This window comes from Bradyrhizobium sp. 33ap4, from assembly GCF_032654765.1.
Lineage (GTDB): Bacteria > Pseudomonadota > Alphaproteobacteria > Rhizobiales > Xanthobacteraceae > Bradyrhizobium > Bradyrhizobium australafricanum.
The window spans coordinates 111,936-168,815 of sequence record NZ_JAUMTJ010000011.1 but is presented as its reverse complement, the minus strand read 5'-3'; the positions used below and the strand labels follow the sequence as shown (position 1 = coordinate 168,815).

At 64.8% G+C, this 56,880-nt stretch carries 51 protein-coding genes and 1 pseudogene (2 of these 52 running past the window's edge); 20 read left to right on the top strand and 32 right to left on the bottom strand.

Annotated features, from left to right (window positions below; translation table 11 throughout):
• Positions 1–272 carry the 3' end of an aminoglycoside phosphotransferase family protein gene (locus tag Q2M23_RS11290; protein WP_076827929.1) on the top strand. It extends 541 nt beyond the left edge of the window, so 272 of the gene's 813 nt are visible here — the last part of the coding sequence; its start codon lies off the left edge, out of view; the stop codon is at positions 270–272.
• Between the two features lie 1,150 nt (positions 273–1,422).
• On the opposite strand, the gene Q2M23_RS11285 is transcribed toward Q2M23_RS11290, so the two are convergent.
• The 5 genes and pseudogenes from Q2M23_RS11285 to Q2M23_RS11265 form a co-directional block, all read right to left on the bottom strand.
• Positions 1,423–2,298, bottom strand: a complete 876-nt coding sequence (locus Q2M23_RS11285) for a L,D-transpeptidase (RefSeq protein WP_057018051.1) — start codon at positions 2,296–2,298, stop codon at positions 1,423–1,425.
• Positions 2,299–3,324: 1,026 nt separating this feature from the next.
• Complete coding sequence (locus tag Q2M23_RS11280) at positions 3,325–3,945, bottom strand: N-acetylmuramoyl-L-alanine amidase (protein WP_057018053.1); 621 nt, start codon at positions 3,943–3,945, stop codon at positions 3,325–3,327.
• Positions 3,946–3,979: 34 nt separating this feature from the next.
• Positions 3,980–5,185: a GGDEF domain-containing protein gene (locus Q2M23_RS11275; RefSeq protein WP_057018054.1), complete on the bottom strand. Its 1,206-nt coding sequence runs from the start codon at positions 5,183–5,185 to the stop codon at positions 3,980–3,982.
• A gap of 790 nt (positions 5,186–5,975) precedes the next feature.
• Positions 5,976–6,588 (bottom strand): annotated as a pseudogene (locus Q2M23_RS11270) (LysE family translocator).
• 114 nt (positions 6,589–6,702) lie between these two features.
• Positions 6,703–7,107: a response regulator gene (locus Q2M23_RS11265; RefSeq protein WP_057018055.1), complete on the bottom strand. Its 405-nt coding sequence runs from the start codon at positions 7,105–7,107 to the stop codon at positions 6,703–6,705.
• 158 nt (positions 7,108–7,265) lie between these two features.
• Here Q2M23_RS11265 and Q2M23_RS11260 point away from each other — a divergent pair, with 158 nt between their 5' ends.
• Positions 7,266–8,135 (top strand): SDR family NAD(P)-dependent oxidoreductase, encoded by an 870-nt coding sequence (locus Q2M23_RS11260; RefSeq protein WP_057018056.1) that lies wholly within the window; start codon positions 7,266–7,268, stop codon positions 8,133–8,135.
• Positions 8,136–8,361: 226 nt separating this feature from the next.
• On the opposite strand, the gene Q2M23_RS11255 is transcribed toward Q2M23_RS11260, so the two are convergent.
• The 3 genes from Q2M23_RS11255 to Q2M23_RS11245 all read right to left on the bottom strand — a co-directional run bounded on the left by Q2M23_RS11255 (position 8,362) and on the right by Q2M23_RS11245 (position 10,852).
• Positions 8,362–9,210 carry an FRG domain-containing protein gene (locus Q2M23_RS11255; RefSeq protein ID WP_316395574.1) on the bottom strand — a complete coding sequence of 283 codons (849 nt, stop codon included), beginning with the start codon at positions 9,208–9,210 and terminating at the stop codon, positions 8,362–8,364.
• A gap of 256 nt (positions 9,211–9,466) precedes the next feature.
• Positions 9,467–10,273, bottom strand: coding sequence for a lytic transglycosylase domain-containing protein (locus Q2M23_RS11250; protein ID WP_076827939.1), 807 nt, complete (start codon positions 10,271–10,273; stop codon positions 9,467–9,469).
• 168 nt (positions 10,274–10,441) lie between these two features.
• Entirely contained in the window at positions 10,442–10,852 is a 411-nt protein-coding gene (locus Q2M23_RS11245) for an ester cyclase (protein ID WP_057018059.1), read from the bottom strand.
• Between the two features lie 523 nt (positions 10,853–11,375).
• Between Q2M23_RS11245 and Q2M23_RS11240 the strand changes: the two genes are divergently transcribed.
• Together Q2M23_RS11240 and Q2M23_RS11235 are read left to right on the top strand one after the other, a co-directional pair.
• Positions 11,376–14,192: a CHAT domain-containing tetratricopeptide repeat protein gene (locus tag Q2M23_RS11240; protein ID WP_316395573.1), complete on the top strand. Its 2,817-nt coding sequence runs from the start codon at positions 11,376–11,378 to the stop codon at positions 14,190–14,192.
• A 174-nt stretch (positions 14,193–14,366) separates the two neighbouring features.
• Positions 14,367–14,603, top strand: a complete 237-nt coding sequence (locus Q2M23_RS11235; protein ID WP_026192271.1) for a hypothetical protein — start codon at positions 14,367–14,369, stop codon at positions 14,601–14,603.
• A 159-nt stretch (positions 14,604–14,762) separates the two neighbouring features.
• On the opposite strand, the gene rpoD is transcribed toward Q2M23_RS11235, so the two are convergent.
• Both rpoD and dnaG read right to left on the bottom strand, forming a co-directional pair.
• A complete protein-coding gene (rpoD, locus tag Q2M23_RS11230) occupies positions 14,763–16,895 on the bottom strand; it encodes an RNA polymerase sigma factor RpoD (protein ID WP_057018061.1) in 2,133 nt (710 codons plus the stop codon).
• Positions 16,896–17,261: 366 nt separating this feature from the next.
• A complete protein-coding gene (gene dnaG / locus Q2M23_RS11225) occupies positions 17,262–19,283 on the bottom strand; it encodes a DNA primase (RefSeq protein ID WP_316395570.1) in 2,022 nt (673 codons plus the stop codon).
• 210 nt (positions 19,284–19,493) lie between these two features.
• On the opposite strand from dnaG, the gene Q2M23_RS11220 reads away from it, so the two are divergent.
• Complete coding sequence (locus Q2M23_RS11220) at positions 19,494–20,048, top strand: chlorite dismutase family protein (protein ID WP_076827947.1); 555 nt, start codon at positions 19,494–19,496, stop codon at positions 20,046–20,048.
• 155 nt (positions 20,049–20,203) lie between these two features.
• Here the strand turns inward: Q2M23_RS11220 and Q2M23_RS11215 are convergent, their stop codons facing one another.
• From Q2M23_RS11215 to Q2M23_RS11205, 3 genes are all read right to left on the bottom strand, one after another.
• Positions 20,204–20,602 (bottom strand): gamma-glutamylcyclotransferase family protein, encoded by a 399-nt coding sequence (locus tag Q2M23_RS11215; RefSeq protein WP_316395585.1) that lies wholly within the window; start codon positions 20,600–20,602, stop codon positions 20,204–20,206.
• A 109-nt stretch (positions 20,603–20,711) separates the two neighbouring features.
• Positions 20,712–21,524 carry a transglutaminase-like domain-containing protein gene (locus Q2M23_RS11210; protein ID WP_229193082.1) on the bottom strand — a complete coding sequence of 271 codons (813 nt, stop codon included), beginning with the start codon at positions 21,522–21,524 and terminating at the stop codon, positions 20,712–20,714.
• 2 nt (positions 21,525–21,526) lie between these two features.
• A complete protein-coding gene (locus Q2M23_RS11205) occupies positions 21,527–22,426 on the bottom strand; it encodes a transglutaminase N-terminal domain-containing protein (RefSeq protein WP_168855223.1) in 900 nt (299 codons plus the stop codon).
• A 104-nt stretch (positions 22,427–22,530) separates the two neighbouring features.
• On the opposite strand from Q2M23_RS11205, the gene Q2M23_RS11200 reads away from it, so the two are divergent.
• Positions 22,531–23,328 (top strand): N-formylglutamate amidohydrolase, encoded by a 798-nt coding sequence (locus tag Q2M23_RS11200; protein WP_316395568.1) that lies wholly within the window; start codon positions 22,531–22,533, stop codon positions 23,326–23,328.
• On the opposite strand, the gene Q2M23_RS11195 is transcribed toward Q2M23_RS11200, so the two are convergent.
• Positions 23,325–24,443, bottom strand: coding sequence for an IS630 family transposase (locus Q2M23_RS11195; protein ID WP_141343495.1), 1,119 nt, complete (start codon positions 24,441–24,443; stop codon positions 23,325–23,327). The genes Q2M23_RS11200 and Q2M23_RS11195 overlap by 4 nt on opposite strands.
• Positions 24,444–24,628: 185 nt before the next feature.
• Between Q2M23_RS11195 and Q2M23_RS11190 the strand changes: the two genes are divergently transcribed.
• Positions 24,629–26,404 carry an adenylate/guanylate cyclase domain-containing protein gene (locus tag Q2M23_RS11190; RefSeq protein ID WP_316395566.1) on the top strand — a complete coding sequence of 592 codons (1,776 nt, stop codon included), beginning with the start codon at positions 24,629–24,631 and terminating at the stop codon, positions 26,402–26,404.
• 190 nt (positions 26,405–26,594) lie between these two features.
• Here the strand turns inward: Q2M23_RS11190 and Q2M23_RS11185 are convergent, their stop codons facing one another.
• The 6 genes from Q2M23_RS11185 to Q2M23_RS11160 form a co-directional block, all read right to left on the bottom strand.
• Entirely contained in the window at positions 26,595–26,777 is a 183-nt protein-coding gene (locus Q2M23_RS11185) for a hypothetical protein (RefSeq protein ID WP_316395565.1), read from the bottom strand.
• 7 nt (positions 26,778–26,784) lie between these two features.
• The gene (locus tag Q2M23_RS11180; RefSeq protein WP_316395564.1) at positions 26,785–27,948 is read right to left on the bottom strand and encodes a PepSY-associated TM helix domain-containing protein; all 1,164 of its coding nucleotides are present in this window, start codon (positions 27,946–27,948) and stop codon (positions 26,785–26,787) included.
• 110 nt (positions 27,949–28,058) lie between these two features.
• Positions 28,059–30,320, bottom strand: a complete 2,262-nt coding sequence (locus Q2M23_RS11175; RefSeq protein ID WP_410469712.1) for a TonB-dependent siderophore receptor — start codon at positions 30,318–30,320, stop codon at positions 28,059–28,061.
• 336 nt (positions 30,321–30,656) lie between these two features.
• Positions 30,657–31,859, bottom strand: coding sequence for an NAD(P)/FAD-dependent oxidoreductase (locus Q2M23_RS11170; RefSeq protein ID WP_316395562.1), 1,203 nt, complete (start codon positions 31,857–31,859; stop codon positions 30,657–30,659).
• A 115-nt stretch (positions 31,860–31,974) separates the two neighbouring features.
• Positions 31,975–32,310 (bottom strand): hypothetical protein, encoded by a 336-nt coding sequence (locus Q2M23_RS11165; protein WP_316395561.1) that lies wholly within the window; start codon positions 32,308–32,310, stop codon positions 31,975–31,977.
• Positions 32,311–32,441: 131 nt separating this feature from the next.
• Positions 32,442–33,368 carry an AraC family transcriptional regulator gene (locus Q2M23_RS11160; protein WP_316395584.1) on the bottom strand — a complete coding sequence of 309 codons (927 nt, stop codon included), beginning with the start codon at positions 33,366–33,368 and terminating at the stop codon, positions 32,442–32,444.
• 369 nt (positions 33,369–33,737) lie between these two features.
• Here Q2M23_RS11160 and Q2M23_RS11155 point away from each other — a divergent pair, with 369 nt between their 5' ends.
• Entirely contained in the window at positions 33,738–34,670 is a 933-nt protein-coding gene (locus tag Q2M23_RS11155; RefSeq protein WP_316395560.1) for an AraC family transcriptional regulator, read from the top strand.
• A 12-nt stretch (positions 34,671–34,682) separates the two neighbouring features.
• Here Q2M23_RS11155 and Q2M23_RS11150 read toward each other — a convergent pair whose 3' ends face one another.
• Positions 34,683–34,862 carry a hypothetical protein gene (locus tag Q2M23_RS11150; RefSeq protein ID WP_316395559.1) on the bottom strand — a complete coding sequence of 60 codons (180 nt, stop codon included), beginning with the start codon at positions 34,860–34,862 and terminating at the stop codon, positions 34,683–34,685.
• Positions 34,863–34,871: 9 nt separating this feature from the next.
• Positions 34,872–35,105, bottom strand: a complete 234-nt coding sequence (locus Q2M23_RS11145; protein ID WP_316395558.1) for a DUF6894 family protein — start codon at positions 35,103–35,105, stop codon at positions 34,872–34,874.
• A 193-nt stretch (positions 35,106–35,298) separates the two neighbouring features.
• Between Q2M23_RS11145 and Q2M23_RS11140 the strand changes: the two genes are divergently transcribed.
• From Q2M23_RS11140 to Q2M23_RS11130, 3 genes are read left to right on the top strand one after another with little or no spacing between them, the layout of a single operon-like run.
• Entirely contained in the window at positions 35,299–35,985 is a 687-nt protein-coding gene (locus Q2M23_RS11140; protein ID WP_316395557.1) for a helix-turn-helix domain-containing protein, read from the top strand.
• Positions 35,982–38,663 (top strand): molybdopterin-dependent oxidoreductase, encoded by a 2,682-nt coding sequence (locus Q2M23_RS11135; protein ID WP_316395556.1) that lies wholly within the window; start codon positions 35,982–35,984, stop codon positions 38,661–38,663. The genes Q2M23_RS11140 and Q2M23_RS11135 overlap by 4 nt, the downstream gene beginning before the upstream one ends.
• Entirely contained in the window at positions 38,660–39,583 is a 924-nt protein-coding gene (locus Q2M23_RS11130) for an FAD binding domain-containing protein (protein ID WP_057018074.1), read from the top strand. Before Q2M23_RS11135 ends, Q2M23_RS11130 begins: the two co-directional genes overlap by 4 nt.
• A 64-nt stretch (positions 39,584–39,647) precedes the next feature.
• Here Q2M23_RS11130 and Q2M23_RS11125 read toward each other — a convergent pair whose 3' ends face one another.
• The 5 genes from Q2M23_RS11125 to Q2M23_RS11105 all read right to left on the bottom strand — a co-directional run bounded on the left by Q2M23_RS11125 (position 39,648) and on the right by Q2M23_RS11105 (position 44,435).
• Positions 39,648–39,908, bottom strand: coding sequence for a hypothetical protein (locus Q2M23_RS11125; protein WP_316395555.1), 261 nt, complete (start codon positions 39,906–39,908; stop codon positions 39,648–39,650).
• Complete coding sequence (locus tag Q2M23_RS11120) at positions 39,857–41,434, bottom strand: adenylate/guanylate cyclase domain-containing protein (protein WP_316395554.1); 1,578 nt, start codon at positions 41,432–41,434, stop codon at positions 39,857–39,859. Before Q2M23_RS11120 ends, Q2M23_RS11125 begins: the two co-directional genes overlap by 52 nt.
• A gap of 149 nt (positions 41,435–41,583) precedes the next feature.
• Entirely contained in the window at positions 41,584–42,201 is a 618-nt protein-coding gene (locus Q2M23_RS11115; protein WP_316395553.1) for a LysE family translocator, read from the bottom strand.
• Between the two features lie 244 nt (positions 42,202–42,445).
• Positions 42,446–42,988 carry a hypothetical protein gene (locus tag Q2M23_RS11110; protein WP_316395552.1) on the bottom strand — a complete coding sequence of 181 codons (543 nt, stop codon included), beginning with the start codon at positions 42,986–42,988 and terminating at the stop codon, positions 42,446–42,448.
• Between the two features lie 7 nt (positions 42,989–42,995).
• Positions 42,996–44,435 carry an LVIVD repeat-containing protein gene (locus Q2M23_RS11105; RefSeq protein ID WP_410469711.1) on the bottom strand — a complete coding sequence of 480 codons (1,440 nt, stop codon included), beginning with the start codon at positions 44,433–44,435 and terminating at the stop codon, positions 42,996–42,998.
• 120 nt (positions 44,436–44,555) lie between these two features.
• On the opposite strand from Q2M23_RS11105, the gene Q2M23_RS11100 reads away from it, so the two are divergent.
• The 4 genes from Q2M23_RS11100 to Q2M23_RS11085 are packed head-to-tail and all read left to right on the top strand — an operon-like array spanning position 44,556 to position 46,335.
• Entirely contained in the window at positions 44,556–44,870 is a 315-nt protein-coding gene (locus Q2M23_RS11100; RefSeq protein WP_028343393.1) for an ArsR/SmtB family transcription factor, read from the top strand.
• Positions 44,863–45,327 carry an SRPBCC family protein gene (locus Q2M23_RS11095; protein WP_057018076.1) on the top strand — a complete coding sequence of 155 codons (465 nt, stop codon included), beginning with the start codon at positions 44,863–44,865 and terminating at the stop codon, positions 45,325–45,327. Before Q2M23_RS11100 ends, Q2M23_RS11095 begins: the two co-directional genes overlap by 8 nt.
• On the top strand, positions 45,320–45,787 hold the full coding sequence (locus Q2M23_RS11090) for an SRPBCC family protein (protein WP_057018077.1): 468 nt from the start codon (positions 45,320–45,322) through the stop codon (positions 45,785–45,787). The genes Q2M23_RS11095 and Q2M23_RS11090 overlap by 8 nt, the downstream gene beginning before the upstream one ends.
• A gap of 32 nt (positions 45,788–45,819) precedes the next feature.
• Positions 45,820–46,335: an SRPBCC family protein gene (locus tag Q2M23_RS11085; protein ID WP_283064433.1), complete on the top strand. Its 516-nt coding sequence runs from the start codon at positions 45,820–45,822 to the stop codon at positions 46,333–46,335.
• 173 nt (positions 46,336–46,508) lie between these two features.
• On the opposite strand, the gene Q2M23_RS11080 is transcribed toward Q2M23_RS11085, so the two are convergent.
• The 5 genes from Q2M23_RS11080 to Q2M23_RS11060 all read right to left on the bottom strand — a co-directional run bounded on the left by Q2M23_RS11080 (position 46,509) and on the right by Q2M23_RS11060 (position 51,888).
• Entirely contained in the window at positions 46,509–48,119 is a 1,611-nt protein-coding gene (locus Q2M23_RS11080) for an acyl-CoA synthetase (RefSeq protein WP_316395550.1), read from the bottom strand.
• Positions 48,120–48,388: 269 nt separating this feature from the next.
• Complete coding sequence (locus Q2M23_RS11075) at positions 48,389–49,909, bottom strand: FAD-dependent oxidoreductase (RefSeq protein WP_316395549.1); 1,521 nt, start codon at positions 49,907–49,909, stop codon at positions 48,389–48,391.
• Positions 49,910–49,936: 27 nt separating this feature from the next.
• Positions 49,937–50,554 carry a GTP cyclohydrolase I FolE gene (gene folE, locus Q2M23_RS11070; RefSeq protein ID WP_028333118.1) on the bottom strand — a complete coding sequence of 206 codons (618 nt, stop codon included), beginning with the start codon at positions 50,552–50,554 and terminating at the stop codon, positions 49,937–49,939.
• Positions 50,555–50,672: 118 nt separating this feature from the next.
• Positions 50,673–51,128 (bottom strand): GatB/YqeY domain-containing protein, encoded by a 456-nt coding sequence (locus Q2M23_RS11065; protein WP_028333117.1) that lies wholly within the window; start codon positions 51,126–51,128, stop codon positions 50,673–50,675.
• A 58-nt stretch (positions 51,129–51,186) separates the two neighbouring features.
• A complete protein-coding gene (locus Q2M23_RS11060) occupies positions 51,187–51,888 on the bottom strand; it encodes an alpha/beta hydrolase (RefSeq protein WP_316395548.1) in 702 nt (233 codons plus the stop codon).
• Positions 51,889–52,048: 160 nt separating this feature from the next.
• Between Q2M23_RS11060 and carA the strand changes: the two genes are divergently transcribed.
• From carA to Q2M23_RS11035, 5 genes are all read left to right on the top strand, one after another.
• Positions 52,049–53,242, top strand: coding sequence for a glutamine-hydrolyzing carbamoyl-phosphate synthase small subunit (carA, locus tag Q2M23_RS11055; protein ID WP_057017029.1), 1,194 nt, complete (start codon positions 52,049–52,051; stop codon positions 53,240–53,242).
• 149 nt (positions 53,243–53,391) lie between these two features.
• On the top strand, positions 53,392–53,889 hold the full coding sequence (locus Q2M23_RS11050) for a PaaI family thioesterase (protein WP_057017039.1): 498 nt from the start codon (positions 53,392–53,394) through the stop codon (positions 53,887–53,889).
• A 137-nt stretch (positions 53,890–54,026) separates the two neighbouring features.
• On the top strand, positions 54,027–55,127 hold the full coding sequence (locus tag Q2M23_RS11045; protein WP_316395546.1) for a mandelate racemase/muconate lactonizing enzyme family protein: 1,101 nt from the start codon (positions 54,027–54,029) through the stop codon (positions 55,125–55,127).
• A 66-nt stretch (positions 55,128–55,193) separates the two neighbouring features.
• A complete protein-coding gene (locus tag Q2M23_RS11040) occupies positions 55,194–55,715 on the top strand; it encodes a cupin domain-containing protein (RefSeq protein WP_316395545.1) in 522 nt (173 codons plus the stop codon).
• Between the two features lie 341 nt (positions 55,716–56,056).
• On the top strand, positions 56,057–56,880 hold the 5' portion of the coding sequence (locus Q2M23_RS11035) for a DUF1254 domain-containing protein (protein WP_316395542.1). Its footprint extends 640 nt past the window's final position; 824 of the gene's 1,464 nt are visible here — the first part of the coding sequence; its start codon is at positions 56,057–56,059; its stop codon lies beyond the right edge, outside the window.

Below are 56,880 nucleotides of genomic sequence, written 5' to 3'. Positions count from 1 at the left end.
GGCCCGCCGTCCTCGAGCTTGGGTTCTTGCGCGTGATCCTGTCCGAGCTCGGGCCGGAAGTCGCCGACAATCCGGAGCGGCCGCGCGCGACCAATGCGGCGGCGCAATCCGAATATGCCCGGCTCAACGGCATGTCTCTCGCGGATCTAACGGCGGCAATGGAGCCGTATTTGCCCATCGTCCGCACCTTCGCCGTTCTCGGCAACGCGGTGCCTTCGCTGCGGGAGCGGCTGATCCAGCGCATCGAAGCGACTCTGCGCTCGGAAGACTGAATGGTGACCTCTCCCCACGCTTCACAGCGCTCCGTCGCAATTCATCGAACTGGGTTAATTGCCTGGCGTTTTCGAACCTTGCTTGGGCCTCTGAGAGGGCACTGTCGATGGCGAGTCCCAGTCAATCATTTTCAAGCAAATGAGGAGTTCGACATAGCTTTGTACTTGCCCTGACCCTGCCATGAGTTCGCAACTTTCTCGCGGTCCCGCCGGGACAGTTAGCCAGATCGAGTTTAGCTGCTGCCGCGCAACCGCCTCGTCACTCACGCACTTGCTCGCGTCCTGGGGAAGTCCCGACGCTTTATCGTCAACGGAAACGTCCGCGCAAAGCGACTTGATGTCGAAGTTGGGAACACTGTCTGAAATTTGTACGGGCGGCTGACCAACGAGCGATAATGCCAAGAGCGCTGCCCTCATGAAATCTCCCTCCCCGTCCGGTGCGCCCAGCTGGAAGGCGGATTGAGCTGGGACTGACGCGGCTTCGGAGGCTGTAGCGGCCGCCCTCCGCCCACGACGTTACATTGCGCCTTTTTCCCAATTTCTATCCACTACGAACCGCAATGCTGCGGCGCGCTACTACTTTTGCGCATGCGATTTGCCTGCCCGTCTGTTGGTTAGGACCAGTTCCGAATGGCAATTGCCGCGGGCATTTGCCGATTTACGATGTGCTCAGTGAGACGTGATCGCTAACGCGAAAGGGCGCCTGTGACCGCGGTCCCTGCATGCTGGTGCTCTTGGCCATCGCGATGGTGTGGGGGTTGTAGCGCTGATCATCCGAGCAGAAGAGCGCCCCCGCCGACGACGAAGAAAACGATCGCTAGACCTATCAGGCCGTACTCGACGCCATCCATCCCGATCGACCATCGAACGAGGAACCAAGCAAGCCCCAGCTCAGGGGGTGAGCTGGGGCTGCCGGGGCTGGAAGGCTGTAGCGGCACAGCCTCTACTCACGACGCTACGACTTTCCCGGATTTGATCCACAAGAAACCGCTGTTGCTGCAGCGCGCTACTACCAATGCCCCACGCACGCGATCATACGGTCTCATACAGCGCACCGACGCCTGGCATGCCGCAGGTTACGGTGCGGCCACCCAGCCCATTTTGAACGGGGCTGCTTCTCAAGTTGTAGATCTGGGACAGAAGAATTGAGTTACTGGGCGTCGGCCATCTTCGATCGAGAAGCCTGCGGTTGCGCGTTGACTGCCGAGGGCCGGCTCGACGGCGACGCCGGTTCCTGCGATGAGACGGCGGCGTCGGGCGGCGCGCCCGGGGATGGTCGATGGGCAGCTGGTGCCGGAAGCACGATCACTTTCGCGCCGACTTTCACCCGATCATAGAGGTCCGTGACGTCGTCATTGGTGAGCCGGATGCAGCCGGACGAAACCCGCTTCCCGATCGTATCGGGCTTGTTGGTGCCGTGGATTCTGTATTCGGTATCGCCCAGATACATCGCCCGGGCACCGAGCGGATTGCCGGGGCCGCCCGCCATGAACCGCGGCAGATAAGGCTGGCGCGAAATCATCTCTGCCGGCGGACGCCAATCCGGCCACTCTGTCTTGCGGGCCACGACCTGTTCACCGGACCATGTGAAACCTTCGCGGCCGACACCAATGCCGTAGCGCATCGCCTGCCCGCCGTTCAGAACGAGATAAAGGAATGTGTTGCCGGTATCGATGACGACGGTGCCCGGCGGCTGGTGACTGACGTAGTCAACCACCTGTCGAGCGAATTTTCCGGGAGCGTCAGCGGCTTTTGGTGTTTCGATCCGGGGCGCGGGGACCGGGATCGGAACCGGAGCTGGCGCTGGCGCCTGAACCGCCGCCCCTACGTGAATGGGAGTCGACGGCGTTGGACTAGATGGTGCCGGCACCTGGTGCGCAGCTTGCTTCCGTATCGGTTGAACGCCCGCCGGCCGCCACAGCAAGCCGTACCCCAATGCGGCAGCGGCCACGACGCCAATTACAACTCTTCCGGCCACTGGTAGCGCGAGCGTCTCGGTCTTTCCACGTTTGGCCCGCTTACCCATACTTCTCCCCTGATCGCAATGCCCGGAAGGGGTACCCGGCAAATTTTAACAAGCTTCGAAGCAATGTCGCCCGGGCTGGAAATCGCCAAGCGTCGTTAACGCCAGCCCCTGTGCTGCAACACCCATCGTCCACATTCGATCGCCGGTTCGGGCAAAGCAAGGGCCGCCCAAAAGGCGGCCCTCGCGCAAAGATGCAACATCACTTCAACGTATAGGTACCAGTCTGGTGATTGCAGTCTTGAAAGGTTCCCTCTTTGATGACCGGGAAAGGCCCTAAGGGTTGTATCGTTGCGGTCATGACCATGCCGTCGTACTTCCCAGTCCCCGCGACTGTCTCTCTGGTTACCTTTCCTTCTGACGTCGAGAAGTACGAAAGTCGCTTATCACCGTCTCGGTCAATGGACTCGCAGACCGTGGTGCCAGTAATCTTCCCACCAAGAGATGCACTAACCCCTACGCACCGGAATGTATCTTTGTCGAAAAGCCCACCCGGAGGATTGCTTCGGATAGAGCCGGTATGCTCATAGCTTCGCGCGATGTGGGTCTTGGAAAATGAGATAGTGTTGCTCGTGCCCGACCAGCACGCCGTGTAATCGAAGTTGCCTTCTTTTGGGAGCTCGGCGGCGAAAGCAGACGGTGCCAACGCAAAGACGATCAACGCTAAGGGATACCTGCATGCGCTTTCCATAGTACCCTCCGTATGGATTGGCAGAACGAACGATGCCAACGCGAACGTGAGGGGACGCATTGATCCAGATCAATGGATGAAGACGAGGAAATGTCCGCGATGGGTCAAGGCTGCCCTGGCCAGTCCGTAGGATAGGTGGAGCGCAGCGATACCCATCATCCCACCGCGCAGCACAAGCTTGATGGGTATCGCTTCGCTCCACCCATCCTACGAAGCGGACAAAACAGGCGCTCTTGGCTATGTCGGCTAGGGGCTCAGAAGGCGATATCGCCGAGGTCGGGTCGGGTTGCCGCTTCGTCACCAAACGCTAGCGTCCCGGATCTTGATGAGTACCTGCCCTACTCGCCCCACTGCCGCGCCATGGTGGCGAGCGCGCAGCCCTCGCAGTAGCGGGCATCCTTGAAGTCGATCCAGTTGTGGGCGTAGACGCGCTCCGGCGGGATGCCGTAACGCGCGCGCAGCAGCTTCACCAGCACCCGCCAGGCCGCGACCTGTGCGTCGGTCGGGCCCGTCGTGACGTCGGGATAATTGCCGGAGAACTCGACGCCGATCGACGTATCCTTGTTCACCTGGTGATAGGTCTTGCTGTTGTCGATGTATTTGTTGTCGTTGCGATCGGCGCCGTCTGTGTGGGTCGGAACGAGGCTGTCGGCGACCGCCCAATAGACCGTGCCGTCGGTTTCGACCCAGATCATGACGCCGCGCCGGGTCGGGTTCTTGTGCTGCGCCTCGGCGCCGTATCGCGCCGAGCCCTGCGGCCCCTCGGTCTGGTGCACGATGATATTGCGCCAGGGATGCGATTTGGCGACGTCGCCCCAGGGCGCCAGCCAGACCATCTTCAAGCCGGGAATCTCGGGCGTGCCTTGCGATCGCGCGATGGCCGCGAGATCGGGCGTTTCGGCCGATGCGGCAGCGAACAGGACAAGCACAAGAAGTGCGGTGAGCAGGCGAGGCATCATCACGGAGATCCGGTGTCGTCTCTCGTTAGCACGCTCAGGCGCGCTTGCGCAGGCTCGCCTCGACCGTCTCGGGCGCCGGCTTCGGCTCGTAGGTCGCGTAGCCGTTCTTGCCGCCCTTCTTGGCGTCGTAGAGCGCGTGGTCGGCGGCGGCGACCAGGCGATCGGGATGCAGGCCGATCTCGCGGGTCCATTGCGCGACGCCGATCGAGACCGCGATCGGAATGTCCCTGCCGGTGCACTGCTCGGCATCGGCGCGGCAGACCTCGAGCACGCGGCGCGCGATCATCGCGCCTTCGCGCAGCGTCGAGGACGGCAGCACGATGCAGAACTCGTCGCCGCCGGTGCGGGCCAGCATGTCGCCCGGGCGGAGCCGCGTCTGCGCCATCAGCGTGAAATGCTGCAGGCAGGCGTCGCCGGCGGCGTGGCCATGGGTGTCGTTGATGCCCTTGAAGCCGTCGAGATCGATCACCAGCAGCGCGAACGCCTCGCCGTTGCGGTCGGAGCGCGCGCATTCCTCGGTCAGCCGCTGCAAGAGATGGCGGCGGTTGCCGACGCCGGTAAGATCGTCGAGCAGCGCGAGGTCGGCGACCTCGTTGCGCAGCCGGTCGATCGCCATCAGCAGGAAGCCGAAATTGAGCGCCATCGACAGGAACACCATCAGCAGGATCACCAGCGACTGCCCCGCAGAGAAGCGGACGAAGGAGAACTCGCCGGGCTGCAGCAGCGCGCCGACGGCACGCAGCGCATAGATGCCGATCAGCACGGAGGCGACGATGCCGGCGAGCCGGGCACCGGGGCTGACGCGGCCGTTCTCGGACGACAGCAACAGCTTCAGCGTCAGCGCGAACGGCGTGACCTGGGCAATGGTGTAGACCAGGATGCGCATCGGCATGCTGTCATAGGCGAAGATGAAGGTGCCGAGACCGGCGAAGGCCAGCGCCGTGGTCAGCAGGGCGGCGCGCCAGGTCGCAGGCTTGTCGTAGAACCGCTCGATGCCCATCGCGGCAAGGCCGGCGGCGAACACCATCAAGGTCCCGGCCGCAAGCAGCGGCAGCAGCGAGTCCGTCAGCATCACGCGAAGCATCGCGCAGCTGGCCCCGGCGGAGGCGACGAGGGCCGACGCGGTCCAGAACCGCGCCGCGCCGAAAGCAGGATAGCTGCGCGCGACATAGGCCCAGATCAGCCCGAGCGCGAGAAAATTGATAATGAATACCGTCCAAAGCGTCGGAACGCTCAACATCGCCCCTGTTCGAGAGCCGTATCGGCCTCGCCTCTCCTGAAATGACCGTCTGCCGCTAAAGCGCGATGAGATCAGGCTGAATCATCATCGCGCGTTAGATTCTTGTTTTGGCATGATCTTTTCGGAAAACCGCTTCGCACTTGTCCGGATCATGCCCCCGGGGCGCTTCCTCAAATGACAATCCCCGTTGTCTTACGGAACAGCATGCGGCCGCGCCGCTTAACGGAGCGTCACCCACAACGTGCCAATCCGCGCCGTGGTTTTGAATTGATGAAGATCTGCGCATCCGCCGTTTGCGCATCGTTAAGCATGACGGATGCGCCGACGCCGCGACGCGCGACATGCGCAACGCTTTGCGAAAAAGCTGGCGAAAACGCGTAACAGTTGTGGATAACACGATGACGGCGCCGTGACAGCACGCGGCAGCAGCCTCCGAATCTGCTGAGTTTGATATCGAGGATGTTGCGAGGCTGGCCCTCCGCCAAGCATGCCTCGGAGTCGCGTTCAATCCATGAAACCCTGAGAGGATACTATGGCTAAGAAAGCGAAGAAGGCGAAGAAGGCGAAGGCGAAAAAGGCCACCAAGAAGAAGGCCGCCAAGAAGTAACGAATTCCAGCCCGGGTAGCGGCGCTTGCCCTGCCCGGGCACCCGGACCGGGACAACCGGTCGCAGCGACGTCAACCTCGAATTCACCACCCTACATCGATCGGCCCCGAACTGACGGGCGCAAGGCAGCAGGCGCAACGCCTGCTTTTTTATTGCCTGCGTCCGGGCGTGACGGCCGCGACGTCAGCGCTCCGCCAAGGCGAGCCTGGCGCCGAGCAGGGCAAAGCCCGCGGCAAAGCTTCGCCGCAGCCAGGCCATCACCTTCGGCCGGGTGATGACGCGGTCGCGCACCGAGGCGGCGAACAGCCCGTAGACCGCGAACACCGCAAAGGTCATCGCCATGAAGACACCGCTGAGCTCGACCATCCGCGCCAGCGGGTGCGGCTCGTCGACCGCGATGAACTGCGGCAGGAAGGCCAGGAAGAAGATCGACAGCTTTGGATTGAGGATGTTGATCAGGATCGCGGTCACGATCACCCGCCGGCGCGAGCGCGGCTTGATCTCGGTGTCGACGGCAAGCGCGCCGCGCTCGCGCAGCGCCTGCCAAGCCATGTAGAGCAGATAGACGACGCCGCCCCATTTCAGCGCCGCGAACGCCACGGCGCTGGTGTGCAGGATGGCGGCGAGCCCGAGCATCGCCGCGATCATCTGCGGCACGATCCCGAGCGTGCAGCCGAACGCCGCCGCGACGCTCGCCCGCGCTCCCCGGGGTCAGCGCCACCGCCAGCGTATAGAGCACGCCGGTGCCGGGCGAGGCCACCACGATCAGCGACGTCAGCAGAAAGGACCAGGTCACTTCAAATCCTCGGCGGGCGGGACAGGCGGACGGGACATCGTCCGCCAATATCACGGCGACGGGGACGGCGGAAGCGGCTGCCGGCCTCCGCCCGGCGCCAGCGTCGACACCCCGTTATGACGACCTGCGCCATCCGCGATGCGAAAGCTCCGACGCCTTCATCTCGGCGACCCGGATCACGTCCAGCGGCGCCCAGGGCTTGGCCCAGAACAAGGCGCCTTCGGGCAGGCGCTGCCGCAGCGGCTTGCCCGAGGTGACGATCACGTCGAGATCGGGTCTGTACTTCTTCGCGGCATAAGCGAGCTCGATGCCGGTCATGTTTCCGGCCAATTCGACGTCGGTCATCATCAGCACGACGTTGTCGCCGTTGCCCTGCAGCACCAGCTCGGCGGCCTCGGCGCTCTCGCAGGCGATGACGTCGAACTCGCTCTCCTCCAGCAGCAGCCCGATCATCTCGCGCTGCATCGGGTCGTCCTCAACCACCAGGGCCTTCGCACGGTAGGGCTTTGACTGTCCCATGGGTGGCTCCCTTGGTTTGAATGCTTCGCTTCGAGCGCGTAACATAGATTAAATGCCCAAAATCACTGGATGGTTCAGTTCCAATTTGAGAAAAGCGTGGAAATGCCGTGTTCCTCGCTTGGCAACCACCACCCCCGTTGAGATGGAGCTCACCCGACATGACCGCGATCCCTGGATCCGCCGCTGCCGTGACCGGAGCCGCCAGCGGCATCGGCCGCGCGCTCGCGCATGAACTGGCGCTGCGCGGCTGCGATCTGGCGATCGCCGACCGCGACGAGGCCGGCCTGCAGGCCGCCGCCGCGGAGATCGCGAAAGCGAGCCCGCGCAAGGTCACCGTGCATCGGCTCGATGTCAGCGAGCCGGACCAGATCACGGCGTTCGCGGAGGCCGCCGTTACAGCGCACCCCTCGCTCAACATCGTCGTCAACAATGCCGGCGTCGCGCTGCTCGGCGAGTTCGGCGAGTTCGATCAGGCGCAGATGGAGTGGCTGTTCAACATCAATTTCTGGGGCGTGGTGCACGGCACCCGCGCCTTCCTGCCGCAGCTTTCGCGGCGGCGCGAGGCGCATATCGTCAACATCTCGTCGATCTTCGGCATCATCGCCCCGCCCGGCCAGAGCGCCTATTGCGCGGCCAAGTTCGCGGTGCGCGGCTTCTCGGAAAGCCTGCGCCACGAGCTTGCGGTGGCGAACAGCCCGGTGCGTCTGTCCGTGGTGCATCCGGGCGGCGTTGCCACCAGCATCGCGCGCAACTCGCGCGCCGGCACCGGCGTCACCGACAATGCCCGCCGCGCCGAATCGATCGAGCGCTTCGACGCACTGGCCAGGACCACGCCGACCGCGGCCGCGCAGCGCATCATCGCCGGCATCGAGAAGAACCAGCCGCGCATCCTGATCGGCAAGGACGCATACTTCATGGACCTGCTGCAACGCTTCCGCCCGGCGACCTACTGGAAAACGATGCAACGGATGATGGAGAAGACGGCGGCGCGGCGGATCGCGCGCGATGCCGCGAGTGCGAGCCAGTAGCACGATAGCGCGGAGTAACCCGCGCACCGCCGTCGTCCCGGCGAAAGCCGGACCCATAACCACAGGATTGGGTTGGTGAGGCACGCCGGGGGCCACAGCGTCGTGCAACACGGACATTTGTGGTTATGGGTCCCGGGTCAAGCCCGGGACGACACCGGGGATGTTGCACGGCCCGCGGGTCATACCATGCCTGCGAGTCACGCCTGCGCGTCATCGCGACACGAGATTACCCGCCCAGCTGCTTCTTCACCCGGAGCGCCAGTCGGAATAGCGGATCGCTCCGCTCCGAGGGATAGAGCGCGCTCCTCGCCACCTGCGGAAAATTATCATTCTTCCAGAACGACGCCGGCGCGAACGAGAATTTGGCGACCAGCCGCCGGCCGAAATCCATCTCGTAGGGAAAGTAGTTTTCCTTCTGCTCGGTGCCGGACATCTCCGGATACTCGCCGAGCAGATAGCCCTCCTGGATGTGCGGCCGCACCGCCGACGGCGGGCAGACGCTGGAGAGGCGCACGATCTGCAGGCCGGCCTCGGCGCTCGCGGTGATCGCGCCGCTCAGATTCGGCACGCCGAGCACATAGAGGAAGGCGGTGCCGGTCTCCGCCAGCGAGGCAAAGGAGGCGGCAATCCGAATCGAATGGGTGACGTCGAGCAGCGGCGTGGTGCAGACCTCGTAATGCTGCAGGATCGACCAGCGCAGGATGCGATGCCGCTTCAACCGCTCGAGCCCGAGCAGCTTTTCGCTGGCGTATTCGGCGATCAGGATCCGCTCGGCGCGTTGCAGCGCATCGAACCGCCCGACCAGCGTCGCTTGATCGGGATTGCCGCGGCCGCCGCGAAACAGCGTCGGCTTCAGCGACGAGTTGCGCTTGATGTTCCTGTAGTCGGCGCCCTGGCCGCGAAACAGGAGCACATGATCGCGGTTGAGGAATTGCAGCTCGGCGATCTTGGTGGCGAGCTCAAGATAGGAGCCGACGCGATGGCCCGGCCCCTCCCGCACCGCCGAGTTCTTCGCGACCTGGCATCCGCGGCGGTCGAAGAACGACCGGATTTTTTGGCTGCCGATGGTTTCCATGGAGACACCAGAATTCTCAACCCGTCATTCCCCGATGCGCAATTGCGCATCTGAGGGCAGCCCGCAGGGCTGAGCCCGGAATCCATTTTTCCATGCGTGATGCGGCCCGATGGAAACGATCGTCATTGCGAGGAGCTCGGCGACAAAATTGCGAAGCAATTTTGCGCTGAAGCGACGAAGCAATCCATCGTCTCGCATTTGCCGAAAGATGGATTGCTTCGCTCCGCTCGCAATGACGGATAAGGCCGCCGCGCCTTCACCGCCCCACGAGCTGATCGGCAAAATACCCGATGGTCTTGCGATAGATCACCGCCCTGTTCCACTCGCGCATCGCCTCGAAATTCGCGGTGCCCTCGCCATAGGGCGCGCCCATCTTGAAGCCACTGGTGTGCAGGAGGTTCGCGGTCGAGGCCAGCACGTCCGCGACCGAGTGGCGCAGGTCGACATGGCCGTCGCCGTCGAAATCGACGCCATACTTGATGTAGGACGACGGCAAGAATTGCGTCTGGCCGATCTCGCCGGCATAGGCGCCGATCATGTCGTTGAGACGGAGATCGCCGCGCTGCACGATCTTGAGCGCGGCGAGCAGCTCGCCCTGGAACAGGTCGGTGCGGCGGCAATCATGCGCCAGCGTCGCGAGCACGCGGAACACCGGCAGCTTGCCCATGTCGCCCTTGCCGAAATCGGTCTCGAGCCCCCAGATCGCGACCAGGATCTGGCGCGGCACGCCATACTGCTGCTCGATCTTCGAAAGCAGCGCGGCGTGCCGCTGCAGCATCGCGCGGCCGCCATTGATGCGCCCGGGCCCGACCCGGGTTGCGACATACTGCTCGAAGGTCTTGTTGAAGGTGTAGCGCTGCCGGCGGTCGAAGGCGAGCACCCCGCCATCCTGCTGCACGCCGCCGAGCGCCGCGGAGATCACGTCCTGCTGGATGCCGGCGCTCGCCGCCTCCTGCGAGAACGACTGGACGAAGGTCGGAAAACTGCCGCCGCAGCGCGCGGCGTAGGAGGGGGTGGCAAGCAGCAAGGCGCCGAACACAACCGCCAAACGACACCTGAGCATGCAAAAATCCCCCTGCTTCGATTGGCCGATCATGCCATGGAGCAAACGAGGCAGTCAAAGTGTCGGCACGACGCTCCATCCACCGCTGCCGCAGCTACGCGCCTCAATCCATGTTCGCACGGTGAATGACCACGCGCATCCATCAACCGATCGGCACGTAGCTGAAGCTCAATCCCTGAGCTGGCGCTCCAGGTCCACAAAATCGATCTCCGCCCAGCGCTCGGAAATCCTGCCGTCCTGAATCCGCCAGAACGTCATGCCGCGGAATTCGACGTGGCGGCCGGTTGGCTGAATGCCGCGCCACGGGCTGCGGTGCCGGCCACGCCAGACGAAGCGGCCGGCGACGATGTCGCGCTCGGCCACCAGGCATTCCGCCACCGCCGACAGGTCGGCGAAGGTCTCGTGCATCGCGGCCGAATGCGCGATCACGTCCTCGGCGCTCAGCCGCTTGCCCACCGCATGGTCGAAGAAGTCGGGCGCCAACTGCGCGCGGATCGCCTCGGGATCGTGGCGGTTGGTCACGGCGTCGTAATGCGCGAGCACGAGCGCCTTGTTGGCGTCGATTGTGGCGTGGGACATCGGCGTCGGTTCTCGAAGGAAAGGTTGTAGAAAGAGAGAGATGCGCCTCATACGCGAATCGGACGGGATGGCGCAAGTGACGATGGTCAGAACAAGCTCAACTTTCGGCCGTCGTTCGTTTGCGCGACGATACGAAAGACCGCTGCCGGAAAAGTGCGCTGGCGCGCGAGGCTCCACCGCCAGCCATTCCCTCACCTCTGCCCTCGCCTCTGCGCGAACGGCGGGCCGGCCGGCCGGCGGTAACATCGTCCGTTGGCTTGACTGCCGGTGGCATGCAAGCAGCGGTGCCCGGGCGAGCGACGCACCGCACGGCAGCATTTGAGGATGCGACGCATGAACGCCGAAGCCGCCGGCCGCGACCAAGAAGCACAGGCCGGACAAGCTGCTTCCGCCGGCAGGCGGCCGGTTGCGCTGTCTTGTTCATGCAAAGCCGCGCCGCTAAAGCCAGGCACGCCGGCTGCAACGCCGCCGTCATTTGGGGATGCCATCCGATGACGCGTTTGGGGATGAGGATGTGCTGCCGATGACGATCGCCTTGGGCTTCCCCTTGGGTTTCGCACGCGCGCGCAGGGCTGCCGCATCGATCGGTGTCGTGCTCGCGCTCGGCGCTGTTTTGAGCACAGCGATCGGCACCGCCGCCGCGCAGAACGCCCCCGCCAAGCGCGCGCCGGCGCAAGGCGCCGGCAGCACGCAGACGATCGCCGCGCAAATGAAGAACGCCATCGCGCTGACGCGCGGCGGCAAGTTCGACGCGGGCTATGCACAGCTGCTTGCAGCACTGGATGCCGCCGACAAGCTCGACGACGCCCAATTCGTCATGGAGCAGTATTTCGACGCGACCACGACGCTGCGCGCGGTCAAGCGCGACGATCTCGCCGAAAAACTGTTCGTGCGCGCGTTCCAGAGCAAGGCGGCGGCGCAACGGCCGCCCGGCAATGCCGACGTGCTGCTGATGTACGCGATCCTGCTGTCCGACCACGCCAGGATCGCCGAAGCCGTTCCGCTCTACATGAAGGCGATCGCGGCGTTCAACGCCTATTGGGGCGAAGGCTCCGAGGAATCGCTGATCGCGAGCGACAAGCTCGCGGTCGCGCTGTCCGCCAACGGCTCGGCGGCGTCGGCGACCAATTTGGGCCGGCACAATTTCGAGCGCGCGGAGAAGGCGCTGGGGCCCGACCATCGCACCACCTGGAAGCTCGCCAACAATTATGCCGACATGCTGCGCGAGATCGGCGCGCCGGCGAAGGCGCTCGAGCTCGATCTGTTCGCGATCGAGAAGCGCGCCAGACATTATGGCGAGAACCATCTCAACACGCTGGTGACGGTCAACAACGCCGGCCAGGATTTCCTCAATCTCGGCCGCTTCGACGACGCCCGCCGCTACTTCCGCCGCCACCGAGCGATCGCGGCCGCGATGGCGCCGAAGGATCCGAGCTTTGCCGGACAGGCCGACGGCTGGCTGTTCTACACCGACATGCTCGCCGCCGGCGATGCCGCGATCGCGCCGGCCGATCTGGGGCGGCTGGAGGCGATCGTCGCCAATGAGGCGAATTATGCGGATTTCCTGCGCATCAAATCCGCGGTGCTGGCTGCCGGCCAACGCGAGCAGCGCCGCGAGCGGGACAAGGGGATGCGGCTGCGCGAGACCGCGCTGGCGATCTCGACCCGCGCCTTCACCGCGCAGCATCCGATCAGCTTCGAGATCAAGCTCGGCATCGCGACCGCCCTGATCGCTGATGATCCGAGCCGCGCGGTGCAGGCCTTCGCCGCGCTTGACCGCGAGATGTTCGACTGGATGAAGCGCGAGGTCGGCACATCGGGCGATCGCGCCGTCGCCGAAGCGATCCGCGCCCATGCCGACCATCTCTTGTTCGCGTTCGGCCGCTTCGCCACCGGCGCCGGCTCCGCCGTGGCGCAGCCGGCCTTTGCCGCCGCCGTGCTGCGCTGGAAGACGCTCGGCGGCGCCGACGCCACGGCGCTGCGCCAGCTCGAGCCGGAGGTCGCCGGCAAGGACGAGGAGACCGCGACGCTGCTGCGGACGGCGCTCCGGCTCAACGGCGAGAAACAGGAGCTGTTCTCGTCGGGCAATATCGACGACTGGGCGAGGTCGGTGTGGGGGCGGCAGGACGCCGCCGAGAAGGCGCTGCAGAAGCGGCTCGATGCGATCGGTGCGAAGCGACCGCAAGACCCGATCCGTCCGTCACAGCTGCTCGCGGCGCAGGAAGCCGTCGTCAACTATTTCATCACCCGGCAATGGAAGGCGGATCGCCAGGCGAAAGACCCGTTGGCGGCGACCGTGCTCTACGCCATCGTCGAGACCGCAACGAGCGAGCCGCGCGTGGTCGATCTCGGCGATCCCGGCCGGATGGTCGACACCGGCGCGCGCACCGAGATCGCGCGGCTGCGCGCGACGCGGGCCGCTGCGCCGGATCCCGACACGCACGCGCCCGACGTCAAGGGCCGCTTCCAGAACCTCCGGGCGCGGCTGTTCGCGCCGCTGGAGCCGCTGCTGAAGGACAAGACCACGCTCTATGTCGTGCCGGACGGCTTCCTGTTCGCCGTGCCGTTCGCGCTGCTGCCCGGCAGTGGCGGCGGCCTGCTGGAGGACAAGTTCACGATCCGGATGCTGACCAGCCCCGATGCGCTGATCGCGATCCATGCGCGCGAGACGCTCGATCAGCGGGGCGCGATGCTGCTCGCCGGCGGCATCGAATACGGCGATCCGGGGCCGATGCCGCTGCCCGCGACCCGGACCGAGATCGAGGCGATCGCAAAACTCGCCCGCACCCGCGGCGCGCCGGTCGAGATGCTGACCGGACGCGGCGTCAGCGAAGGCACGCTGCGCGCGGCGATCGGCAAGGCGCGCATCGCGCATCTGGCGACGCACGGCTTCTATCGCGACGGCACGGCGTCGGGCCTCGATACGCTGTGGCAGAGCGGCATCGTGCTGTCCGGCGCCGGCGACAGCCGATTTCCGCTGCGCGACGAGAACGACGGCTATCTCTATGCCTTCGAATTGATGGACTGGGACCTGTCCGGGCTCGACTTGCTGGTGCTGTCGGCCTGCGAGACCGGCCGCGGCGACGAGAGCTTCGTCAGCGGCCTGCGCGGCCTGCCGACCGCGCTCGGCATCGCCGGCGCGCGGCGGGCACTGCTGACGTTGTGGCCGGTCGCCGACCAGGGCACCGCGAATTTCACCGTGCGGTTCTACGAGCACCTCGCGGAGGGCCTGACCTATTCCGATGCGCTGCGCCAGACGAGGCGCGATGCGCGCGACGGCAAGGTCGCGGGCGCGGGCGACGCCAGCGTGTGGGCGGCGTTCGTGCTGTTCGAGGGCTGAGCCGTATATGTCGTTGATGTGACCGGACGGGCACCGCGAGCGCATGCCGGGCCGAACTGCGCCCGGCGTTGCGCAAGGGCCGCACGCAACCCGATCGCGCAGGGCAGGTCGGCGCAGGGCAGACCGGCGGCGATTTGCTTTGACAGCGGCGCCCCGATCGAGGACAAGCCGCGCATGCCGAAAAAACCCGGGACCAATCCCAAAGGCGAATTCGCCTTCTTCAACGTCTTCTATGAAGACGGCTCGCAGCGCTCCAACCGCCGCGTGCCGTCGGAGCTCATTGGCGGGCTCGACGGCGACGAGCCGGTGCGTGCCTTCCTGCGCGAGCAGGACCGCGAGATCGCCGAAAAGGGCGGCCGCCCGCCGCTCGAGATCAAGTCCATCGAGCGCGTCGGCGCGAAGAAGAAGTAGCGGCGTCCACACAACTCTATCCACGTCATTGCGAGCGCAGCGAAGCAATCTCCTCGCAATGACGTCGGAGACGGATCAAAATGAAAACGGCGGGCCCAGGCCCGCCGTTGTTGTCTCGATGGATTGCCGGGTCGAGTCCGGCAATGACAATCGGAAATATTAGTTGTCCAGGAAGCTCCGCAGCTTCCGCGACCGCGACGGGTGCTTCAGCTTGCGCAGCGCCTTGGCTTCGATCTGGCGGATGCGCTCGCGGGTGACCGAGAACTGCTGGCCGACTTCTTCCAGCGTGTGGTCGGTGTTCATGCCGATGCCGAAGCGCATGCGCAGCACGCGCTCCTCGCGCGGGGTGAGCGAGGCCAGCACGCGCGTCGTGGTCTCGCGCAGGTTGGACTGGATCGCGGCGTCGATCGGCAGGATCGCGTTCTTGTCCTCGATGAAATCGCCGAGATGCGAATCCTCTTCATCGCCCACAGGCGTTTCGAGCGACAGCGGCTCCTTGGCGATCTTGAGGACCTTGCGCACCTTCTCGAGCGGCATGCCGAGCTTCTCGGCGAGTTCTTCCGGGGTCGGCTCGCGGCCGATCTCGTTCAGCATCTGGCGCGAGGTGCGGACGATCTTGTTGATCGTCTCGATCATGTGCACGGGAATGCGGATGGTGCGGGCCTGGTCGGCGATCGAGCGGGTGATCGCCTGCCGGATCCACCAGGTGGCGTAGGTCGAGAACTTGTAGCCGCGGCGATATTCGAACTTATCGACCGCCTTCATCAGGCCGATATTGCCTTCCTGGATCAGGTCGAGGAATTGCAGGCCGCGGTTGGTGTACTTCTTGGCGATCGAGATCACGAGCCGGAGGTTGGCTTCCACCATCTCCTTCTTGGCCTGACGGGCCTCGCGCTCGCCCTTCTGCACGCCGTGCACGATCTTGCGGAATTCGCCGATCTCGAGCCCGGTGAGCGCCGCCAGCGACTGGATCTCGTGGCGCAGGTCCTTGATGCGGTCCTTCTCGTGATGGACGAAGTTCTTCCAGCCCTTGGCCGACAGCTTGGAGACGCGGTTGAGCCAGCGGGGGTCGAGCTCGGAGCCCTGGTAGTTGCGCAGGAAGTCCTCGCGCGCGACGCCGTGGCTGTCGCCGAGGCGCAGCAGGCGGCCCTCGAACGAGACCAGCTTCTTGTTGATGTCGTAGAGCTGCTCGACCAGCGAATCGATGCGGGCCTGGTTGAGGCGCAGCGACTTCACCTCGACGATGATCTCGTCCTTCAGCTTCTTGTACTTGCGCTCCTGCGAGGGCGACAGCGACTCGCTCTGCAGCTGGTTGGCGATGTCCTGCTCCTGCAGGCGGCGCAGCTTCTTGTACTCGGACGCGATCTTGTCGAAGGTCTCGACCACCTTCGGCTTCAGCTCGGCCTCGATGGCGGCGAGCGACATCTGGTTCTCGAACTCGTCGTCGTCCATGTCGCCTTCGGCGGCGGCCTCGGCGGGATCCTTCTCCTCGGTGGCGGCTTCGCCACCGGCGGGCGCGGCGCGGAACGGGGTCGGCGACGGCGGCGCTGCCGGCGGCGCGACATGGGCCGGCGCACCGGCCTGCGCGTCGCCGCCATTGCCCTCAGCGGCGGCACCCTCGGCGCCGTTGTTGCCGATCAGGTTCGGATTGATGCCGCCCTTGGACTCGGGGCCGGCATAGGTGGCTTCGAGATCGATGATGTCGCGGAGGAAGATCTTCCCTTCGTTGAGCTCATCGCGCCAGATGATGATGGCCTGGAAGGTCAGCGGGCTTTCGCAGAGGCCCGCGATCATCGCCTCGCGGCCGGCCTCGATGCGTTTTGCAATCGCGATTTCGCCTTCGCGGGAGAGCAGCTCGACGGTGCCCATCTCGCGCAGATACATGCGCACGGGATCGTCGGTGCGCTCGCCGGGCTCCGACTTCTTGACCTCGGTGACGGCCTTCTGCGTGACCTCGACGAGTTCGTTATCGGTCTCGTCGTCGCCGTCGTCCTTCTCGTCCTCGCCCTCGCTGTCGTCGGCCTCGGTGACGTTGATGCCCATGTCTGACAGCATCGACATGATGTCTTCGATCTGTTCGGGCGACGTCGTATCGGAGGGCAGCACTTCGTTGAGCTGATCGAAGGTCACGAAGCCGCGCTTCTTGGCCTGCTTGATCATCTTCTTCACCGCGGCATCCGACAGGTCGAGCAACGGCGACGGCGCGTCAGCGGCATCCTTCTCAGGAGCATCCGCTGCCTTGTCGTCTTTTTCCTTGTCCTTAACCTGCAGCGTCTTTGCCTTGGTGGCCATTCACTAAGCTCCCGAAACGCGGTCATGCAAAATGGCGCCACGCACGCGCATCCGCACGAAATCTAGATTTACTCTCTCGACGCACAAAGGGCGGCGCAATATCTCGCCACCCCTGTCATCCGTCTCGACGGTTTCCAATCTGCAATAGCCCGTCGCGTCTTCCGTAAAAGTGGATACCGGTTTTACGATCGGAAGACGCGACAGATCTAGATCTGACGCATTTTCTGACGGCGAACCGGGAACCACTTCGCCTGAAAATGCTACGGTAGCTATTAAGTTTCGCTTAACCCTGTTTTTGCAGCCAAACCATGGATTTGGCGAGTCTTTTTGCGGGTGCGGCCAGCGCCGTCCGCAGCATTTTTGTTATCAGACATTACGCTGGAACCGGCCCGATAATTCGCCGAACCCTTCAATCAGGGCTTCGGTCCCGTCGGCTTCTGCCATCCGGGCCTGGATATCCTGCAACCATGCCAGATTGGCCTCGCTGGAGTCTTCAGCCAAAGCCGCTTCCGCATCTTTTCTTTCCCTAAGTAAGGCGTGGGTTTTCTGATGCAAGGCAACGAGTTGACGCCAGGTTGATAAAACATCCTCGCGCGCCGCGCCGATCTGCGCGCCCCACACCGCCTGGGTTGTGATCGCCCGCTCAACCCTTTGAAGAATCAAGGATAATCCGCCCGCTTCGAGGTCGGCCCGCATCTTCTCGGCCTGCTCCTCGGCGTCGGGGGAATGGTGATGGTCGTGGGCAAAGGCGGCGATGATGGCGGCCCTGAGCTTGTGGGCCTCGGGATGGGCGAGCTCCAGCGCCGCCACCTCCTCGAGATGGTCGTGCAGCAGCCAAGGGTGGTTGATCAGCGACTGCAGGATCAGGGCCTCGCGGCGCGAGATCGCGCTGCGCTGGCCGCGCATGATCGGGCTGTTGGCCAATTGGGGGCTGGCGGCCTGATAGGGACCCCGTGAAATCCCGGGGGTGGCACCGAACCGGCCGCCCTGCGGGCCTCCCTGTCGGCCGTTTTGGGCAGGTCCCCGGGGGACAAACTGGCGGGGTGATTCGCCGCCGCGGCCGCCGCCGAAATTGCCCCTTCCGTAGCCGCCGCGGCCATAACCGCCGCGTCCGCCCTCGGGCGCAAAATTGCGCTGCAGCCGCTCCTGCAGGTCCTGCCGGTAATAGCGGCGCACCACCTCGTCACGGATGCCATTGGTGAGCTCGCCGATCCGCGCCTCCAGCGCGGCGCGGCGCTCGGGCGTATCGAAATTGCCGCCCTCGATCTCGCGCGACCAGATCATTTCGGCGAGCGGACGCGCGGCCGAGATCACGTCCTCGATCGCGCCGCGGCCGCCGGAGCGGGCGAGATCGTCGGGGTCCTGCCCTTCCGGCAGCAGCGCAATCCGCAGGCTCTTGCCCGGCTTGAGCTGCGGCAATGCAAGGTCGGCAGCACGATAAGCCGCCTTCTGTCCGGCGCGGTCGCCGTCGAAGCAGAGGATCGGCTCGTCGACCATCTTCCAGAGCAGGCCGAGCTGGTTCTCGGTCAGCGCGGTGCCAAGCGGCGCGACGGCGCCGGGAAAGCCCGACGTGACCATGGCGATGACGTCGACATAGCCCTCGACGACGATCAGTTGCGCGCCGTCATGCGCGGCCTGCCGCGCGGTGAACAGATTGTAGAGATTGTCGCCCTTGTGAAACAGCGTGGTTTCCGGCGAGTTCAGGTACTTTGCCGGAACGTCCTTTTCGAGCGCACGCCCGCCGAATGCGATGACGCGGCCGCGGGCATCCGTGATCGGGAACATGACGCGGTCGCGGAAGCGATCGAACGGCACCGGCTTGTCCTCGCCGGACACCAGAAGCCCGGCCTCTACCATGTCGTCGCTGGAGATACCTAGTGCGCCGAGATGCTCCTTCAGCGCGAAGCGATCCGGCGGCGCATAGCCCATCCGGAACTGGAGCTGGGTCGCCGGCGAGATGGCGCGGTCGGCAAGATAGCCGCGCGCCTTGGCGCCGCCCCGCGAAGCCAGCGTGTCGGCGAAGAACTTGGTCGCCAGTTCCATCACGTCGTGCAGGGTGCGGCGGTGCTGCTCGTGTCGCGCGGCATCGGGCGTCACCGCCGGCAGCGGGACACCCGCCATCGCGGCGAGACGTTCCACCGCCTCGGGGAAAGTCACGCCCTCGGTCTTCATCAGGAAGTCGAAGATGTTGCCATTCAGCCCGGACGAGAAGTCGAACCAGGCCTGCTTCTGGTCGTTGACGAAGAACGACGGCGTCTTTTCCTGCTGGAACGGCGACAGCCCCTTCCACTCCCGGCCGGCCTTCTTGAGCTTGACGCGCCTGCCCACGACTTCCGAGACCGGAAGCCGGGCGCGCAGCTCATCGAGGAATTCGGGCGTGAAACGCATCAGTCAGGATTTTGGGCTCGGGCGGCGAATCGCGGACAACCGGTTAGCCATATAGCGGCACGGCCCGCCATGCCGAACAATGTGGGGCTTTTCCGGGCTATTCACAGGTCTGGCCCGTCGCGGCTCCGTCGAGCGGGTTACCCCCAAATCCACGGTGGAGAGCCTGTGCGGCAAGCTTGCCCCCTCCCCGCTTCCGGGATTGGATAGGCCATGTTCACGACATTCAGAGGCGGACAGAGCGGCGGCTGGCAGGTCACGTCCATCACGCGGGTGAAGGGCGAGACGCTGCCGAAGGTCGCGGCGTTGTCGATCGTTGCGAGCGAATCGATCGCGCTGCCGCTGCTGCCGGCGCAGACCTCCTGGCGGCTAGCCGGCGTCGCCAGCCATCTGCGCTACACCGAGAAGGAGGAGCGCGAGAAGCTCTTGGCCGTGCAGGCCGGGCTCGGCCGCAGCGAGGCAACGCACGCGGCGCTGATCCCGATCCGGAAATCCGCGGCGTGGTGGGAGCTCACGCAGGAGGAGCGCCGCAAGATCTTCGAGGACAAGTCGCACCACATCGAAGGCACCCTGAAATTCCTCCCCGCAATCGCCCGCCAGCTGTTTCATTCGCGCGACCTCGGCATGCCCTTCGACTTCCTGACCTGGTTCGAATTCGCCCCCGACCACGTCACCTTGTTCGACGAACTGGTCGGCATGCTGCGCGCGACCGAGGAATGGAGCTATGTCGAGCGCGAGGTCGACATCCGCGTGGTGCGGGAGGATTGACTTCTCTTTCGTGGTGGCCGGCACAGCCGTCAGAATGACGGCGTCGCTTCCGCTCGCCTATGACCCGGCAATCCATCAAGAGAATGACTATTGCGAAGTGAGATGGATGCCCGGGTCAAGCCCGCGCATGACGAAACATGCGGTACGTCCGAGCGCTAATGCTCGAGGAATTTTCCTGACGCGATCCGCGGCAGCTCGGTGACCGGCCAGTTGTAGAGATAGGTCCACGCCTCGCTCACATTGCCGTCGGCGAGCGTGACGGCAAGCATCTCGCGGACATATTCGGTCGGCGGCGGAAAGCCTTCGCCGCAGGCTTCGTACATGTCGAATTCACGCAGCATGGCCTCACGCTCCCGCAAGCGGAACAGCTCACCATGCACGATGTCCGCCGGATCGTCCGACACCACGAGGCCCGGATAATGCTTCACCAGATAGAGCCGGCCGCGGCACTGCGCCGGCCCGAGGAATTCGGCATTGCCCGCGAGCAGCTTCGCCATCGGATGGTCGAAGCCGCGCATCAGCGTGCCGTAGACGAAAAGAATATCGGAGGTCATAGGTTCAGTTGTCATTCCGGGATGGTCCGAAGGACCAGACCCGGAATCTCGAGATTCCGGGTCTGGTGCCAACGCACCATCCCGGAATGACAGAAAATCCCGGGGGACGCTAGGCCGCCGCCACCTCGTCCGTCACCACGACGAACTTCGTCAGCGTCATGCGGCCGAAGCTCGTGGTGAGGGCGACGTCGGCGGCGTCGCGGCCGGTCGCCATCAGGATGCGGCCGATCCGCGGCGTGTTGTGGCGGGCATCGAAGGTGTACCACTGGCCCGACAGATAGACCTCGAACCAGCCGGAGAAATCCATCGGCGCCGGGTCCGGCGGCACGCCGATGTCGCCGAGATAGCCGGTGCAGTAGCGTGCCGGAATGCCCATGCAGCGGCAGAAGGTGAGCGCCAGATGCGCGAAGTCGCGGCAGACGCCGGCGCGGCTTTCATAGACGTCGTGCGCCGACTTCATGTGATGGGCGTGCTGATAGCCGAACGTCACGTGGTGGTGCACGAAATCGGTGATCGCCTGCACCCGCGCCCAGCCCTGCGGTGTGTTGCCGAACAGCGACCAGGCGACATCGGTCAGCTTGTCGGTCTCGCAATAGCGGCTCGGCATCAGATAGAGCAGCATGTCGTCCGGCAATTGCTCGACCGGCAGCTGCTGTCCAGCCGGATTGACGATGTCAGGCAGTCCGGAATCGCGCACCAGCGCGCTGCCGCGGAAGGTGACGCCACCGCTGGGGGCAACGAGCCGCCCGCAGACATTGCCAAAGCCGTCGCGATAGAGGCCGATCGGCACGTCCGGTTCGGTCGAAAGGCGCTCCGTGCCGACGATGTCAGCGTAGCGCGACGGATGGATCGACAGCATGATCACCATCGGGGTCGGCTGCGCCGCCGTGTAGGTGATCTCGAAGCCGACCTTGATCTGCATCGTCAGGCCGTCTCCTGCTCCGCGTTCTCGCCGACCGAGACCACCTTGATGTCGACATCCATGCCGAGAAAGGCGTCCGCCGCGCCGAGATAGACGCCGTGCAGCGGGATCGCCTGGCGCGGGTCGCGCGCCACCGCGACGCGGATCAGATCGCGCGTGCCAACGATGCCGTTGGTCGGATCGAACTCGATCCAGCCCGCGCTCGGCAGATAGACCTGCACCCAGGCATGGGTCGAGCCGCCGCCGACATAGCCGTGCGCGCTGCCGGGCGGCATGGCGAGATAGCCGGAGACGAAGCGCGCGGCGACGCCGAGCCGGCGCAGCGCCTCGATCATGAACAGCGCATAGTCGCGGCAGGTGCCGGACTGCGTGCGCAGCGTGTCGAGCGGATGTTGGGTGCCCTGCTCATAGCGCTTGCGATAGCTGAACGCCTCGCGGATGCCGTGGGTCATGCCGCTCAGGATCTTGAAAGTCGGCGTCGGCGCCTCGACATCGAGGAAGCGCCGCGCCCAGGCCGACAGCTCACCGTTCGGGTCGCCATATTGCGGCGTAATGAACTGCTGCAGGTCGGGGAATTCCTCATCGTCGTAGAGGAACGGATAGAAATAGGCGGGATCGTCCGGCGTCAGCGCAAACGTATCGGCCGGATTGTGCTCCACCGTCGCGGTCGAGACGAAGGACAGCATGTCGGCGCGCTCGTCGAAGGCGGCGATCGCCATGCTGTTGCCGAACACGTCGTGGATCCAGCGCAGCGACATCGGCTGTGGATCGATCACAAGTGCGCTGTCGAGCACGCGCAGATCATGGCCGTCACGGGGGCGCAGCATGATGCGGTGCTCACCGAACGCCACCGGGCGCGCGTAGCGATAAACGGTCTTGTGATGAATAGTCAGCAGCGGCATCTTCAAACAATCATCGTGATTTCGGGCTGCATAATCTATAGAGAAAGCTGCCCGATTCCAGATCAGCATGCCGCCTGAATAGGCAAAGTTGAGGAAAAAAGCCCTTGAATTACGGAGGCGGTCCATCGTTCCTGCTCGCGAGCACCGACGCTTCACCGGTTCTTGAACACAATGCCGGCGGCCGCTCGCCGTTCCTGTTCACCTGCGACCACTACGGCAGGCTGATTCCCTCTCCGCTCGGCGATCTCGGCCTGCCCGAAGACGAACTCGTGCGGCACATCGCCTGGGACATCGGCATCGCCGGCGTCGCAACCCGCCTCTCGGACCGGCTCGGCGCGCATTTGATCGCGCAGCGCTATTCGCGGCTCGTGATCGACTGCAACCGTCCGCCGCATGTCGCAAGCTCGATCCCGCTGATCAGCGAGGCCACCACGGTGCCGGGCAATGAAGGCCTGTCGCGCGAGGCCGCCGAGATGCGCCACGCGCAGATCTTCGATCCCTATCACAAACGCATCGACGAGATCATCGACGCGCGCGCGCGTCGGGGCCTGCCGACGCTGCTGGTGTCGCTGCACAGCTTCACGCCGATCTACGCCGGCATCGCGCGACCCTGGCACATCGGCACGCTCTACCACCGCGACACGGTGCTGCCGCCGCTGCTGCTGAAGCATCTGCGCGCCGAGGGCGATCTCGTGGTCGGCGACAACGAGCCCTATGCGGTCAGCGACGAGACCGACTACACGATCCCCGTGCATGGCGAGGCACGCGGCCTGATGAACTCGGGCATCGAGATCCGCCAGGACCTGATCTCCGACCAGGCCGGCGAGACCGCGTGGGCCGAACGGCTGGCGCGCATCCTCGGCGAGATCGAGGCGACGCTGCGCACGGAAGCGCTGATCTAGTGTCCTGAACCAGAAGTTCGCAACATCGGGGCTTGTTTTGCCGGGGCATTGTAACGGCAGAAGCGCTCGATGGAAGCAAGGATATCATCGGCGGATTTGGTCCATCGGAACGGTTTTGGATCGGCGTTGTGTCGTTCGATGAACGAGGCGATGTCCGCCCTGAGGGCGGCTACGCTGCGATAGACGCCGCGCCTGATCTTCTTATCGGTGAGGAGCGCGAAGAAGCGCTCGACTTGGTTGAGCCATGACGAACTGGTCGGGGTCAGGTGCACGTGCCAACGCGGCCTTTTGGCGAGCCATCTCCGGATCATTGGGGTCTTGTGCGTGACGTAATTGTCCATGACGAGATGGACGTCGAGTTCGCGCGGTACGGCAGCCTCGATCTCGTCAAGGAACTTGCGGAACTCGGCGGTGCGGTGGCGCCCGTAGCATTTGCCGATGACCCGTCCCGTCGCAATATCGAGGGCGGCGAACAACGATGTGGTGCCATGCCTTTTGTAGTCATGGCTCCTTCGGGCCGCCTGGCCGGGACGCATCGGCAGCAACGGCTGGCTGCGGTCCAGCGCCTGGATTTGGGACTTCTCATCCACACACAGAACGATGGCGTGCTCGGGTGGTGAGACGTAGAGGCCCACGACATCGCGCACTTTGGCCACGAAGTTCGGATCGGTCGAGAGCTTGAACGTCTCCATCCGGTGCGGCTGGAGCCCGAAGGCCCGCCAGATGCGTTGGACCGTCGATACCGATAGGCCGCTGGTCTTGGCCATGTCGCGGGAGCTCCAATGAGTGGCGTTCTCAGGGCAACTCTCCAACGTCCTCACGATCACGGCTTCGATGCGGGCATCGTCAATCGTGCGCGGCGCGCCGGAACGCGGCTCGTCGTGCAGCCCGGCCACACGCTGTGCCATAAAGCGCCGCCGCCACTTGCCTACGGTCTGCCGGTCCAGCCCGAGCTTGACCGCCACTTCCGTGTTCTGACCACCTTCCGCACAGGTCAGCACGATCCGGGCTCTCAGAGCCAGCGCCTGAGCCGTCTTCCGCCGCATCGTCAGCGACGTCAGTTCAGCCCGCTCATCATCACTCAATATCAGGGGGGCAAGTTGCTGGACCGCCATTGGAGACTCCGCCGCTGTTTGCCTCCATCCTTGGCACAGCGACGCGAATCTACTGCGAATCTATGATTGCGAACTTGTGACTCGGGACACTAGCGACTGACGGTCAGCCAGGGCGTGGCCTCTAGCCCGAAGGCGGCTCGACGTGCTTTAATTGGCTGGGTTGAACTTCCAAGTTAGGGTAGTCCGTGGCGCCCGAGCGAGTGGAAAGGCGACTGGCAGCAGTGCTGGCGGCAGATGTCGCCGGCTACACTCGCCTGATGGGAACGGACGAGGAAGGCACGCTCGCGCGGCTCAAGGCGGCCAGAAAGAATCTCATTGATCCAACGATCGCCGCTCATCGCGGCCGCATCGTCAAAACGACCGGCGACGGCATGCTGGTCGAATTCGGCAGCGCCGTCGATGCAATGCGCAGCTCTGTAGAAGTCCAGAGCAGGATGGCGGAGCTTAACGCATCCGCACCGCAACAGCAGCGGATCGAATTTCGCATCGGCATTCACGTCGGCGACATCATCATCGACAACGACGACATCTTCGGCGACGGCGTCAACATCGCCGCGCGGCTGGAGAACATCGCGGACCCGGGCGGCATATGCCTGTCCGACGACGCCTACCGGCAGATCCGGGGCAAGGTCGATGCAGCCTTCGAAGACATGGGCCAACAGAATCTGAAAAACATCACTGAACCGATCCGCGCCTGGCGAATGAAGATTGGCGCCAGACCTTCGCCTGAGCGCCATCCAACTCCCGCCGAATCGCATCACATGCGCCCGCTTTCGGGAAAGCCCTCCATCGCGGTGCTGCCGTTTCAGAACATGAGCGGAGACAACGAGCAGGAGTATTTCGCGGATGGGATCGCGGAAGACGTCCTTACGACCCTGTCAAAGATTCAGGAATTGATGGTGATAGCTCGCAACTCGAGCTTCGCGTTCAAGGGGCAGAACCGGGACATTCGCGAAATCGGGCAGATCCTGGGTGCTCGTTATCTGCTGGAGGGGAGCGTTCGAAAGATCGGCAATCGCATCAGGTTGACGGCGCAGTTGATTGATGGTCGAGACGGCGGTCATCTCTGGGCGGATCGCTTTGACGGAGACCTGGACGACGTGTTCGATCTCCAGGACCGAATTACGCAAGAGATCGTCGAAGCGCTTGAGGTCCAGTTGACGGTCGGCGAACGCGCGAGGGTGTGGAGAAAGCGCTCGGGCAGTCCGCTGGCTTATGAGTATGTCTTAAAGGGACGCGCCCTGTACGTTCATTTCGCAAGGCAAACTCACGCACAGGCCCGGAAGCTCTTTGAACAGGCGCTCGAGATCAACGGCTCGTTTATGCCTGCGCTCTACTTGTTGGGTCTGACCCTGACTGACCAGGCGCGCTTCGGTTGGATCAAGGATGAAAATGAAGCGTATCAAGCCGCACTGGGCTGCGCTGATCGGGCTCTCGCCGCCGACCCCAGCTTCGGGGAAGCATACCTGGTGATCGGCTATGTTCGTACCTATCAACGCCGTCATGATGAGGCCGTGGCAGCAGGAGAAACCGCGATCAGCCTCGCTCCCAGCAGCTCTGACGCCCATCACATGGCGGGCATGTACCACGGCTACGCCGGCAATTTCCGAAAAGCCGTCCTCTACGAGGAACACGCCCAACGGCTCAGTCCGATTGAGCGCAACGAATCCATGGTGGACGAAGCGCGCGCAAGATTTCATCTCGGAGATTTCGCGGCGGCGCACGATATAGCCTCCCGCGTTCTGAGGCAGCGGCCGTTCTGGCTGACCGCGCAGTCGACACTCATAGCGGCGCTTTGGAATCTCGGCCGGCAAGATGAAGCGCGCATGATCTCAAGCGACTTGCTGGCGGGCCACCCCAATTTCAGCCTGGCCCGCTGGGCCAGGCTGCTTCCGTATCGCCGACAAGGCGACCTGGATGCATTGGTCAATCCGCTACGCATGGCGGGGCTCCCGGAGTGAAGACCTGTCATCTTACAATGCCGGCGCGACGCCACACGCCAGACACCTGCGCGGCCGCGACTGCTATTCGATTGCTCGTTCGGCTTCTTGCGCATCTCCGCGGATGAGACACCGCAGGGATCGGCATATTCCGATTGGACCGGCTTTGCTGATTGCCCGGCCGGTTCGAGGCGCGATCAGGCGAACCCGATCAATTCGGCTGGCGCCGCCAGATGAACACCAGATAGAGCAGCACAGGCAGGCCGAGCCCGGCCCACGAGACCGCATCCCACCAGCCGTCGCCGACCAGCGCGCTGATCAATCCGACCGTGCTCACGATCGCGATGACGAGCGGGACGGCGAAGATCTGGGTCAATGAACGATGCGAGACCATGCTGACGTCACGACGATAATGCGGGGTTGTCGAGGGAGGCGGCGTTGGCGATCGCGCGTTCCTGGCTCACGCCGGCCTTGCGGCGACGCATCCACAGATACACGCCGGTCACGAGGATGAGGATGGTCAGGATGTCGAGCAGCGCCCAGACGATCTTGAGCGGCATGCCGCCATAGTCGCCGAAATGCAGCGGCTGCGAGACGAACAGGGTCGTCACATACCAGGGCATGTCCCTTGTGTCGGTCAGCTTGCCGGTTTCTGCGTCGATCAGCGCCGGCTTGAGCAGCCGCGAGGTCAGCGGCGTATCGCCGTGCAGGAACACCGCATAATGACTCTTGCTGCTGAACAGGGTTCCCGGGTAGGCGACGAAGCTCGGCGTCATGCCGGGCACCGCATGGGTGGCCACTTCGACCGCCGCATTCAGCGAGGTCAGCTTCGACGGCACCGGCCGGTCCTTGTACTGGGCGGTCATTTCGGCGAGCTGGCCGAACTGCCACATCTTGAGCACGAGATCGGCCCAGGTGTTGATGACCCCGGTGAAGCCGACGACCAGCGTCCAGGCGACGAGCAGGATGCCCGCGAGATTATGGACGTCGAGCCAGCGCACGACGCGGGTCCGTTGCGCGCGATAGGCGCCGAAACGCAGTTTCCGCATCGACGGCGCATAGACCACGATGCCGGAGATGATCGCGACGCAGAACAGGATCCCCATCAATCCGAGGAACAGCTTGCCGGGCAGGCCCGCGAACATGTCGGTGTGCAGCTTCAACATGATGTAGGTGAAGCGGCCGGTCACGTCGGGCGCATCGAGATAGGCGCCGGTATGGGTGTCCATCCGGATCAGCAAATTATTGGTCGGATCGGCATCGATGGTCGGGCCGACGCTGACGAACATCGCGCTCGGATCGTCGCGATCCCAGATCAGGAAGTGAGGCACCTTCCCGGGCGCCTGCGCCAGCGCGTTGAAGAGCAGACGGTCCAGATTGGCCGGCGGCGTGCCTGGCGGCACGTCGGCCGGCTTGACCTGGCTGTGCAGGAGATCGTCGATCTGCTCGTGGAAGATCAGCGGCAGGCCGGTGATGCAGAGCAGCAGCATGAACAGCGTGCAGATGAGGCTGGTCCATTTATGAACAGCGCCCCATCGCCGCAAGGATCTGGTCGTCGCAGTCAATTTCGTTACCTAAAGCGCGATGGGATCAGGTTGGATCGTCATCGAGCTTTAGCCTCTTGTTGAAGCATGATCTTTTCGGAAAACCGCTTAGCACTTTTCCGGATCATGCTTTAGTTCCAGGTGTACTTCATCGTGCCCAGCACCGTGCGGCCATTACTGAGGCCGCAATAGGGAAGCCCGGTCAGGCAGGATGCAACGTAGAAGTGGTCGGTCAGGTTGGTGACGTTGACCTGCGCCTTCCATCCCCTCAGGTCCGGCCGCAGATAGGCGAAGTCGTAGCTGACCGACGCATCGAGCAAGGCATAGGAGGGAATGACAAAGGTATTGAAGTTGTCGCCGTAGGTCTCGCCGACATAGCGCACGCCGAGGCCGAGCCCAAGGCCCGCGAGCGCGCCGTCATACCAGCTATACTTGCCCCAGACCGCGACCTGGTCCTGCGCCGTGTTCATCATGTACTTGCCGGCATAGCCGGCAATGCTCGTCGTCACCCGCGGGTCGAGATGGGTGTATCCCGCCGTGATCTCGAGCTCGCGCGTGAGATTGCCCTTCAGCTCGAGCTCGAGGCCGCGGACGCGCACGGCATCGGTCTGCACGTTGAACAGCGGGTTTAACGGATCGGCCGTCAATACGTCCTGCTGACGGATATCGAACGCCGCGGCCGTCACCATGAAGTTCGAGCCGTTCGGCTTGAACTTGACGCCGACTTCCGCGCCCTCGCCCGTCGTCGGCCTGAACGACCGGCCGGCGCTGTCGGCGCCGAGGTTGGGCGTGAACGAGGTCCCGTAGCTGACATAGGGCGCGAGGCCGATATCGAACAGGTAGCTCAGGCCGATGCGCCCGGTTTGCGCCGAGTCATCGCGCGAATAATGGCCGGCCGGCGGATAGAACGCCATGCTGGTGAAGCCGGAGCTGACCCAGTCCTGGCGGCCGCTCATGGTCAGCGTCCAGCGATCGAGCTTGATCTGATCCTGCAGATAGGCGCCGAGCTGCGACTGCCTGTCGTCGCGCAGAATGAAAGGCGCCAGCGAGCTGGCTAACGGAACGGCGGTGCCGTAGACCGGGCTATAGGCATCGATCGGCGCAATCGGCGTCGTGCGATAGTCCGTGTTCGCCCACAGATCGAAGTAGTCGACGCCGGCCAGCACCTTGTGGACCAGCGGCCCGGTGGCGAAATCCGCCTGCAGCTGATTGTCGAGCGCGACATTGGCGGCGTTGGCCTTGACGTAGTTGTAGGTGCGCGCGACCAGACGATCCGTCACCATGCCCTCGGTCCGCACCGATGCGAGGTCGTTGCTGACCTGGGTGTAGCGGAGGTTTTGCCGGAACTGGAAGATGTTGTCGAAGCGATGCTCGAACGCGTAGCCGACCGCGAACTGCTCGAGATGATAGCCATCCAGCCCGGGCTCGCCGAGGTAACGACTGTAGGGAATATGTCCGTTGGGGTTGGGCAGGAAGGACACCTGTCCCGGGACGTATTGCTGGTAACCCTTGTTGTCGACCTTCTGGTACTGCGAGAGCACGGTGAAGCTGGTGTCGTAGGTCGGGCGCCAGGTGAAGCTCGGCGCGAGGAACAGCTTGTTGTCCTGAACGAAGTCGGTCTGGCTGTTGCTGTCGCGGCCAAGGCCGACGATGCGGTAAAGGAACCGGCCGTCCTTGTCGGCCGGGCCACCGATATCGAAGGCGCCCTGGAAGCGATCGAACGAGCCGAAGCTGCCCTCGATCTCGTAATGCGGCGTCTCGGTGGGCCGCTTGCTGACCAGGTTCAACAGGCCGCCCGGATCGGACTGTCCGTACAGGCCGGATGATGGCCCCTTCAGGACCTCGATGCGCTCGAGACCATAGGTCTCGATGCGCGGGACCGCGAAGGTCGTGGTGTCGGTCGGCAGCCGCAGCCCGTCGAGATAGCGCGGCGCGGTGAACCCCCGCAGCTTGAACTCGTCGAAGAACGCGTTGGCGCCAAAACTCTCGATCGTCACGCCGGGCGTGTAGCGCAGCGCTTCGGTGATGTTCTGCGCACCCTGCGCCTGGATCTGATCCTGGGTGACGATCGAGATCGACTGCGGCGTCGTCAGCACCGGGCTGTCGGTCTTGGTTGCGGTGACGCTCTGGCTGGCGAGATAGCCGGTGACCGGCCCGTTGCCGCGCTCTCCGCCGCCACCTGCCCCCGGTGCTGGAACGTTCTGCGCGGGCGCCCGGTTCGCGATCGATCGCGGCGTCGTACGTGCAGGACGCGCCGCGCGTCGCGCCGGCAGCGTTCGCCGCGCCTGCTGCTGTTGTTTCGGCGCCTCGACCGTCACCGGCGGCAGCGCCGATTGCGCAACGCTTTCTCGCGGCATCACCACACTCAGCACGAACAAACCGCTGCCGGCCATGTACCCGGCCGCCAGCGCAGTGCGACGAAACATCCGACCCCCGTCAACTCACATCGCCTTCATCCTCGCCGTCACTAACACGATGAAAGACGTACGCAGCTGATCGGTGATTAGAACACATCCAGTGTTGGGCTTATCGCCGATGGTGTTGCGAGCTCGCAACGTGAACGCAGCGAAACTGCGTCAATGCGCCTCAGATTTTTCGAGCGCTTCTAAGGACGATTCTAAACTGCGTTTCGCTCCGCGATACTTCGAGTCAGTTCCGCGCACAGCGATCGAACGACGCCGTGCGCGGAAGCGATGATCGCAGTTGCGGTGCTCTCGCCGAGCTCAGCGTCAGACTTCGGTGACGTGCTCCGGATCGGCCGATGCCAGCGCCGCGGCACGCTCGGCGCGCGGCGGATAGATCCAGACGGTGTTGATCTCCCGCTTGGTCTTCTTGGCCACATCGCCGACCATCTCGACCTTGCGCTCCCAGCCGCGGGTGAACAGCGCACCGGCCTCGCCGAGGTCGAGGCAGGTGACATAGGCCTTCTGGTGATACGGCCTGGTCGGGACACCGAGCAGCTCGGCCGCGGCGTTGCCGGCAAAGGCGCCCATCCGCGTCGCGTGCTGGCACGACATCAGCGCGTAATTGCCGACATCGTCGCATGCGGCACGCGCCGCATCGCCGGTGGCGAACACACCCGCGACCGACGGTACGCGCAGATCGCGATCGACCAGCAGCCGGCCGAAATTGTCGCGCTCCGCCGGGATCTGCGTGGTCAGCGGCGCGGCGCGAATGCCCGCCGCCCAGACCACGGTCGCGGCCTCGATATGCTCGCCGCTGGAGAGCGTGACGCCGGACTTGCTGACCTCGACGACGCCGGCGCCGAAGCGGCCTTCGACGCCGAGCTTGCGCATCGCGTCCTCGATGATCGGGCGCGGGCCCTCGCCCATGTCGGGCGCGATCGCCACGTTGCGATCGACGATCACGACGCGCGGCTTGGCGTCGCTGCCGAGAATGTCCCGGAGCCGCGCCGGCATCTCGGTCGCCGCCTCGATGCCGGTGAAGCCGCCGCCGGCAACGACCACGGTGTCGCGTGCCACTGATGCCGGCTGCCTGGCGAGGTCGTGCAGATGGCGATCGAGCGCGATCGCATCCGCAAGATTGTCGACGCTGAAGCCATGCTCGGCGAGACCGGGTACGTTCGGACGGAACAGCCGGCTGCCGGTCGCCACCACAAGGCGATCATAAGGCAGCGTCTTGCGCGCGTCCTTGGCGGTGACGATCTGCACGGTGCGGGCCTTGGTGTCGACGGCTTCGGCGCTGCCCTGCACATAGACGACGTCGATCGCGTTGAAGACGTCGAGCAGCGGCGCGGTCAGTGTCTCCGGCTTCGGCTCGTAGAGCCGCGGGCGCACCACCAGGGTCGGCTCCGGCGCGACCAGCGCGATCTCGAGCTCCTCGGGCGAAACGCCCTTGATGTCGCGCAGGCGGGCTGCGGAGAGCGCGGCGTACATGCCGGCAAAGCCGGCGCCGATGATGACAATTCGCATGGGTATCTCCTCTGGGTTGGCAGTCTCTGATGTCCGCGCGTTGCCGCCGCTGCCTGCCGCTTGCGGCGAAGCCTCGCGATCGGCGACGCGAAGAGGTGAAACGAAAAGCGAGCGCCTATTGCCGGGCGGCGCAGCTCGACAGGAACGGCGTACGCGCCCCGGGCATGCAGGCTGCGCGGCAGCCTCTCGCGCCCGACAGCGCTCCATGCTGAAGGCCGATCGGCAGCGCGGCCCCCGGGAGCCAGTCCCGGTAGAGCGCCTGGGCGGCGTCGCTGATCATCACCGACGTCATGGCATCGGCGCCCTGAGCGGCCTGCGCCGGCGCATCGGCATCCTCGCCGGTTGCCGACGTGAAGCGGACGGTGAGCGTAAGCCCGTACATCAGTGCAGTCGCGAGGACCCGGCGTCGCCGCGTGACTGCAAGGGAGCTACCGAAATCCTTCCAGGCCATCGCTTGTCTCCGTTGTTGGCGTGGGCGCCACGGTGATCTAGCGAATTGGCCTTATGAGTGCCCCAGAGCGATTGCCCGACCTGAAGAGCGATTGCGGCTAGAGCATTTTCGGTTCTTTGCTCGAAAACGCTCTACCGCAGGCGCCGCCGCCAATCGCTCGGGGTTTCGCCGGTCAGCTTCCTGAACGCGGCCGCGAACGCGGTCTGCGAACTGTAGCCGAGCGCCGCCGCGATCGAGACCACGGATGCGTCGGTGTCGCGCAGCATGTTCATGGCCTGCTCGAGCCGGTGCTGGCGCAACCAGGCATGCGGCGAGAGCCCGGTGCTTTCCTTGAAGGCGCGGCAGAAGTGAAAGCGCGACAGGCCGGCGTCCGTCGCCAGCGCCGCGAAGCGCAACCGCTCGATGGCGCGGCGCAGCGCGGTCGGCGCCAGACCGCCCACGGTCGCCTGCACCGTAGCAGGCACGCCGGCATGCGCCGACAGCAGGCGCGTGGCCAAGAGATCCGTCAGTTGCTGCCGGAACAGCGCATCCAGCGCCGCGCTGCCATCGAGCGCATCAGCGGCGCTCAGCAGCAACCGCGATGTAATTGGATCGGGATGCCCGGTGCGCTCCAGCAGATCGCCGGGAGCGGCGGTGTCGGCCTCGCCGGCGACGCGCGCCAGCGTCGCATGCGGAAGATAGAGCTGAACGACGTGTACCGACTGGTGGATATCCCAGCGCGAGCTCGAGCCGGCCGGAATGATCGTCACGACCCCGGACCGCGCCGTTCCGATCGAAGCCACCCTGCCGGTCCGCCGCTCCAGCCGCTGCGAGCCGGCGGGATAGCTCATGACGACATGGTCGACCATCGGCCTGACCACGTCGTGCAGGGCGTCATGCTTCCAATAGGCGATCGCGCCGCTCGACGGGTCGGCCGCCATGCGAAGCGGCTGCGTCTTGAGCACGCGGGCCATCTCCTGGCCGGCCGGGCAGCGCGGACCGGCCGGTGCCTCGGCCGGCCGCGCTTCGGATGCGGCGGGCGAATCCCGCAAAGGATCGTGCAGGATCGGCTTACTCATCACCTGTGCTCGCGTTTGAAGGCTCATGCGCTCCCTCCTTGCGGGCCGGTCTGTCGGACCCATGAGGCGCGGAACTGCCCGCCGGACCTAAGCGCCGCGCAGTTCGAATGTCTTTCCTGAAACGGCCATGCTTTGCCCAATTCTGCGCCAAGCGCGCGGCTGCGACATTTCTGCGTCCGGCACGGTCGATTGGACCAAAGCAGTTGAATTCATTCCGGAATCGCATTGCGCTGAACGACCGGCAGCATCGTTCATGATCGCCTGAGACAATTGGACTGCGCCGCAGCAATCCCGGATAATGAGTGACGGCTTCGCAGGTTGACTGACAAGTCCCTGCCCGGCCGCACATCAATGATGGACTCAACACGCATGGCACAGGCGGGCGCCTACGGGCAGCGGCTCGGGCAATTCCTACGCCTGAGGGATACGCCGCCGGCGCTGATCACGCGCACGCTGCGCAGCGCCGAACTCGCGGTCACCGAAACCCGGGACGACAACCCGGTGCCCGGGCTGTCCGGATCGCTCACCGCCGAGGATGCCTTTCTGGTCAGCCTGAAGCTGCACGATTATCCGGACTGCGAATTGTGGGAGGGCGGCAAGTGCCTCATGAAGCGGGACATCCCGGCGGGCGCGACCTATCTCTACGATCTCAAACGCGATCCGCGCTACGTGATCGACAAGCCGTTCCACTCGCTGTTCTTCTATCTGCCGCGCTCGGCGCTCACTGACTTCGCCGAACAGACCGGCTCGCCGCGCATCGGCGAACTGGCCTGCGAAATCGGCACCGGTCACGACGACGGCGTCATTCGTCATGTCGGGGCGCTGCTGCGCGAGGGATTGCACCGGCCGGACGAAACCAACCAGCTGTTCATCGATCACATGATGCTGGCGCTGACCGCGCACGTCACCCGGACCTATGACGGAATACAACATCCGACCGGACCGACCCGTGGCGGCCTCGCCGCCTGGCAGATCAACCGCGCCTGCGAAAAGCTCGAATCCGACCTCAGCGGGAAGATTTCGCTGAAGCAGATTGCGGCCGAGCTCGATCTGTCGGTCGGCCATTTTTCGCGCGCCTTCCACATCTCCACCGGCCTGCCACCGCACCAATGGCTGCTTCAGCAGCGCCTGAAGGTGGCCAAGCAGCTGATGGCCGCGCGCGACCTGTCGCTGTCCGAGATCGCGATTTCGGCCGGCTTTGCCAATCAAAGCCACTTCACGCGGGTGTTTTCCGCCGTGGTCGGCGTCAGCCCGGCGGCGTGGCGGCGCGAGATGTACCGCCCGGCGAGAAGCGAGAGCTGAACAGCGCCGCGCTCAACCGGCGGGCGCAGCTTGAACGGCGTGCTTCGCATGCCATTTGGGACCCGGTCCGCGCATGTAGTGCAGCTCGGGCCGGTAGGGATCGCGAATTCGCGCGATCAGATCCTGCAAGCCCGCCGTAATCGCGTTCCAGCTGTCGTGCAGAGAGAGCAATGATGCGTGCGGTGACAGCATGGCACCCTCTCAGTGCGGCTTGCCGAGCACGGATGCGAAGGACAGGATCACGATCTCCTCGCCGGACTCGTCGCTGACATGCACGACCCAGTCGCGCCAGTCTTCCAGGCTGACCGTTGCGACCAGCGATCGCATCATGCACGTCGCCGCCTCGCAGGCCTCCGAGAGGCTTGTCACCGAGGTGCCGCGGCGATCCATCAGCACCCCGTACGTGGTCGAGCAATGGAAAAAGACCTGGGTCATGTGCGTATCCTCGCAAGCTCCGGACCAGAAGGTCATCTTTGGAGCTCCACGTTTCTTCGACGCGACCATTCGCAAGGCGGTTCACATGGGCGCCGGCCGCGCGGCGGCCTCGCGGAATGGTGATCAAGCCCCAGCACCGCCTCCTCACCAAATCGCGATTTGACAGTTTTTCTATATTTGTCAAAATCGTCAAATGGGACCGAAAACCCGCATTCTCGATGCCACCATGCTGGTGTTCCGCCGGCACGGCTTTCGGCGCTCCTCGATCGAGCAGGTCGCCGAGGCGGCCGGCCTGACGCGGCAGGCGCTCTATCACCACTTCGAATCCAAGGAAACGCTGTTCCGCGCCGTGATCGAGCGCGTGCATGAGAGCGCGATCGCAGCCGAGGACACCGCCATTGCCGAGGCGGAGGCGGCGGGCAGCGATCTCGGCGACATCCTCGCTACGGGCATGACCGCGCGGATGTCGACCATGATCGGGTCGCTGGACGGCTCGCCGCATCTCGAGGAACTGTATTCCGAGCACCTCGTGCATGCGCGCGACCTCTTCCAGACGTACGCTGCGCGCTATGCTGAGCGCATGGTCGCGACGGTCGCGCGGGTCGTGCGCAAGCAGCAGCTTGCGCTGCCGCAGGACCTGACGCCGGCCGAGTTCGCGCGGCTGGTCGAAATGTCGATTCACGCAGCGAAGTCGCAGTATCCGGCGATGCAGCCGGCGGAAGCGTTCCTGAAGGACATGGCGATCATCGTGCGGACGCTCTGCGCCGGCGCCAAGCCGAAATTCAAGTCCAAATCCTTGCCGAAACCGCAGAAGCCGTCCGTCGAGAGGGCGGCAATCCCCAAGAGGCCGACACGCAGGACAACTGGAGGACATCCATGAGCACGACGACCGTCAATGGCCGCGTCGAATCCCTGCCCGATGATCCCGATGCGCTCTTGATCGACATCGTGCGCGACCAGCTCAAGCTCACCGGCACCAAGCTGGTGTGCGGCGCCGGCGTCTGCGGCGCCTGCACCGTGCTGGTCGACGGCGCGCCGGTCGCAAGCTGCCTGATGCCGGCACACGCCGCCGCCGGCAAATCGGTGACGACGGTGGAAGCTATCGGCGCGTCCGGGCTGCATCCGGTGCAAAAGGCGTTCATGGCGCATGACGCCCTGCAATGCGGCTTCTGCACGCCCGGCTTCATCGTGGAAGCGACCGCGTTCTGCGACCATTGGCGCGCGACCAGGGGAACGGCGGTGCCGTCGCGCGAGGAGATCGGCGCGGCTCTGTCGGGCCATCTCTGCCGCTGCGGCGCCTATGACGGGATCTTCCGCGCGGTGGCGGATGCCTGTGCCGGCCGCTTCGACGGCGATCACGTCACGGCGCCCCGCATCGAGGCGCGCGACAAGGTGACGGGCGCGGCGAAATACACCGTCGACATCCATCATGACGGCCAGCTCGAAGGCCTGATCCTGCGCTCGCGCGAGGCGCATGCGCGCATCACCACACTCGATCTCGCGCCGGCGCGCGCGCTCCCGGGCGTCGCCGCGGTGTCGCTGCTCGGCGATGACCGGATCGTGCGCTATGTCGGCGAGCCGATTGCGGCGGTCGCAGCTCCGGACCGCAAGACGGCGCTGGCCGCGCTCGCCGCAATCAAGCTGGCCAGCAAGCGGCTGCCCGCGGTGGTCGGGCTCGACGCCGGACGCAAGGATGATGCGCCCGTCGTGTTCGACAAGGCGAGCCGCAAGCGGGCCGGCAACGTCTCGGAAGCGGCCGGCGGGCCGGCGCCGTGGAAGCAGAATATCCGCGGTCCGACCGCGGTGTTCTCGACCCGCGCCAAGAAGGCCCGCAACTGGGTGGACGAGGCGCGCCAGGCCAACAACAAGCTGCTCGTCGAAGCCACCTTCCGCACCGCCACGCAACAGCATGCGTGTCTCGAGCCCCACGCCGCGGTGGCGCGCTTCGACGGCGACCGGCTAACCCTGCACGTTTCGACCCAGCAAGTGTTTCACCTGAAGGAGCAGATCGCAAAGCGCTACAAGCTCGATCATGACAAGGTCCGCGTGATCGCCGAGCACGTCGGCGGCGGCTTCGGCTCGAAGGCGAGCCTCGGCACCGAGACGATTGCCGCGATCGAGCTGGCGCGCGCGGCGAAAGCGCCGGTGCGGGTCGCCTATGATCGCCAGGAAGAACTCTCGGTCGCCGGTTATCGGCCGGCCGCGGAGTTGAAGGTCGCGCTGCTGCCTTCCGAGCAAGGTGCCCTGAAAGCGCTCTCCGTCACCGCGCATGCCGACACGGGCGCAGCGACCAACTCGACCATCGCGGGACTGGCGCGGCTGATCTATCCGGCCGAGGCGAAGGACCTTTCGGATTTTGACGTCATCAGCAATCTGCCGCCCGGCGCCGCCTTCCGCGGCCCCGGCGGTCCGCCGATGGCATTCGCCGTGGAGCAATCGATCGACGAGGCCGCGCTGCGGCTCAAGGTCGATCCGATCGCCTTGCGCAAGCGCTGGGATCCCGATCCCAACCGGCAGCGGCTCTACGATTGGGCATCAGGGCTCGAGATCTGGCGCAACCACAAGCCGGCGCAGAACGGGCGCTATCGCCGCGGCATCGGGGTCGCGACGGGCTACTGGCTCTATCTGTGGCAGCCGAAGGTGAAGGTCGAGGTCGCGGTCAGGGGCGGCCGCATCGTTGCTAGCACGGCGACGCAGGACATCGGCACCGGCACCCGCAGCGTGCTTGCCGACGCGATCGCGCGCGAGTTCGATCTCGAACCCGGTGAGATCGATGTGCGGATCGGCGATTCCTCGCTGCCCGAAGGCCCCGGCTCCGGCGGCAGCCGCGTCACCGCCTCGGTGATGCCGCCGACGCTGCAGGCAGTGCGGAAGCTGAAGGCCGCGATGCTCGAACAGGCCACGCGAAAGCCGGCGCCCGGCTCGAACGCGCCCTGGCGCGAGCTGATCGCGCGCTCGCCCGACATCGCGGTGGTGGAGACGCGCGGCGAGGACGGCAAGAACACTGCGCCCGGCATCCGCTCGCCGCTGCGCGAAGTCGGCCTGATGGGCATGGTGTTCGGCTGGATGATGCGCCGCTTCTCGAACATCGCCGTCGGCGCCGGCGTGCCGAGCTCGGTGCAGGTGATCGAGGTGGAGGTCGACACCTGGCTCGGCCATGTCCGCGTGCTCAACGTGCACACCGGCATCGCGGTCGGCAAGATCGCAGCGCCCGCGCTGGCGCGCAGCCAGGCCTGCGGCGCGGTGATCCAGGGCCTCGGCTACGCGCTCTACGAGGCGCGCGAGCTTGATCCGACCAGCGGCGACGTCCTGACCGCGGGAATGGAGGATTATCGTATCCCTGGGATCGCCGACACGCCGGAGATCGAGGTCCATTTCGACGAAGCCGGCTTCGACCATGTGCTCGGCAACAGCGTCGGCATCGGCGAGGCGTCGACGGTGCCGACCTCGGCCGCCGTCGCCAACGCGATCCACAACGCGATCGGCGTCCGCCTCACCGAGATTCCGATCCGGCCCGACCGCATCGTCGCCGCGCTGAAGGGGAGGGACGCCGCATGAGTGTCGCGACTGCAGACGTCATCTCCGCGCCCGAATTCCGCGCCGCCGGCACCGATCTGTCGGAGCGCCGCCGCAGCGGCCTGTCGTGCGGCTCGATCATCGATCTCGCCGCCAGTCCCGATACTATCGGCGTGGCGTGGAATGCGGACGGCTCGGCCCGCATCGGCGCCCTGACCACGATCGCTGCGATCGCATCCGATCCGCGGCTCGCCGAGGCTTACCCCGGCATCGCCGCAGCCGCGCAGGGCCTCGCCACGCCGCAGATCCGGCACATGGCGACGCTCGGCGGCAACCTCGCCCAGCGCTCGCGCTGCTGGTATTTCCGCAATCCGCAGATCGCCTGTCTCAAGAAGGGCGGCCCCGACTGCCCGGCGCGATCCGGCAACCACCTCTATCACGTCGCGTTCGATCTCGGCCCATGCGTCGCGCCGCATCCGTCGACGATGGCGATGGCGCTGCTCGCCTATGATGCGAAGGTCACCACCGATCGGCGCAGCGGCTTGTCGATCTCCGAGCTGCTCGGCGACGGCAGCAACGGCGCGGCCGACAATCTGCTTGCACCGGGCGAACGCATCGAGCGGATCGAGCTCCCCGTTCCGCTGGCCGGCGAGCGCGCGCTGTACAAGCGCGCCATCAGCCGGACGCATGCGGAATGGCCGCTGGTCGAGATCTGCGTGCGTGCGGTGATCTCCGGCGGCGCGTTCCAGCAGGTCCACATCGCCGCCGGCGGCATCGCCCCGGTCCCGCTGCGTCTTGCCGCGTCCGCGGCGGCGCTGCAGGGTAAGCAGATTAACGCGGCGACCATCGCGCAAGCCACCGAGCTGGCGATCTCGGGAGCCAGGCCGCTGCCGATGACCGGATACAAGCTCGAGCTGCTGACGGGCCTGGTGCGCGACGTGGTCGAGCGGATCGTGGCGTAGGATCAAGCGCCCATTCGCGGCCTCGAGGCAACGTCGCGTCTAGAATGCATAGATCCAGGAATTCCTACGCCGGAATGCCGGCCTCACACAGCACGGCGACCATGCGTTCGCCCCATTCGACGGTCCTGGTCGGAAAATTCTGCCGCGCGTAGGACGCGCGGAAATCGGGTCGCAGCTTGAGCAGGCGGCCGGCGATGAAGCGCGCCTCGTCGAGGCGCCCCGAGCCGACTTCGTTCATGATCAACGCGCTGAGCGTGTGTGCGTCTTCGCCGATCACCAGCGCCTTGGCGGCGGCCGCGCGGCCCTGCTCATACTGACCGAGCATGAAATGCGCGAAACTGATTCCGTTCCACATCGACGCACGCCCGGGATCGATCGGGCTGAGCCGGAGTCTGTGCTCAAAACTTTCGATCGCGCGTGCCGGCTGGACGCACATGAGCGAAATCCAGCCACGATATCCCATGCCGCAGCATCGTTCGAATTGAGCGAGATCGCCTCTTCGATCATGGTCTCGGCGCGATCGTAGTCGTGGCCGAGATAGGCAAACATGTGAGCCGCGCGCGCCAGCACGAACGGATCGTCGCTGGACAGCACGCAGGCGAATTCGGCGATCCGCAGCGCCTCCGCCAACTCCTCCGCGCCGGGGGGCGTGCCGCGCGTGGTCTGTTTCAGCAGCGACGAATAGGCCAGCATGACCTGAGCGGCTGCATAGTTCGGATCAAGCCCGCAGGCCTTGTTGAACCACTCGCCGAGTTCAGCGTCGCCCCACTTGGAGCGATCTGCGTAGGCCGCAATGCCTCTCAGAAAGAGATCGTAGCTATCGAGACGGTCGGTCGGCTTGGTTCGGGTTCGTTCGATTTCGCTCTGCTGGATCTTCGGAGCTATGATGCTGACGACATTCGCGGTGACCTGGTCCTGCAGGTCGAACACATCCCTCAGTTCGCCGTCGAACCTGTCCGCCCAGAGATGCGTACCGCTGCCGGCCTCGATCAGTTGCGCGGTGATCCGAACGCGCCCACTCGACTTGCGCACTGATCCCTCCAGCACGTATCGCACACCGAGCTCGTGCCCGACCTGCTTGATGTCGACGGACTTCCCCTTGTAGGTGAAGCTTGAATTGCGCGCGATCACAAACAGCGATCTGAAGCGCGACAGCGCCGTAATGATGTCCTCGACGACGCCGTCGGCAAAGTATTCCTGCTCCGGATCACCGCTCATATTCTGGAACGGCAGCACCGCGATGGAGGCCTTCTCGGCAATCGCGGCTGGGGAAGCCGGTGCAGTGAACGCGTGCTTCGCGATCGCGGCCGCTGCGGAGGCGCCGCCGACGCGAACTCTCCATGTCCGAATAGGCTCGGCAATATTCTTCAGGACCTGCGGCCCCATGTCCTCGAAGGTTGCATCGACCTTGCCGCGAATGTGCCGTTGCACGTCATCGGAAATGCAGACGCCACCCGGCTCGGCAATCCCCTCCAGGCGCGCTGCGATGTTGACGCCGTCGCCAAAGATATCGTTGTCGTCAAAGATGATGTCGCCGACGTGGATTCCGATTCGGAATTCGAGCCGCTGCTCCGCTGGCACGGCAGCATTCTGATCAGCCATGCGGCGCTGCACTTCGACGGCACTGCGCACCGCGTCGACGGCGCTGGCGAATTCAACGAGGATTCCGTCGCCGGTCGTCTTGACGACGCGGCCGCGATGTGCCGCCAGCGCTGGATCCAGCAACGCTCGCCTGACCGACTTCAGCTTGGCCAGAGTGCCTTCCTCGTCGATTCCCATCAGCCGGCTGTAGCCGGCGATATCGGCCGCCAGAACCGCTGCCAGACGCCGATCCACGCTATCGGTGGTCAAAGACATGCCCCCGGACGAGGGGTTAATTTTCGTCGCCGATCAAAGCACGGCTGACGGCCTCCGGGCTAGAGCAAACGTCTACGCTGCTTGCCCAGGCTGGAAATCGGCGGCATTGTCAACGACGACCTTGAGGCTATCGCCCAGCGGGTCTATCGCGCCCGGGTCAGCGCCAGCCAGATGCCGCCGCCGATCATGAAGCCGCCCGAGATGCGCGACATCAGCCGGGTCCGCTCCTTGGAGAAGAATTTGCGGGCGCGGCCGGCCGCCAAGGCGTAGGCGGCGTCGGTCAGCACGGCGGTCGCCATGAAGGTGAGGCCGAGCAGCGCCACCTGCGGAACGTGCGGCTTGTCCATATCCATGAACTGCGGGATGAAGGCGCCGAAGAACACCAGCACCTTCGGGTTCGAGAGCAGCACCAGAAAGCCTTGCAGGAAGAAGCCGCCGCGCGGCGGCGGCGGCGTGTCGTCGGTGCTGACGCCCTGGACCGGAGAGCGGATCAGCTTGAAGCCGAGCCAGACCAGATAGGCGGCGCCGGCAAAGCGCACCCAGTCGAACCAGTAGCCCATCGTCGCCATCAGCGAGGTCAGCCCGACCGCGACGGTGCCGATCACGATCGCAAGCCCCACCTGCGCGCCCAGCACGTTGGTGAGCGCGGCGCGCGTGCCGTAGCGCAGCCCGTTGGCGATCACCATCGTGACGATCGGACCGGGCAGCAGCGCCAGCGCGATGCAGGCGGCGACGAAGGCGAAATAGGCTTGCAGGGACATGGGAGAGCTCGTTTGTTTCTTATCGTCATTATGCACGAGAGTGGCAGACATGGAAGCGCGTCTGCCCCCTCGCCCCGCTCTTCACCGGGTCGAGACGAGCGAAGCTCGCTCTTAGAGGGTGGCGTGAGAGGCTTTCTCCGCCAGGCGGTGCGAGTCGTTAGACCTGTACCCCTCACCCGGATCGCATCTGGCGATGCGATCCGACCTCTCCCCGCAAGCGGGGCGAGGTGAAGAGAGATCACGCTCAACGGCCCTCCATTGCCGCGATCATCCATGACCTGATCTCTCGCCCCTCCAGAAATTTCAACGTCGCGCCTTGCACGCGCCCAACATCGCCGCTCCCCTGCGCCACGACCGCCATCAGGTCGCAGCGATGCGACACCGCGATGCCGATCGCAGTGCGCTTCCCGTTGGGCATCTCGAGATCATAGACCCTGATCCGCCCCGGCATATCGGCGACAGCAACGACATCGCCGGCCTTCAGCGGCACAAAGCGCGGGCCGATCATGTCGACGTCGGAAACGCGGTCGACCTCGTCGTCATCGGCGACGCCGCCGTCGCAATTGCAGAAGCCGAGCTTTGGCCTGAGATAAACCTCGACGTCGCCGCCGCACTCGTCCGCACCACACCGGAACGCGCGGCCGGCGGGCCAGCCGTCGCGCGGGAACGGCCAGCCGATCTCGTACCACGCGGCTGCGCGCGGCGGCGCCATCTCGTAGCCGGCGACGGCGGAGAGCCCGCCGAGCGCCAGGACCATCGCCGCGATGACCGGCCATGAGCGCATCATCGCGCGCTCACGGCAGACCGGCTATGGCGCGCGCCGCGCCGGTCAGTTCGAGGATGTGCAGGCCGGTGTTGGCGCGGTCGACCGCGTAGATGTAGCCGCGCTCGTCGGTCTCGACATTATTGGTCTGGATCGCGACCTTGCAGCGGTCCTTGCCGTCGATGGTGACGCATCGCTTGTCGGTCGCCGCCGTGATGGAGGGAATGAAGTAGCCGACTTCCCTGGGATGATAGGGATCGCGGATGTCGAGCGCGCGGACGCCGGCGTTGAAGAAGGCGATGAAGGCCAGCTTCTTGTAGTAGACCGGCGCCATGCTCTCGTTCGACGAATGCGAGCCGAACCGGCCGCCGCGCTCGCAGAACGCTCCGGAGGCCTCGGGCACCGTATAGCTCGAGATCAGCATCGGCCGCGCCTCGGTGGTGACGTCGGCGAACCACACCATCTGCCGGGCCTCGCCGCATTCGTTCTGGATCGCCTCGTCGACGATCATCACGATGTCGCGGCTCTTGCCATCCTTGTCGCGGGCGAACTCGGCGATCGGCATGCCGGGCATCGGAAACACCGTATGCGCGCCGTTCATGGCGGACAGCGGCATCCGCGCGATCTCCGGCAATTTCAGATTGTCCGGCGTCGGCTCCTTCGGTCCGTTCAACAGCTTGTCGCGGTCGACGATCTGCAGGAAGCCGCCCTTGTTGGTGCCGTAGCCGAAATAGACGCGATTGCCCGTTGGCCCGGTCGAGATCGGCCCGTGCAGTTCGGTCGGCACCGCGCCGGTCGCGCCCGGCTCCTGCCCGGGCAGGCCGAAATCCCGGATCTTCTTTGGCTGCGCGGGATCGGAGAGATCATAGACCTGCGTCATGCGCCGCGTGCGCCAGTCCGGCGCGCCCGACACCAGAAAGGCGATGCCGGTGCCGCATTCCCAAAAACTCTTGTGCGTGTCCTTCAGGCCGCCGATCCGGGTGACGAGCGCCGGATTGGCGGGATCGGCGACGTTCCAGATCTCGTGCGCCTCGCTGCCGAAGGTGCGCAGCATGTAGACCGCGTTGCGATCGCCCTTCGGCAAATCCTTGCCGTCGCAGATCCGCACCATCTGCGCGCCGCCGGATTCATACTTGCCTTCCTGTCCGGGAATGTGCCGCAGATATGTCGGGTGCGCGGGATCGGTGACGTCGACGATCGAGGTGCCGTTCGGCTCGGCCTTGCCGGTCATCGGGTTGACGGGATCGGGAATGTCGTCGGTGCCGCCGTGATGACCGATATAGGCGATCCATTTGTCGCCCTGATGATGAATGGTCGGCTGATAGGCGCTGCGGGCCTGCAAATCGTTGGTTCCAACCAGCCTCATGTTGGAGGCTTCAGGCGGATCGCCGATCTTCTGCTGGGCGCTCGCACCATTCGCGAGCAGGACAAGAACCAACGTGCAGCAAACTGCCGTAACGCGACCGCCCATGCGCACCACCCAATGTTCCACACCAATCTGCGTTGGCTGCCGGCAAGGCTAGCACGGCGCTGCCGATGCCAAAACACACGCTCTTGACATGCAACCATTCGGTTGCCTATTATCCGACCCATGGATGAAGTCTTCAAAGCCCTCGCGGATGCCTCACGGCGAACGCTGCTTGACCGGCTTCACGATCAGAACGGGCAGACGCTCGGTGAGCTCTGCGACGGCCTCGACATGACGCGTCAGGCCGTCACCAAGCACCTTGTGATTCTCGAGGAGGCCAACCTCGTCACCACGATCAAGCATGGCCGCGAGAAGCTGCACTATCTCAACCCGGTTCCGATCCATCAGATCGGCGAGCGGTGGATCAGGAAGTTCGAGCGCGGGAAACTCGCCGCGCTGAGCGAGTTGAAAAGACAATTGGAGAAGCGTGATGAGTAAACCGGACTACGTCTACGTCACCTATATCGAGACCACCGCCGACAAACTGTGGCACGCGTTGACCTCGAGCGAATTCACCGAACGCTTCTGGTTCGGCTATCGCGTCAGCTCCGACTGGAAGGTCGGCTCCCCCTACCACCTCACCAAGGACGGGCGACGCAGCGTGCAGGGCGAGGTGCTGATCGCCGATCCACCGAACAAGCTCGCCTACAGCTGGGACGTCGTGAAGGAAGGCGTCGAGCGCGAGCAGCTCTCGCGCGTGACCTTCGACATCGAACCGCACGGCACGGTCGTCAAGCTGACCGTGACGCACGACAATCTCGGCCCGAAGACGCTGCGCGACATCTCCGGCGGCTGGCCGATGGTGATCGCAAGCCTGAAGAGTTTCCTGGAGACCGGGCGCGAACTGCCGGCCGACCTGCTCACCAGCGGCGCCAGGGAGGCCTACCATGCCTAAGCCCGAATTCGCCTACGTCACCTACATCGAGACCACGCCGGACAAACTGTGGGACGCGCTGACCAAGAGCGCGTTCACGCGGCAATACTGGTTCGACACCGAGCTACAATCGGACTGGAAGGTCGGCTCGCCGCTCGCGCTGGTGATGGGCGGCAAGACCACCGACACCGGTGAGATCCTCGAGGCCGACCGGCCGCGACGCCTCGCCTACACCTTCAAGCACGTGCTCGACGAGGACATGCGCAAGGAGCCGGCAACCAAGGTGGTCTTCACGCTCGAAGCCCATGGCAAGATCGTGAAGCTGACCGTGACCCATGAGGGCTTCGGCGCGGGCAGCAAGCTGCTCGACGGCATTTCCAAGGGCTGGCCGGCGATCCTGTCGGGACTCAAGAGCCTGCTCGAGACCGGCAAGGCGGTCACGATCCCGCCGGCCGCGCTCGGGATCGACGGCTTCGAATGACAATGAAAATCTATCGACGGGTGCGAACGGACATGAACATCGAGAAATTCAAACCGGCAATCGTCTACGCAATCTACATCGCCGCCACGCCCGAGAAGGTGTGGCAGGCTTTGACGACTGCCGAATTCAGCCGGCAGTATTTCTCCGGCAACGCGGTCGAGGTCGACCTGCGGATCGGCGGCGCCTACGTCGTGCGGACGCCCGACGGCGCGCTGCACATCTCCGGCGAGGTGATCGAGTGCGATCCCCTGAAGCGGCTGACCGTCACCTTCAACGTCAACTGGCCGCAGCTGGTCGAAAAGCTCGGGCCGACGCTCGTCACCTGGGAGATCGAACCGGCAGGCGACGGCGTGAAGCTGACGCTCCTGCAATCGCATGACCGTCCGATCAGCGACGACATTCTCTCAGGCGGCCGGACCGGCTGGCCGGCGATCCTCTCCAGCCTGAAGAGCCTCGTGGAGACCGGCAAGGCCATGGTGATCCCCATGCAGCCGCCAGCGCGCATGATGGCCGCGCTGAAGGAATTGGGAATTGCGATGCCGACGTGAGGTTGGCGATACAGCCGCTCCATACTCCGCTGTCGTCCCTGCGAAAGCAGGGACCCATAACCACCGCTCCAAACGTTTAGAGTTCGCTGGGGCCATAGCGTCGCACAACAACTTTACCTTGTGTTATGGGTCCCGGGCCGCGCTGCGCTTGCCCGGGACGACGACGGAGAAAACTACCCCAGCGCCCTCAGCTCCCGGCGCAGCACCTTGCCCGTCGCCGTCATCGGCAGGCTGTCGGCGAACTGCACGAAGCGCGGATATTCGTGGGCGGCGAGCTGGACCTTGACGAACTCCTGGATTTCGCGCGCCAAGGCATCGCCCGGCGCGTAGCCCGGCCGCAGCACGATCCAGGCCTTGATCGATTCGGTGCGGATCGGGTCGGGGATGCCGACCACCGCCGACATCGCGACCGCCGGATGCTTCATCAGCGTGTGCTCGATCTCGGACGGGCCGACCCGATAGCCGGCCGTGGTGATGACGTCATCCTCGCGGCTGACGTACCAGAAATAGCCGTCCTCATCCTGCACGCCGAGATCGCCGGTCAGCAGGAACTCGCCGGCATATTTCTTCGCGGTCGCTTCCGGATTGCGCCAGTACTCGATCATGGTGCAGGGGCACGGTTGGCGCACGCCGATGATGCCGCGCTGGCCCCGCGGCAGCTCCTCGCCCTTCTCGTCGACGATGCGGACGTCGAAGCCCGGCGTAGCGCGGCCCATCGAGCCCGGACGGATCGGAAACAGATTGGAATTGCTGCCGATCACGAGGTTGCATTCGGTCTGACCGAACACCTCATGGGCGTCGATGCCGAAGGTGTCGCGCACCCAATCCAGCAATTGGCCGCCGAGCGACTCGCCGCCGGTGAAGATGCTGCGCAGCCTGACGCCGGAATTCTTTACATTGGCCTGCCGCATCAGCTTCAGCGCGGTCGGCGGCAGGAACACGTTGCGGATGCCGAGCTCGGCCATCATCCGCATCGCCGCCTGCGGCTCGAACTTGCGGGCGCGGTGTCCAACCATCGGGATGCCGTGGTACCAGAATGCGAACAGGCCGTTGATCAGGCCGCCGATCCAGGCCCAGTCGGCCGGCGTCCACATCAGGTCGCCGGGCCTCGGCAGGAAGTTGTGGCACATCTCGACATTGGGCAGATGGCCGAGCACGACGCGATGCGCATGTAGCGCGCCCTTCGGGTTACCCGTGGTGCCCGACGTGTAGATGATCAGCGCGGGATCGTCGGCCGAGGTGTCGACGGTCGCGAACTCGGGCGATGCCGACTTGACCGCGCTCCAGAACGGTTTCGTCCCCGCCGGCGTCTTATCGCCGACGATATAGACGCTCTTCAACTCGGGCAGACGATCGCGGACTTTCGCGATCTTCTCCCAGCCTGCTTCATCGGTGATCACGGCCTTGGCAACAGAATTCGACAGGCGGAATTCGAGCGCATCCTCGCCGAACAGCGCGAACAGCGGGATTGAGATCATCGCTGCGCGAAACGCCGCGAGATGCGCGACCGGCAGTTCGAGCGATTGCGACAGGAACACGGCGACGCGGTCGCCGCGCACCAGCCCGTCGTTGGTCAGCACATTGGCGAAACGGCGCGAGGCGTCCGCGACCTCGTCGAACGAGGTGCGCGTGGTGCCGCCATCCTCGTCGACATAGACCAGCGCGAGCCGCCCGGTGCCGTCGGCATGGCGGTCGCAGCACGCGGTCGCCATGTTGAAGCGCGCGGGAACGTCCCAGCGGAAGTTGCGATAGAGTTCGTCGTAAGTAGCGGCTTCCTTGAGCATGGTGTGTTTTGCTTCCGTCCCTCGTCATGGCCGGGCTTTCCCCTGCCATCCGCATTTGCTGCGGCAGATTGTAGAGACGTCGATGCCCGGGACAAGCCCGGGCTGACGAAGAATGTGATGCCCGGATAAAGAACCCCGGATGGAGCGGTCGCGCGAACGCGCGCCCGATGACAGGCTCCGCGCAATCCGGGGTTCTCATCGAGTGGACAGACTCCCCCGGATTTCGCTTCACTGCATCCGGGCTACGAACATCCTTGAGGAGAAAGCCGTCAGGCTGACGCCCGCTCCATTGCGACCTCGGCCTTGAGGCTATCGAGGTCGCGATAGATCGACGCGACCGCGAGCACGCGCCCGCCGCGCTTGTAGCGCAGCACGCAATCCCTGCCGGCGATGCTGCCGTCCACCGCGATCTCGTCCCACTGCTCGGCATGGCCGACATAGTTGATCGGCACGTCGTAATGCTGGCTCCAGAAGAACGGCACCGCGTCGAACACCTCGCGCTGCCCAAGCATATTCCGCGCGGCGGTCTGGCCCTGGCGCTCCGCCACCACCCAATGCTCGACCCGGATCGTCTCGCCGCTGTGCGGATCGGGCCAGCGCGCGATATCGCCGGCCGCGTAGATGCCGGGAACGCTGGTCTCGAGATAGGCGTCGACTGTCACGCCGCGGTCGATGGCGAGCCCGGCCGCTTCCGCCAGCGCCAGCCGCGGCTTCACGCCGACACCGACCACGACGAGATCGGCATCGAGCACAGGCCCGCTCTTCAGGCGGGCTCGCTTGCCCTCGATCGCGGTCACCGTGTCGCCGAGGTGGAATACGACACCATGCTCTTCGTGCAGCGCACGGACGAAATCGCCCATCTCCGGCCCGAGTACGCGCTCCATCGGCCGCTGTTCCAGCCCGACCACGTGAACCTCGATCTGGCGCGCGCGGAGCGAGGCCGCCACCTCGAGACCGATGAAGCTTGCACCGATCACCACCGCGCGGCGCGCTCCGCTGGCCGCGGCGATGATGGCCCGGCAATCGTCGACGGTGCGTAGCACATGAACGTGGGGCTGGTCCGCGCCCGGGATCGGCAGCCGCACCGGCTCCGCGCCGGTCGCCAGCAGCAGCCGGTCATAGGCGAGCGTTTCGCCGCCGGCGAGCACGACATTGCGGCGGCCGGTATCGATCGACTTGACCTCGGTCCTGAGTTTCAGATCGATCGCCGCGTCACGATAAAAATCGTCCGGCTTCAGCGGCAGCCAGTCTTCCGGCGCGCTGCCGGCGAGGAAGTCCTTTGACAGGTTCGGACGATCCACCGGCGGCGCGGCCTCGCCGCTCAGCATGACGATGCTGCCGCGATAGTCCTGCCGTCGCAGCATCTCGGCGGCGGCAAACCCCGCCCCGCCGCCGCCGATAATCACGATGCTGCCGGGCGTATCTACCGGGCCCTTGACGCGGAGTTTCGGCTGCGCGCGCTTCTCGCGCACGATGATGCGATCGCCCTCCCGCTCGACCTTCCAGACAGCGAGCGCGTTGAAGGCGGGCGCGGCGGTCGCTTCACCGGTGCGAATATCGAAGCAGGCGTGATGCCAGGGGCAATGGACGGTCTCGCCCTCAAGGAGGCCTTCGGCGAGCGGGCCGTGGTAATGGCTGCAATGCGCGTCGATGGCGAAGATATCCGCCCCCGAGCGCACCAGCAGCACGTCCTCGTCGCCGACATGGCCGAGCAACATCGCGCCCGTGAAGTCGGAGAGGGCAACGCCTTGTGTCAGATCCGGACCGGAAGGAGCTTGCTGATCGGCCATACCATTCCTCCATCGCCCTGTGACGCTCTAAACCGCTATGCCGAGGAATTCCTGGCGGGTTAGCGCATTGTCGCGAAAGCAACCCAGCATGCGGCTGGTCACGAGATCGGTATCCGGCTTGTGCACGCCGCGGGTCGTCATGCAGTGATGCGACGCCTTGATGATGACGCCTACGCCCTGAGGCTTCAAGACGTCGTTGATGGTGTTGGCGATCTGCGCCGTCATCTTCTCCTGGATCTGCAAACGCCTGGCATAGATGTCGACCACCCGCGCCAGCTTGCTGATGCCGACCACGCGGCCGTTCGGGATGTAGGCAACCCAGGCCTGACCGATGATCGGCGCCATATGATGCTCGCAATGGCTCTCGAAGCGGATGCCCCGCAGGGCAATCATTTCGTCGTAGCCTTCGATCTCCTCGAAGGTCTTTTCCAGGATCTCCGCGGGACGTTGGTCGTAACCCGCAAAGAATTCCTCGAACGAACGCGTCACACGCGCCGGAGTTTCAAGCAAACCATCCCGCTCGGGATCGTCACCAGTCCAGCGGATGATGGTGCGGACTGCTGCCTCGACTTCGGCCCGGGTCGGCTTGTCGGATTCGGTTTGAGCGGCTCTTGCACGATCCAGCGCATGCACAATCGGGTTCATCGGGGCCTTTCCTTTGCGGAGTCATCGCGAGGTCATGCCCGTCAGATGCTCCGTCAGCAGAAAGGTTCCCGCAATTCGGCCGCGGCACTTTGCGCCGCAAGCCAGCCGGGACGAACGGCTAGCCCGTCAGCGCCGCCTTCACCAGGCCGCTGGCCTTGCCGAAATCCATCTGGCCGGCGTATTTCGCCTTCAACGCGCCGATCACCTTGCCCATGTCCTTGATGCCGGCGGCACCCGTCTCGGCGATGATCGCCGAGATCGCGGCCTTCACGTCGTCGTCGGACATCTGCTTCGGCAGGTACGCCGAGATCACGGCGATCTCCTCGCGCTCCTGGGCCGCGAGCTCGGCGCGGCCGCCCTTGTCATAGAGCTCGACCGACTCCTGGCGCTGCTTGATCATCTTCTGCAGCAGGCCGAGCAGGTCGGCATCGGAGAGGGGCGGCTTGCCCTGCCCGCGCGCGTCGATGTCGGCGTTCTTGATGGTCGAATTGACCATGCGCAGCGTGGACAGCTTGCGCTCGTCCTTCGCCTTCATCGCTTCCTTGACCGCAGTATTGATGTCGTCGCGCAGCATTTCGTTGTCCTTGAGCCAGCAATCCCCTCATCTAGGCAGTTTGCACCGGCAGAACAACCTAGTTCCTCAGCCATTCGACCAGCGCATCGGCGCAGGCCTGCGGCAGTTCCAGCTGCGGCAGGTGACCGCAATTGGCGAGCACTACAAGTTTTGCGCCGGGAATGCCGTTGGCCATCTCGTCCGACAGCGAATTTGGCACGGTGTTGTCGGTATCCGACGTCAGCACCAAGGTCGGGCACTTGATCCAGGCCATGCTCGGCCGCGAATCCGGCCGGCTGAGCACCGCGTTCTGCTGGCGGATGAAAGCCTCGGCGCCGATGTCCTCGCTCATGTCGTCGACGATCCGGCGCAGGCTTGCATCGCCCTGCCGCGACGGATGCACGAAGCCCGGAAACAGCTCATCGACCACGCTGCGATATTGGCCGCTTCTGGCACGCTCGACCATGCCGCGGCGACGCGCGGTCGCTTCCGGCGTATCAGCCCGCGCCTGGGTGCTCATCAGCGCCAGCTTCGCAACCCGGTCCGGCGCCTGCCGCATGATCTCGAAGGCGATGTAGCCGCCCATCGAGTGCCCGGCGAGCGCAAAGCGCGGCGGCGCCTCGGCCAGGATCCGGCGGGCGATGGCCCCCATATTGTCGTCCCTGATATGGTTGGCGACCGTCACCGGCCCGCATCGCCACAGCGCCGGAATGACGGGGGCGAAAATCCGCGGCGAGCAGATGAGGCCCGGGACGAGCAGGATCGGCATCGTATTATCCATGCGGGAGCTCCGGACGGGTCATTTTCGGCAAGCAAACGGCCGCTTCAGGGAACTTTAGATTAAAAGGCCGTTCGGGCCTGTCAAATCGGCCGGTATTGCCGTGTGAATCCGTGCCCTTTCGCTTTGACGCCGCAGGGTGCGGCGTCTATTTAAAGGGCTCATGACAACATCCGAAAACGCTCCCGCCTGGCCGGACCATAAACCGACCGCGCTCCTTGTGCTCGCCGATGGTACCGTGCTGGAAGGCTTCGGTCTCGGCGCGGAAGGCCACGCCGTCGGCGAGGTCTGCTTCAACACCGCGATGACCGGCTATGAGGAGATCCTCACCGATCCGTCCTATGCCGGCCAGATCATCACCTTCACCTTCCCGCATATCGGCAATGTCGGTACCAACGAGGAAGACATCGAGACGGTGAACATGGCGGCGACGCCCGGCGCGCGCGGCGTGATCCTGCGCTCGGCGATATCAGATCCCTCGAATTACCGCGCCACCCGCCATCTCGACCTGTGGTTGAAGGCGCGCGGCATCATCGGCCTCTCCGGTATCGACACCCGCGCGCTGACCGCGCTGATCCGCTCCAAGGGCATGCCCAATGCGGTGATCGTGCACGCCAGAAACGGCGAGTTCGACCTGCACGGCCTGAAGGAAGAAGCCCGCGAATGGCCCGGCCTCGAGGGCATGGACCTGGTGCCGATGGTCACCTCCGGCCAGCGCTTCACCTGGGACGAGACGCCCTGGGTGTGGGGCAACGGTTTCGGCCAGCAAACCGCGCCGGAATTCAACGTGGTCGCGATCGATTACGGCATCAAGCGCAACATCCTGCGCCTGCTCGCCGGCGTCGGCGCCAAGGTGACCGTGGTGCCGGCGACGACCGCCGCCGAAGACATCCTGGCGATGAAGCCGGACGGCGTGTTCCTGTCGAACGGCCCCGGCGATCCCGCCGCCACCGGCAAATATGCCGTGCCCGTGATCCAGAAGGTGATCGCGTCGGGGACGCCGACCTTCGGCATCTGCCTCGGCCATCAGATGCTTGGCCTTGCCGTCGGGGCCAAGACCATGAAGATGCATCAGGGCCATCACGGCGCCAACCATCCGGTCAAGGACGAGACCACCGGCAAGGTCGAGATCACCTCGATGAACCACGGCTTTGCCGTGGACCAGGCGACGCTGCCGAAAGGCGCGACCCAGACCCATATCTCGCTGTTCGACGGCTCCAATTGCGGCATCGCGCTTGAGGGCAAGCCGGTGTTCTCGGTGCAGTACCACCCGGAAGCCTCGCCCGGCCCGCGCGACTCGCACTATCTGTTCCAGCGCTTCGCCGATCTGATGCGGAAGAACAAGCGCGCGGCTTAGAGCCCGATCGTCATTGCCGGGCTTGACCCGGCAATCCATCCCTTGAAGAAGATGGATGCCCGGATCAAGTCCGGGCATGACGGCTATTGCGCGCGGCTGGCACCGACAGCAGCAATGCGTCTTCGCATCACATCACGGGAAATCTCGACATGACCGCCCCCGCCACCCCGAAGCCCGTCTACGGCGTCTCCTCGATGGCGGTGATGGCATCGATGTCCGGGCTCGACTTCGTGCGCGGCATCTTCGCCCGGACCCTGCCGGAGCCGCCGATCATGGAGAATGTCGAACCGTTCGACTGCACCGCCGAGACCGGCCATGTGGTGATCCACAGCGTCCCGGGCCTGCGCCACTACAACCCGATCGGCTCGGTGCATGGCGGCTACGCCGCGATCCTCTTGGATTCCGCGATGGGGCTTGCGGTGCAGACCACGCTGCCGCAAGGCTTTGGCTACACCACGCTGGAGTTCAAGATCTCCTTCGTCCGCGGCATGAGCCAGGACACCGGCAAAATCCGCACCGAGGGCCATGTGCTCAACGCCGGCCGCCGGGTTGCGACGGCGGAAGCGCGGATTACCGACGACAATGGCAAGCTGCTCGCCCATGCCACCACGACCTGCCTGGTGTTCGAGTTGCCCAAGACGACCTGAAGGCAATCGCGTCTTGGCGCCAGATCTTGGCGCATTGGAGCCATGACGAAGCGCGCTGGATCGCGGCCTGCGCTCTGTGATTGAGTTTCCCTGTCCGAGATCAGGCAAACATGATCCGGCCTGGAAAGGAAACGCCGATGATTTCAGCCCATTCAGACATGACCATCCGCGACATCCGCGTGACGATGCTGCGGCTGCCCTGGGCCGACGATCCCTGGCTGAAAGGCGCGGCGCTCGGCGCGACGCGCGACATTCTGATCTGCGACGTCGAAACGTCCGGCGGCGTTACCGGCATGGGCTATCTGTTCGTGTTCAAGCCGGCGATGAAGTCGATCGCGGCCTGTCTCGAGGAATGCATCATCCCGCGCGTCATCGGCAAGGACGCCACCGCGATCGAGGCGATCTGGCGCGATCTGTGGACGGCGACGATGACCTATGGCCGCGGCGGCATCGCCACGATGGCCATGTCGGCGCTCGACATCGCGCTGTGGGACGCGGTCGGGAAACGGGCCGGCCTGCCGCTGCACCGGCTGTGGGGGCACTATCGCTCGGAAATCCCGATCTATGGTTCCGGCTGCTTCCGGGGCGCCGGCGGCGACGGGATGATCGAGAAGGCGCTGCATTTCGTGAAGCAGGGCTACAAGGCGATCAAGATGCAGGTCGCGCACGTCCACACGCCGGCGCAGGACCTCGACAATGTGCGCCGCATGCGCGAGGCGCTCGGGCCCGACATTGACATCATGATCGACGTCAACATGGGCTGGAGCGCCGATGTCGCGATCGAGATGGGACGCAAGTTCGAGAAGTACGATATCTACTGGCTTGAGGAGCCGGTGCCGGCCGATGATTTCGCCGGCTTTCAGCGGATCGCGGCGGCGCTGGACATGCGCGTCGTCGGCGGCGAGACGCATTTCACGCGCTACGATCTGCGGCCGTTCTTTCTCAATCCCTGCCTGCCGATCCTGCAACCCGACCCGATGCGCGGCGGCATGACCGACCTGCGCAAGATCGCGGCGCTTGCGGACACGTTCGGCATCACTATCGCGCCGCATCTGTTTCCCGAACTCAATGTGCACCTCTTGGCTTCGATTCCGAACGGGATCTGGTGCGAGAACATGGCGCTGATCGACGATCTCTGGGTCGACCCGCCCGAAATCGCCAACGGCATGATCACCGCGCCGGAGCGGCCCGGGCACGGGCTCAGGTTCAGGGAAGACGTGTTGAAGTTCAAAATCTAGCTGGAACGGTTTGCGGACCGACGGTTTGATGGTCTGGAGACCACCTCGCAGCGCTGGAGAGCCACCATGTCGGTCGTCCGTACCGATATCGAACCCCAGACCATCGTCTTCCGGGACGACGGCCTCGTGCCGAACAATCCGATGCCGTTCCTAGTCTACAAGGCCGCCGTCGACGTCAGCAAGAATCCTGAGGCCACCATCGAGCAGCTGTTCGGCGAGAACGGCTGGGGCGCGATGTGGCGCAACGGCGTCTACGACTTCGCGCATTACCACGCCACCGTGCACGAGGTGCTGGGCGTCGCGCGCGGCCGCGCGCGCGTGCAGTTTGGCGGCGAGCGCGGGCAAGCACTCGAGATCGCGGCCGGCGACGTCGCGATCCTGCCCGCCGGCACCGGGCATCAATGCCTGTCGGCGAGCGACGATTTCTGCGTGGTCGGCGCCTATCCGCCGGGCCCCCCGATGGATCTGCAGCGGCCGACGCCGGAGAACCACGCCAGGGCGCTGAAGACGATCCCACAGGTTGCGCCCCCCGCTACCGATCCGGTGATGGGCAAGGACGGGCCGCTGGTGCGGCTGTGGAAGCGATAAGATCTAGGATGGTCGAACGGGTTGCTCTTGCCCTGCCCCCTCGCGAGAGGTGACCGGATACAGGCAACCTGAATCGATCATCGGAATTGCAGGCCATTTCAATCAAGCCTGCCGGCTTCACATTTCCAAGCTCCTTGATTTAAGTCAGCATCGCTGCGGCGATTTATGCCGCCAATGACACCTTAAAGCGCGCGATTCATCTGCGGGAGTGACAGAGCTTCCGCGTCCGCTGCTGCTCTTTTTGCAGGAGCAATGGAGGTCATATACATCACCTGACGGCATCAGATGCTCCGCGCTTCCCACAAGCAACCGCAACAGAGATCAGGAGAGGAGAATTCGACATGTTTCGAGGAATTCTGACGCTGACATTGTCGCTCTGCATTGGCGCGGCTACCGCGCCTGCAGCGCTGGCCCAGACGGCGCCGGCAATCAACGAGCAGGAGGCACACGCGATCGCGGTGGACGCCTATATTTACTTCTACCCGCTCCTGACGATGGACATCACGCGAAAGCAGTTCACCAACGTCGAGCCCGGCAAGGATAACTTCAAGGGCCCGATGAATACCTTCGTCAACGTGCCCGAATACCCACCGGCGAATTTCAAGGGCGTGGTGCGGTCCAACTTCGATACGCTCTATTCCGTTTCATGGCTGGACATGACCAAGGAGCCGGTTGTCGTCTCCGTTCCCGATACCGATGGACGCTTCTATTTGCTGCCGATGCTGGACATGTGGTCGGATGTGTTCGCCTCGCCCGGCTGGCGCACCACGGGCACCAAAGCGGGGACCTTTCTGGTGACGGCTCCGGGATGGCGGCCTGATCTGCGCGACAGGTTTGCGGAGGAGTTCAAGCTTCCGAAGGATACCCAGCGCATCGACGCGCCGACGCCTTACGTCTGGGTCATTGGCCGCACCAAGACGGACGGCCCGCCGGACTACGATGCGGTCCACAAGATACAGGCCGGCTACAAGGTCACGCCTCTTTCCGAGTTCGGCAAGACTCAGAAGCCGACCGAGGTCAGGATCGATCCCAGCGTCGACATGAAGACGGCGCCCAAGGTGCAGGTCGATACCATGTCGGCCGGCGTCTACTACGCGCAGGCCGCCGAGCTGCTCAAGCTTCACCCGCCGCACATCACCGATGAACCAATCATCGCGCAGATGAA

Coding starts and splice junctions, on each gene's coding strand:
- Q2M23_RS11185 (WP_316395565.1), bottom strand. CDS start 26,777: ATGGTCTCGCATCGTTCATTGACCCAGATCTTCGCCGTCCCGCTCGTC.
- Q2M23_RS11205 (WP_168855223.1), bottom strand. CDS start 22,426: ATGCCGCTGCTGACTATTCATCACAAGACCGTTTATCGCTACGCGCGC.
- Q2M23_RS11265 (WP_057018055.1), bottom strand. CDS start 7,107: ATGGGACAGTCAAAGCCCTACCGTGCGAAGGCCCTGGTGGTTGAGGAC.
- Q2M23_RS11145 (WP_316395558.1), bottom strand. CDS start 35,105: ATGACCCAGGTCTTTTTCCATTGCTCGACCACGTACGGGGTGCTGATG.
- Q2M23_RS11115 (WP_316395553.1), bottom strand. CDS start 42,201: ATGTCCCTGCAAGCCTATTTCGCCTTCGTCGCCGCCTGCATCGCGCTG.
- Q2M23_RS11085 (WP_283064433.1), top strand. CDS start 45,820: ATGAACATCGAGAAATTCAAACCGGCAATCGTCTACGCAATCTACATC.
- folE (WP_028333118.1), bottom strand. CDS start 50,554: ATGAACCCGATTGTGCATGCGCTGGATCGTGCAAGAGCCGCTCAAACC.
- Q2M23_RS11140 (WP_316395557.1), top strand. CDS start 35,299: ATGGGACCGAAAACCCGCATTCTCGATGCCACCATGCTGGTGTTCCGC.
- Q2M23_RS11045 (WP_316395546.1), top strand. CDS start 54,027: ATGATTTCAGCCCATTCAGACATGACCATCCGCGACATCCGCGTGACG.
- Q2M23_RS11260 (WP_057018056.1), top strand. CDS start 7,266: ATGACCGCGATCCCTGGATCCGCCGCTGCCGTGACCGGAGCCGCCAGC.
- Q2M23_RS11240 (WP_316395573.1), top strand. CDS start 11,376: ATGACGATCGCCTTGGGCTTCCCCTTGGGTTTCGCACGCGCGCGCAGG.
- Q2M23_RS11250 (WP_076827939.1), bottom strand. CDS start 10,273: ATGCTCAGGTGTCGTTTGGCGGTTGTGTTCGGCGCCTTGCTGCTTGCC.
- Q2M23_RS11170 (WP_316395562.1), bottom strand. CDS start 31,859: ATGCGAATTGTCATCATCGGCGCCGGCTTTGCCGGCATGTACGCCGCG.
- Q2M23_RS11060 (WP_316395548.1), bottom strand. CDS start 51,888: ATGGATAATACGATGCCGATCCTGCTCGTCCCGGGCCTCATCTGCTCG.
- Q2M23_RS11235 (WP_026192271.1), top strand. CDS start 14,367: ATGCCGAAAAAACCCGGGACCAATCCCAAAGGCGAATTCGCCTTCTTC.
- Q2M23_RS11110 (WP_316395552.1), bottom strand. CDS start 42,988: ATGATGCGCTCATGGCCGGTCATCGCGGCGATGGTCCTGGCGCTCGGC.
- Q2M23_RS11135 (WP_316395556.1), top strand. CDS start 35,982: ATGAGCACGACGACCGTCAATGGCCGCGTCGAATCCCTGCCCGATGAT.
- Q2M23_RS11130 (WP_057018074.1), top strand. CDS start 38,660: ATGAGTGTCGCGACTGCAGACGTCATCTCCGCGCCCGAATTCCGCGCC.
- Q2M23_RS11245 (WP_057018059.1), bottom strand. CDS start 10,852: ATGTCCCACGCCACAATCGACGCCAACAAGGCGCTCGTGCTCGCGCAT.
- Q2M23_RS11125 (WP_316395555.1), bottom strand. CDS start 39,908: ATGCTCGGTCAGTATGAGCAGGGCCGCGCGGCCGCCGCCAAGGCGCTG.
- Q2M23_RS11095 (WP_057018076.1), top strand. CDS start 44,863: ATGAGTAAACCGGACTACGTCTACGTCACCTATATCGAGACCACCGCC.
- Q2M23_RS11285 (WP_057018051.1), bottom strand. CDS start 2,298: ATGGGTAAGCGGGCCAAACGTGGAAAGACCGAGACGCTCGCGCTACCA.
- carA (WP_057017029.1), top strand. CDS start 52,049: ATGACAACATCCGAAAACGCTCCCGCCTGGCCGGACCATAAACCGACC.
- Q2M23_RS11210 (WP_229193082.1), bottom strand. CDS start 21,524: ATGCAGATCAAGGTCGGCTTCGAGATCACCTACACGGCGGCGCAGCCG.
- Q2M23_RS11100 (WP_028343393.1), top strand. CDS start 44,556: ATGGATGAAGTCTTCAAAGCCCTCGCGGATGCCTCACGGCGAACGCTG.
- Q2M23_RS11175 (WP_410469712.1), bottom strand. CDS start 30,320: ATGGCCGGCAGCGGTTTGTTCGTGCTGAGTGTGGTGATGCCGCGAGAA.
- Q2M23_RS11050 (WP_057017039.1), top strand. CDS start 53,392: ATGACCGCCCCCGCCACCCCGAAGCCCGTCTACGGCGTCTCCTCGATG.
- Q2M23_RS11160 (WP_316395584.1), bottom strand. CDS start 33,368: ATGAGTAAGCCGATCCTGCACGATCCTTTGCGGGATTCGCCCGCCGCA.
- Q2M23_RS11275 (WP_057018054.1), bottom strand. CDS start 5,185: ATGTTGAGCGTTCCGACGCTTTGGACGGTATTCATTATCAATTTTCTC.
- Q2M23_RS11280 (WP_057018053.1), bottom strand. CDS start 3,945: ATGATGCCTCGCCTGCTCACCGCACTTCTTGTGCTTGTCCTGTTCGCT.
- Q2M23_RS11090 (WP_057018077.1), top strand. CDS start 45,320: ATGCCTAAGCCCGAATTCGCCTACGTCACCTACATCGAGACCACGCCG.
- Q2M23_RS11105 (WP_410469711.1), bottom strand. CDS start 44,435: ATGGGCGGTCGCGTTACGGCAGTTTGCTGCACGTTGGTTCTTGTCCTG.
- dnaG (WP_316395570.1), bottom strand. CDS start 19,283: ATGCGTTTCACGCCCGAATTCCTCGATGAGCTGCGCGCCCGGCTTCCG.
- Q2M23_RS11215 (WP_316395585.1), bottom strand. CDS start 20,602: ATGACCTCCGATATTCTTTTCGTCTACGGCACGCTGATGCGCGGCTTC.
- Q2M23_RS11195 (WP_141343495.1), bottom strand. CDS start 24,443: ATGGCGGTCCAGCAACTTGCCCCCCTGATATTGAGTGATGATGAGCGG.
- Q2M23_RS11075 (WP_316395549.1), bottom strand. CDS start 49,909: ATGGCCGATCAGCAAGCTCCTTCCGGTCCGGATCTGACACAAGGCGTT.
- Q2M23_RS11220 (WP_076827947.1), top strand. CDS start 19,494: ATGTTCACGACATTCAGAGGCGGACAGAGCGGCGGCTGGCAGGTCACG.
- rpoD (WP_057018061.1), bottom strand. CDS start 16,895: ATGGCCACCAAGGCAAAGACGCTGCAGGTTAAGGACAAGGAAAAAGAC.
- Q2M23_RS11255 (WP_316395574.1), bottom strand. CDS start 9,210: ATGGAAACCATCGGCAGCCAAAAAATCCGGTCGTTCTTCGACCGCCGC.
- Q2M23_RS11155 (WP_316395560.1), top strand. CDS start 33,738: ATGGCACAGGCGGGCGCCTACGGGCAGCGGCTCGGGCAATTCCTACGC.
- Q2M23_RS11065 (WP_028333117.1), bottom strand. CDS start 51,128: ATGCTGCGCGACGACATCAATACTGCGGTCAAGGAAGCGATGAAGGCG.
- Q2M23_RS11040 (WP_316395545.1), top strand. CDS start 55,194: ATGTCGGTCGTCCGTACCGATATCGAACCCCAGACCATCGTCTTCCGG.
- Q2M23_RS11150 (WP_316395559.1), bottom strand. CDS start 34,862: ATGCTGTCACCGCACGCATCATTGCTCTCTCTGCACGACAGCTGGAAC.
- Q2M23_RS11165 (WP_316395561.1), bottom strand. CDS start 32,310: ATGGCCTGGAAGGATTTCGGTAGCTCCCTTGCAGTCACGCGGCGACGC.
- Q2M23_RS11080 (WP_316395550.1), bottom strand. CDS start 48,119: ATGCTCAAGGAAGCCGCTACTTACGACGAACTCTATCGCAACTTCCGC.